The organism is Streptomyces sp. NPDC002181, assembly GCF_042890485.1.
GTDB lineage: Bacteria > Actinomycetota > Actinomycetes > Streptomycetales > Streptomycetaceae > Streptomyces.
In genome coordinates this window covers 111,385-167,985 of the sequence record NZ_JBIASC010000009.1, presented here as the reverse complement: position 1 = coordinate 167,985, position 56,601 = coordinate 111,385, and the positions used below count along the sequence as shown (strand labels likewise).

At 72.7% G+C, this 56,601-nt stretch carries 49 protein-coding genes and 1 pseudogene (2 of these 50 cut by a window edge); 26 read left to right on the top strand and 24 right to left on the bottom strand.

Translation table 11 applies throughout. The features are described 5' to 3' along the window. From ACFYXV_RS22545 to ACFYXV_RS22535, 3 genes are all read left to right on the top strand, one after another. Positions 1-201, top strand: the 3' portion of a protein-coding gene (locus tag ACFYXV_RS22545) for a phosphatidylglycerol lysyltransferase domain-containing protein (protein WP_385475657.1). It extends 1,698 nt beyond the left edge of the window; 201 of the gene's 1,899 nt are visible here — the last part of the coding sequence; its start codon lies beyond the left edge, outside the window; it ends in the stop codon at positions 199-201. Beyond that, positions 198-932 (top strand): hypothetical protein, encoded by a 735-nt coding sequence (locus tag ACFYXV_RS22540; RefSeq protein ID WP_383343907.1) that lies wholly within the window; start codon positions 198-200, stop codon positions 930-932. The genes ACFYXV_RS22545 and ACFYXV_RS22540 overlap by 4 nt, the downstream gene beginning before the upstream one ends. A gap of 85 nt (positions 933-1,017) precedes the next feature. Further along, on the top strand, positions 1,018-2,190 hold the full coding sequence (locus ACFYXV_RS22535) for a sensor histidine kinase (protein WP_389383892.1): 1,173 nt from the start codon (positions 1,018-1,020) through the stop codon (positions 2,188-2,190). A gap of 3 nt (positions 2,191-2,193) precedes the next feature. Here ACFYXV_RS22535 and ACFYXV_RS22530 read toward each other — a convergent pair whose 3' ends face one another. From ACFYXV_RS22530 to ACFYXV_RS22510, 5 genes are all read right to left on the bottom strand, one after another. Further along, positions 2,194-3,036: an endo alpha-1,4 polygalactosaminidase gene (locus ACFYXV_RS22530; RefSeq protein WP_389383851.1), complete on the bottom strand. Its 843-nt coding sequence runs from the start codon at positions 3,034-3,036 to the stop codon at positions 2,194-2,196. Beyond that, on the bottom strand, positions 3,033-3,680 hold the full coding sequence (locus ACFYXV_RS22525) for a spherulation-specific family 4 protein (protein WP_389383850.1): 648 nt from the start codon (positions 3,678-3,680) through the stop codon (positions 3,033-3,035). Before ACFYXV_RS22525 ends, ACFYXV_RS22530 begins: the two co-directional genes overlap by 4 nt. 50 nt (positions 3,681-3,730) lie before the next feature. Next, positions 3,731-5,269, bottom strand: a complete 1,539-nt coding sequence (locus ACFYXV_RS22520) for a hypothetical protein (RefSeq protein ID WP_385475648.1) — start codon at positions 5,267-5,269, stop codon at positions 3,731-3,733. Then, positions 5,266-6,780: a GT4 family glycosyltransferase PelF gene (pelF, locus tag ACFYXV_RS22515; protein ID WP_385475646.1), complete on the bottom strand. Its 1,515-nt coding sequence runs from the start codon at positions 6,778-6,780 to the stop codon at positions 5,266-5,268. The genes ACFYXV_RS22520 and pelF overlap by 4 nt, the downstream gene beginning before the upstream one ends. A gap of 106 nt (positions 6,781-6,886) precedes the next feature. After that, the gene (locus tag ACFYXV_RS22510) at positions 6,887-8,914 is read right to left on the bottom strand and encodes a hypothetical protein (RefSeq protein ID WP_389383849.1); all 2,028 of its coding nucleotides are present in this window, start codon (positions 8,912-8,914) and stop codon (positions 6,887-6,889) included. A gap of 346 nt (positions 8,915-9,260) precedes the next feature. Between ACFYXV_RS22510 and ACFYXV_RS22505 the strand changes: the two genes are divergently transcribed. From ACFYXV_RS22505 to ACFYXV_RS22475, 7 genes are all read left to right on the top strand, one after another. Beyond that, positions 9,261-10,802, top strand: a complete 1,542-nt coding sequence (locus ACFYXV_RS22505) for a leucyl aminopeptidase (protein ID WP_385475642.1) — start codon at positions 9,261-9,263, stop codon at positions 10,800-10,802. A gap of 311 nt (positions 10,803-11,113) precedes the next feature. Next, a complete protein-coding gene (gene lpdA, locus ACFYXV_RS22500; RefSeq protein WP_030863427.1) occupies positions 11,114-12,502 on the top strand; it encodes a dihydrolipoyl dehydrogenase in 1,389 nt (462 codons plus the stop codon). A gap of 57 nt (positions 12,503-12,559) precedes the next feature. Then, positions 12,560-14,341: a 2-oxoglutarate dehydrogenase, E2 component, dihydrolipoamide succinyltransferase gene (gene sucB, locus ACFYXV_RS22495; RefSeq protein WP_389383848.1), complete on the top strand. Its 1,782-nt coding sequence runs from the start codon at positions 12,560-12,562 to the stop codon at positions 14,339-14,341. Between the two features lie 115 nt (positions 14,342-14,456). Further along, positions 14,457-15,806: an esterase/lipase family protein gene (locus ACFYXV_RS22490; RefSeq protein WP_385477301.1), complete on the top strand. Its 1,350-nt coding sequence runs from the start codon at positions 14,457-14,459 to the stop codon at positions 15,804-15,806. A gap of 108 nt (positions 15,807-15,914) precedes the next feature. After that, entirely contained in the window at positions 15,915-16,538 is a 624-nt protein-coding gene (locus tag ACFYXV_RS22485) for a GntR family transcriptional regulator (RefSeq protein ID WP_030156168.1), read from the top strand. Positions 16,539-16,758: 220 nt separating this feature from the next. Further along, positions 16,759-19,440, top strand: a complete 2,682-nt coding sequence (aceE, locus tag ACFYXV_RS22480) for a pyruvate dehydrogenase (acetyl-transferring), homodimeric type (RefSeq protein ID WP_389383847.1) — start codon at positions 16,759-16,761, stop codon at positions 19,438-19,440. A 120-nt stretch (positions 19,441-19,560) separates the two neighbouring features. Beyond that, a complete protein-coding gene (locus tag ACFYXV_RS22475) occupies positions 19,561-20,079 on the top strand; it encodes a DUF4240 domain-containing protein (protein WP_383343877.1) in 519 nt (172 codons plus the stop codon). 3 nt (positions 20,080-20,082) lie between these two features. Here the strand turns inward: ACFYXV_RS22475 and ACFYXV_RS22470 are convergent, their stop codons facing one another. Further along, complete coding sequence (locus ACFYXV_RS22470) at positions 20,083-20,853, bottom strand: SDR family NAD(P)-dependent oxidoreductase (protein ID WP_389383846.1); 771 nt, start codon at positions 20,851-20,853, stop codon at positions 20,083-20,085. A gap of 85 nt (positions 20,854-20,938) precedes the next feature. Between ACFYXV_RS22470 and ACFYXV_RS22465 the strand changes: the two genes are divergently transcribed. Then, positions 20,939-21,622 carry a TetR family transcriptional regulator gene (locus ACFYXV_RS22465; protein ID WP_389383845.1) on the top strand — a complete coding sequence of 228 codons (684 nt, stop codon included), beginning with the start codon at positions 20,939-20,941 and terminating at the stop codon, positions 21,620-21,622. Between the two features lie 88 nt (positions 21,623-21,710). On the opposite strand, the gene glnA is transcribed toward ACFYXV_RS22465, so the two are convergent. Next, positions 21,711-23,120 carry a type I glutamate--ammonia ligase gene (gene glnA / locus ACFYXV_RS22460; RefSeq protein ID WP_030863412.1) on the bottom strand — a complete coding sequence of 470 codons (1,410 nt, stop codon included), beginning with the start codon at positions 23,118-23,120 and terminating at the stop codon, positions 21,711-21,713. A 184-nt stretch (positions 23,121-23,304) separates the two neighbouring features. Here glnA and ACFYXV_RS22455 point away from each other — a divergent pair. Then, positions 23,305-23,685: pseudogene (locus tag ACFYXV_RS22455) on the top strand (RDD family protein); the annotation flags it as partial. Positions 23,686-23,712: 27 nt separating this feature from the next. On the opposite strand, the gene ACFYXV_RS22450 reads toward ACFYXV_RS22455, so the two are convergent. The 5 genes from ACFYXV_RS22450 to ACFYXV_RS22430 all read right to left on the bottom strand — a co-directional run bounded on the left by ACFYXV_RS22450 (position 23,713) and on the right by ACFYXV_RS22430 (position 27,266). Beyond that, a complete protein-coding gene (locus tag ACFYXV_RS22450; RefSeq protein WP_030863407.1) occupies positions 23,713-24,411 on the bottom strand; it encodes a DUF4191 domain-containing protein in 699 nt (232 codons plus the stop codon). Positions 24,412-24,421: 10 nt separating this feature from the next. Continuing rightward, a complete protein-coding gene (locus ACFYXV_RS22445) occupies positions 24,422-24,619 on the bottom strand; it encodes a hypothetical protein (RefSeq protein ID WP_030863404.1) in 198 nt (65 codons plus the stop codon). 379 nt (positions 24,620-24,998) lie between these two features. Beyond that, a complete protein-coding gene (gene lipA / locus ACFYXV_RS22440; RefSeq protein ID WP_383501534.1) occupies positions 24,999-25,952 on the bottom strand; it encodes a lipoyl synthase in 954 nt (317 codons plus the stop codon). 110 nt (positions 25,953-26,062) lie between these two features. Then, on the bottom strand, positions 26,063-26,860 hold the full coding sequence (lipB, locus tag ACFYXV_RS22435) for a lipoyl(octanoyl) transferase LipB (RefSeq protein WP_383343856.1): 798 nt from the start codon (positions 26,858-26,860) through the stop codon (positions 26,063-26,065). 76 nt (positions 26,861-26,936) lie between these two features. After that, entirely contained in the window at positions 26,937-27,266 is a 330-nt protein-coding gene (locus ACFYXV_RS22430; RefSeq protein WP_389383844.1) for a hypothetical protein, read from the bottom strand. Positions 27,267-27,439: 173 nt separating this feature from the next. Between ACFYXV_RS22430 and ACFYXV_RS22425 the strand changes: the two genes are divergently transcribed. Beyond that, positions 27,440-28,918 (top strand): regulator, encoded by a 1,479-nt coding sequence (locus ACFYXV_RS22425; protein ID WP_389383843.1) that lies wholly within the window; start codon positions 27,440-27,442, stop codon positions 28,916-28,918. A gap of 75 nt (positions 28,919-28,993) precedes the next feature. Here the strand turns inward: ACFYXV_RS22425 and ACFYXV_RS22420 are convergent, their stop codons facing one another. From ACFYXV_RS22420 to ACFYXV_RS22410, 3 genes are all read right to left on the bottom strand, one after another. After that, positions 28,994-30,250, bottom strand: a complete 1,257-nt coding sequence (locus tag ACFYXV_RS22420) for an FAD-dependent oxidoreductase (RefSeq protein WP_385474784.1) — start codon at positions 30,248-30,250, stop codon at positions 28,994-28,996. Between the two features lie 156 nt (positions 30,251-30,406). Further along, positions 30,407-31,300, bottom strand: coding sequence for a TIGR01777 family oxidoreductase (locus ACFYXV_RS22415; protein WP_385474782.1), 894 nt, complete (start codon positions 31,298-31,300; stop codon positions 30,407-30,409). 24 nt (positions 31,301-31,324) lie between these two features. Continuing rightward, positions 31,325-32,044 (bottom strand): VIT family protein, encoded by a 720-nt coding sequence (locus tag ACFYXV_RS22410; protein ID WP_385474780.1) that lies wholly within the window; start codon positions 32,042-32,044, stop codon positions 31,325-31,327. Between the two features lie 89 nt (positions 32,045-32,133). On the opposite strand from ACFYXV_RS22410, the gene ACFYXV_RS22405 reads away from it, so the two are divergent. After that, positions 32,134-33,225, top strand: coding sequence for a PP2C family protein-serine/threonine phosphatase (locus ACFYXV_RS22405; RefSeq protein ID WP_385474778.1), 1,092 nt, complete (start codon positions 32,134-32,136; stop codon positions 33,223-33,225). Positions 33,226-33,397: 172 nt separating this feature from the next. Here ACFYXV_RS22405 and ACFYXV_RS22400 read toward each other — a convergent pair whose 3' ends face one another. Further along, positions 33,398-33,655 carry a hypothetical protein gene (locus ACFYXV_RS22400; protein WP_048477132.1) on the bottom strand — a complete coding sequence of 86 codons (258 nt, stop codon included), beginning with the start codon at positions 33,653-33,655 and terminating at the stop codon, positions 33,398-33,400. A gap of 107 nt (positions 33,656-33,762) precedes the next feature. Between ACFYXV_RS22400 and ACFYXV_RS22395 the strand changes: the two genes are divergently transcribed. Both ACFYXV_RS22395 and ACFYXV_RS22390 read left to right on the top strand, forming a co-directional pair. Beyond that, on the top strand, positions 33,763-34,134 hold the full coding sequence (locus ACFYXV_RS22395; protein WP_389383842.1) for an ArsC/Spx/MgsR family protein: 372 nt from the start codon (positions 33,763-33,765) through the stop codon (positions 34,132-34,134). Between the two features lie 111 nt (positions 34,135-34,245). Beyond that, positions 34,246-34,821, top strand: coding sequence for a hypothetical protein (locus tag ACFYXV_RS22390; RefSeq protein ID WP_389383841.1), 576 nt, complete (start codon positions 34,246-34,248; stop codon positions 34,819-34,821). Positions 34,822-34,851: 30 nt separating this feature from the next. Here ACFYXV_RS22390 and ACFYXV_RS22385 read toward each other — a convergent pair whose 3' ends face one another. Further along, entirely contained in the window at positions 34,852-35,781 is a 930-nt protein-coding gene (locus ACFYXV_RS22385) for a Gfo/Idh/MocA family protein (RefSeq protein WP_389383891.1), read from the bottom strand. Positions 35,782-36,040: 259 nt separating this feature from the next. Here ACFYXV_RS22385 and glnII point away from each other — a divergent pair, with 259 nt between their 5' ends. Continuing rightward, positions 36,041-37,060, top strand: a complete 1,020-nt coding sequence (gene glnII, locus ACFYXV_RS22380; protein ID WP_383343829.1) for a glutamine synthetase — start codon at positions 36,041-36,043, stop codon at positions 37,058-37,060. Positions 37,061-37,464: 404 nt separating this feature from the next. Next, the gene (locus ACFYXV_RS22375; protein ID WP_389383840.1) at positions 37,465-38,082 is read left to right on the top strand and encodes a winged helix-turn-helix domain-containing protein; all 618 of its coding nucleotides are present in this window, start codon (positions 37,465-37,467) and stop codon (positions 38,080-38,082) included. Between the two features lie 119 nt (positions 38,083-38,201). Here ACFYXV_RS22375 and ACFYXV_RS22370 read toward each other — a convergent pair whose 3' ends face one another. Both ACFYXV_RS22370 and ACFYXV_RS22365 read right to left on the bottom strand, forming a co-directional pair. Continuing rightward, positions 38,202-39,653: a PepSY-associated TM helix domain-containing protein gene (locus ACFYXV_RS22370; RefSeq protein WP_389383839.1), complete on the bottom strand. Its 1,452-nt coding sequence runs from the start codon at positions 39,651-39,653 to the stop codon at positions 38,202-38,204. 75 nt (positions 39,654-39,728) lie between these two features. After that, on the bottom strand, positions 39,729-40,511 hold the full coding sequence (locus ACFYXV_RS22365) for a hypothetical protein (RefSeq protein WP_389383838.1): 783 nt from the start codon (positions 40,509-40,511) through the stop codon (positions 39,729-39,731). Between the two features lie 65 nt (positions 40,512-40,576). Here ACFYXV_RS22365 and ACFYXV_RS22360 point away from each other — a divergent pair, with 65 nt between their 5' ends. The 6 genes from ACFYXV_RS22360 to ACFYXV_RS22335 all read left to right on the top strand — a co-directional run bounded on the left by ACFYXV_RS22360 (position 40,577) and on the right by ACFYXV_RS22335 (position 47,798). After that, on the top strand, positions 40,577-41,179 hold the full coding sequence (locus ACFYXV_RS22360; protein WP_389383837.1) for a rhomboid-like protein: 603 nt from the start codon (positions 40,577-40,579) through the stop codon (positions 41,177-41,179). A gap of 98 nt (positions 41,180-41,277) precedes the next feature. Further along, positions 41,278-42,075, top strand: a complete 798-nt coding sequence (locus ACFYXV_RS22355) for a tyrosine-protein phosphatase (protein WP_389383836.1) — start codon at positions 41,278-41,280, stop codon at positions 42,073-42,075. A 122-nt stretch (positions 42,076-42,197) separates the two neighbouring features. Beyond that, a complete protein-coding gene (locus ACFYXV_RS22350) occupies positions 42,198-44,144 on the top strand; it encodes a hypothetical protein (RefSeq protein ID WP_389383835.1) in 1,947 nt (648 codons plus the stop codon). 172 nt (positions 44,145-44,316) lie between these two features. Next, positions 44,317-45,741, top strand: coding sequence for a hypothetical protein (locus ACFYXV_RS22345; protein WP_389383834.1), 1,425 nt, complete (start codon positions 44,317-44,319; stop codon positions 45,739-45,741). Positions 45,742-45,858: 117 nt separating this feature from the next. Beyond that, positions 45,859-46,755, top strand: a complete 897-nt coding sequence (locus ACFYXV_RS22340) for a metal-dependent hydrolase (protein WP_383345326.1) — start codon at positions 45,859-45,861, stop codon at positions 46,753-46,755. Next, a complete protein-coding gene (locus tag ACFYXV_RS22335; RefSeq protein WP_389383833.1) occupies positions 46,752-47,798 on the top strand; it encodes a PDR/VanB family oxidoreductase in 1,047 nt (348 codons plus the stop codon). The genes ACFYXV_RS22340 and ACFYXV_RS22335 overlap by 4 nt, the downstream gene beginning before the upstream one ends. A 59-nt stretch (positions 47,799-47,857) precedes the next feature. Here the strand turns inward: ACFYXV_RS22335 and ACFYXV_RS22330 are convergent, their stop codons facing one another. Genes ACFYXV_RS22330 through ACFYXV_RS22320 form a run of 3 tightly spaced genes read right to left on the bottom strand, consistent with a single transcriptional unit; the run spans position 47,858 to position 49,355 of the window. Further along, positions 47,858-48,259, bottom strand: a complete 402-nt coding sequence (locus ACFYXV_RS22330) for a hypothetical protein (protein ID WP_389383832.1) — start codon at positions 48,257-48,259, stop codon at positions 47,858-47,860. After that, entirely contained in the window at positions 48,256-48,918 is a 663-nt protein-coding gene (locus ACFYXV_RS22325; RefSeq protein WP_389383831.1) for a hypothetical protein, read from the bottom strand. Before ACFYXV_RS22325 ends, ACFYXV_RS22330 begins: the two co-directional genes overlap by 4 nt. Next, positions 48,915-49,355 (bottom strand): hypothetical protein, encoded by a 441-nt coding sequence (locus tag ACFYXV_RS22320; protein ID WP_389383830.1) that lies wholly within the window; start codon positions 49,353-49,355, stop codon positions 48,915-48,917. Before ACFYXV_RS22320 ends, ACFYXV_RS22325 begins: the two co-directional genes overlap by 4 nt. Positions 49,356-49,634: 279 nt before the next feature. Between ACFYXV_RS22320 and ACFYXV_RS22315 the strand changes: the two genes are divergently transcribed. Next, a complete protein-coding gene (locus ACFYXV_RS22315) occupies positions 49,635-50,357 on the top strand; it encodes a TetR/AcrR family transcriptional regulator (protein WP_385474749.1) in 723 nt (240 codons plus the stop codon). Positions 50,358-50,379: 22 nt separating this feature from the next. After that, positions 50,380-50,928, top strand: a complete 549-nt coding sequence (locus ACFYXV_RS22310; protein ID WP_389383829.1) for a GNAT family N-acetyltransferase — start codon at positions 50,380-50,382, stop codon at positions 50,926-50,928. Here ACFYXV_RS22310 and pulA read toward each other — a convergent pair. Both pulA and ACFYXV_RS22300 read right to left on the bottom strand, forming a co-directional pair. Then, the gene (gene pulA / locus ACFYXV_RS22305; protein ID WP_389383828.1) at positions 50,903-56,293 is read right to left on the bottom strand and encodes a pullulanase-type alpha-1,6-glucosidase; all 5,391 of its coding nucleotides are present in this window, start codon (positions 56,291-56,293) and stop codon (positions 50,903-50,905) included. The two genes, ACFYXV_RS22310 and pulA, sit on opposite strands and share 26 nt — an antisense overlap. 124 nt (positions 56,294-56,417) lie before the next feature. Further along, a protein-coding gene (locus ACFYXV_RS22300) for a carbohydrate-binding module family 20 domain-containing protein (RefSeq protein WP_389383827.1) crosses the window boundary here: on the bottom strand, positions 56,418-56,601 show its final stretch. It continues 1,523 nt past the right edge of the window; the window shows 184 of its 1,707 coding nt (coding positions 1,524-1,707); its start codon lies off the right edge, out of view; the stop codon is at positions 56,418-56,420.

Sequence of the window (56,601 nt, the reverse complement as noted above, 5' to 3'; positions counted from 1 at the left end):
TTCTCCCGCTGGTGGCAGATCGAGTCCCTCTACCGGGCCAACGCCAAATACCGGCCGATCTGGGAGCCGCGGTTCATGCTCTTCGAGAAGAGCTCCGACCTGCTGCGGATCGGTATCGCGGCGGGCCGGGCCGAGGGCTTCCTGGAGGCTCCCGGGCTGCCGAAGTGGCTGAACCGCAAACATCTGGAGACCAATCGTTGACGGCTTGGACGACCACCCCCCTGCGGCGGTTCGCCCGCCGCGAGTGGGGGCCCCTGTTCTGGACCGTCCGGGACGCCCTGGTCCGTGACAAGTGGCGGGCCGCCCCGATGACCCTGGGGGCCGTCTGCCTGACCTCGGTCTTCCAGATCGTCCAGAACACGTCCTGGGGGTTCCAGCCCGTCCAGAACCTCGGGTCGGTCAAGGCCGTCGACCCGCTGTGGCTGGCCCTGCTGCGCACCCCGCTGTCCCTGTTCGTCCCCGCCCTCGACCTGCCCGTGTGGGGGGCGCTCGCCCAGATCCTGCTGGTCTTCGGGATCTCGGAGATCTGCATCGGCTGGTGGCGCACGCTGGTCATCGGCTACGTCGCCACCCTCGCCGGGACCACGTACGCGCGGATCGGCCTCTCCCTGGGCGCCGACCACCCCTTCGGCCTGCCGCTGTCCGACCGCGTCGTCAACGACACCGGGCCCTCGGCGGCGGTGGTCGGCCTCGCGATCTACGTGTGCTGGCGGTACCGGGCGTACCTGACCGGTGCGATCGTGATCGCGGTGATGATCGGCGAGGTGCTGGTCAAGGACAACCTGGCCGGCAAGGAGCACCTCGCGGCCATCGCCGCCGTCATGGCGGTGTGCGTGGTCCGCGCCAAATGGGGCCCGGAGCGCTCCCGCGTCCCCCTCGGCCGGCGCCCTCCCCCGGCGGCCCCGCTGCCCCCGCAGCGTCCCGGCACCTGACGGGCCCGCCCGTTCCGCGGCGGGCAGGCCGTACCGTATCGGGGTGACGACAGACCTCGGGCCTTTCGCCCCCACCCGGCACTGGATGCGGTCGCATCCGCTGGCCACCGATGCCGTCGTCGCGCTCGGGGTGCTCGTCGCCATGGTCATCGGCTCCTTCGCCGGTCCGCACGGCCCGCACGGGCCCACCTTCGTGACCCGCACCCCCGAGCCGCTCTCCCTGCTGCTGATGGTGCTGGGCGCGGCCGCGCTCGTGTTCCGGCGGCGGCACACGCGCGCCGTGCTCGCCGTGACCGGCGCGCTCTGCCTGCTGGAGCTGACCACCGGCGAACCCCGGGCGCCCGTCGCCATGTCCACGGTGATCGCCCTGTACACGCTGGCCTCCCGCACCGACCGGCCCACCACCTGGCGGGTCGGCCTGCTCACGATGACGGGGCTGACGGGCGTGGCCATGCTGGCCGGTCCCCCGCCCTGGTACGCCCAGGAGAACATCGGCATCTTCGCCTGGACCGGGATGGCCGCGGCCGCCGGCGACGCCGTGCGCAGCCGCCGGGCCTTCATCGGCGCGATACGGGAGCGGGCGGAGCGGGCCGAGCGGACCCGCGAGGAGGAGGCCCGCCGCCGGGTCGCCGAGGAGCGGCTGCGGATCGCCCGTGACCTGCACGACGTGGTGGCCCACCACATCGCCCTGGTCAACGTGCAGGCGGGGGTGGCCGCGCACGTCATGGACAAACGCCCCGACCAGGCCAAGGAGGCGCTGGCCCACGTACGGGACGCGAGCCGCTCGGCGCTGAACGAGCTGCGGGCCACGGTCGGGCTGCTGCGGCAGTCCGGTGATCCGGAGGCGCCGACCGAGCCGGCGCCGGGGCTGGGCGTCCTCGACGAGCTGGTGGACACCTTCCGGCACGCCGGGCTGCCGGTGAAGGTGATGGTCGAGCTGGGCGGGGAGCGGGACGTGCTGCCGGCCGCCGTGGACCTGGCGGCGTACCGGGTGATCCAGGAGGCGCTGACGAACGTGCGCAAGCACGCCGGGCCCGAGGTGCGGGCCGAGGTCAGCGTGGTCCGGGTCGGCGCCTCGGTGGAGGTGACCGTGCTGGACGACGGCGGGGCCCCGGCGGCCGCGGAGGACGAGGGGGCGGGCGGCGGCCACGGGCTGCTCGGCATGCGCGAGCGGGCCACGGCCCTGGGCGGCTCCTGCTTCGCCGGACCGCGGTTCGGCGGCGGCTACCGGGTGCACGCCATCCTGCCGGTCACCTGACCTTCAGTTCCCGGGCGGACAGAACTGCCGCCAGGCGCCCAGTTCGTACTTCTTCTGCAGCGAGCTGAGCCTCAGCTCCTGCGACTGCCCGCACCACTGGCCGATCCGGCCCTCGTACTCCACGTGGAAGACGGCCTTGCCCGCCGCGATGAACGGGGTGAGCCGCTCGCACTCCTCGTACTCGGCGCACTGCTCGTTGACCGCGAAGTCGAAGTCCCCCACCAGCTGCGGGATCTGGTCGAGGTCGTTCTTCAGCCCGACCGCCATGCCCCGGTCGTGGGCCAGCTTCGCGATCAGCCGGTTATACGCCAGCTGGTCCTCGGCGGTGAGCGGGAAGCCGGTCGTGTTGCGGTAGCCGTCCATGTTGTCCGGCTCCACCGCGTCGAAGCCCTTCTCCCGGCACATGTCGAAGCGCTTCGCCATCAGCGGCTCCAGCTCGGCGAGCCGGCGGACGTCCAGCCAGCGCTCGCCCTCCCAGCCGTTGCCCTCGCCGAGCAGCTCCTTCGGGAAGGCCGCGGCGTCCGGGCGGAACTCCTCCCAGGCGCCGGTGGACAGGTAGCAGATCGTCCGCCGGCCGGCCTTCTCCAGCGCGGCGACCTGCTCCTTGGTGGTGGTGAACCCGTCGACGTCGTACACCGCCGCCTTCACGGAGGTGTCCAGCTTCCCGGTGAGCTGCCACTGCCAGCTGACCTCCGGCGCGGGCTGCCAGCGCTCCCCCGGCGCCGGGGCGGGCGACACGTCGTCCGGCTCGTCCGGCGCCTGGGTGGTGCAGGCGGCCAGCAGGAGCAGTACGGCGAGCGGCAGGGCGCGGCCGCCGCGCACCGCGCCGCGCGGCGGGCGGGTCATCCGGCGGCCTCCAGCGCGTACGGGAGGGTCCCCCACGGGTGTGCGCCGGTTCCGGGGACGGCGCAGTGCACCCCGGCCCCCCGCTGCCGGGCGAGCTCGGCGGCGGGCGCGCCCGGCGGGACCGCGTACACGAGGTGGCAGAACCGCTGGGCGGGGTGGTCGGCCGTCCAGTCCGGCACCGACGCGTCCCGGTACGCGTCCCAGGGGCCCTCGAAAGTGACCAGCAGATCCGCGAGTTCGGCGTAGCCGGGGTGCGGGTGGACCCCGTGGTTGAGGACGAGGGTACGGGCGCCCGCGGCCCGGGCGGCGATCCCGAGCCGCCCGTAGTGCGCGAGCAGGTCCGGTTCGGCGGAGGCCTGGTCGAGGAAGGCCCCGTCGGCTCCGTACCAGTCGCGGTGGCGCAGCAGGTCCTGCACCACCGCGGAATGCGGGCGCCGCCCGTAGTCGGTGTCGGTGTACCCGAGGACGGGCACCCCCGCGTCGCGCAGCCGCTGCGCCACGGAGGCGAACCGCGGGTCGGGGGCCTCGCCGGGCCCGCTGGCGGGGTTGAGCACCACGGAGTGGAGCCGGCCGGCGCAGCTGATGAGCCGCTCCCAGTCCTCGGGCCGGTCGGCGGGGTGCTCGTAGAGGGGCACCAGCAGCATCGGGACCTTCTTCTCGTACGGGGTCGGGTGGTCTGGGTGGGGTGATCGGCTCAGCGGTGGGCCGTCGCGCGGCCCAGCAGCAGGCAGACGAGCGCACCCAGCGCGGCCGCGGCCGCGCCCGCCACCACCAGCTGGACCAGCCGCGGCTGCCCCACCCCCAGCAGCAGCGCCACGCTCTGCGCCAGCGCCGCCGAGGCGCAGACCACGGCCGCGGGCCGGACCGCCCCGAAGGACTGGAGCAGCAGCCCGGTCCACATCACGGCGCCGAGCAGCAGCAGGGTCGCGGCCCGGATCCCGGTCAGCCCGGGGGCTCCCGGCCACAGCAGGGTGCCGGCCAGCCCGAGGGCCAGCAGCACCGCCAGGTACGCGGCGAGGCAGCGGCCCAGCGTCCCGAGCATCCGCAGCCAGAACTGCCGGGTCGAGCGGGCCGCCCGCAGCCCGGACAGGCTGCCGCTGCGGAAGCGGTGGAGGAGCCATTCGGCGGGACCCATGCTGAGGGTGAGCGCCACCGCCGAGGGGGCGGCGACGGCCTCGGCGGGCCCCCCGGCGAGCACCTCCCCCAGGGCGGCGTACAGCACCAGCAGGCCGGTGCCGAGGCCGAACATCCCGTACGGCACGGAGTCCCCGATCCGGGGTCCGCGCGGCCCGTAGTCCTCCTCCGCGCCCCGCAGCATCCGCCAGCGCACCGGGCCCTCCCCGGGCCGGTGTCCGGTCCAGCCGCGGATCCGGCGCACCCCGGCCCGTACGCCCTCGGCCACCGGCAGCTCCCGCACGGCGAGGGCGCAGGCGGCCAGCAGCGATGCCACGAGCAGGCCCACCCGTACGGGCACCGGCACCTCGGTGAAGAGCGCGAGCACCGAGCCCGCGGCCATCGGGCCGAGCGCGGCGAGCAGCACCCGCTCCCGGCCGAGGACCAGCAGTACGGTGGCGGCGCCGACGTACAGGGCCTGGCCGGCGGCGAACGCGTAGCTGAACGGGGGCCCGCCGGGCACGGTCAGCGCGGCGGCGATGCCGAGCAGGGCTCCCACGGGGGCGCCGACGAGCAGGGTCCGCCCGGCGGCGGCCCGGTCGCCGAGGCCCAGCCAGGTGTAGGCGCGGTGGGACAGGGTCTGGTCCCACACCCAGCCGATGAGCGCCCCGGCGAGCAGGGTCAGCGTCCCGGCGGGGAGCCCGAGCCGGTCCTTGGGGCCCTCCAGCAGGGGGGCGCCCAGGACGTAGGCGAGGCCGGGCAGCGCGAAGACCACCCCGCGCAGCAGGCAGGCGGTGAGGGAGACCTTCCAGGGGTCGGGGACGTGTTCCGGTTCCGGAAAGGCGCGGGGCACCCGGGCGTAGAGCTCCTCGGCGAGGCCGAAGGAGTCGTGGCGCCCGTAGGTGAGCCGGATGTGCTCGTCGGTCATCCCGTCGGATTCGAGGACGGCGGCGATCTCGTCGGGGTGGACGGCCGCCGCGATCAACCCGTCGAGGCGTTCGGCGAGTTGCTCCATCGGGTCGCCGGCCGGGCCGGGGTCCCCCGGCTCGCCGCGGCGGGGCCGGGGGACGGCGGGGAGGGTGTCCCCGCCGGGGACGCGCAGCCAGAGGGATCCGCTCACCACAGGCTCCCGTCGGCCGCGAGTTCGCGGTACCAGGGGTCGGCGAGGCGCTGCGTCCAGTCGTCGCCCGGGCGGACCGGCAGGACGGGCTGGCCGGCGAGTTCGCGGTAGATGTGGCGGAAGCCGTCCACGGACTGGTGGAGGGTGAACTTCTCGACGACCCGTTTGCGGGAGCGGCGGCCCAGTTCGGCGCGTCGTTCGGGGTCGCGGAGCAGGGCGAGGGTGGCGCTGGCCATGGTCTGCGGTTCGCGCGGCGGGACCACGAGCCCGGTGTCGCCGACCGCTTCGCGCACCCCGCCGACGTCGGTGGAGACGGTGGTGCGCCCGCAGGACATGGCCTCGATGATGCTGAAGGGGAAGCCCTCGCTGATGCTGGAGAGCATGACGATGCTGCCCGCCGCGTAGGCCTGCGCGACGTCCGCGATGCGGCCCTCGTACGAGATCCCGTCGGCCACGCCGAGTTCGGCGCCGAGCTCCTCCAGGCGGATCCTGTACCCCTCGCAGCCGGCCGGGACCGGGCCGAACAGGCGCAGCCGCAGGGTGGGCAGCTCCTCGCGCATGAACGCGTAGGCCCGGATGAGGGTTTCGAGGTCCTTGATCGGGTCGATGCGCCCGCACCAGCTGAGGGTGGGCACCTCGGGTTCGGGTCCGGCGTCGGGGAAGGCGTACGGGTCGACGCCGTTGTAGACCGTGCGGATGCGGTCGGGGGCGGCGCCGCCGCGCTCCTCCCAGCGGCGGTTGTACTGGTTGCACGGGGTGATGAGGTCGGCCTGCCGGTAGCCCTCGGTGTTGAGCTCCCGGTAGAAGCCGAGCAGCAGGGCCTTGACGGGCCAGCGCTGCGCGGCGGTGCGGTAGCCGAGGTAGCGCTCGCGCAGGTAGATGCCGTGCTCGGTGAGGAGGAAGGGCACCTTGTCGAGGTACTTGGCGGCGAGGGCCGGGAGGGTGGCGAGCCCGCTGCTGACCGCGTGCGCGACGCTGTCGGGCGGGATCCGTACGGAGAGCGGCCGCAGCGCGTGCTCGATCAGGTCGGTGGCGGTGAGCGCGTCGTGGATGGTGGGCTCGGCGGCGGCGGTGGGGAGGCCGGGCCGGGTCCACACGTTCATCAGCAGGCGCAGGACCGTTTCGGAGCGCAGCGCCGCGGCGAGGCGGCCGGCCCGGGCGAGGACGGCGAGTTCGTGCAGGGCTTCGGAGAAACCGCCGTGGGCGGGGTCGAGCAGCGAGAGCAGGAAGGTTTCGTACGTCGCCGTGAACCGGCGGTGCGCCTTGCCCCGGAGGGCCGAGCGGCGGCCGCGGCCGGGCACCGGTCCCCAGAGCGGGACGGCGGTGTGCCGGTAGACGTTGCGGGGCAGCTCCCAGGTGACCGGCTCGCGCCCGGATCCGGTCAGGGCTATGACGTTGAAGTCGACCTCCGGCATCCCGCGTACCAGCTGGTCGCACCAGGTGCTGACTCCCCCGTGGACGTGCGGATAGGTGCCTTCGGTGAGCATGGTGACGTGACGCCCATGGCTCATGTGCTGTGTCCCCCCAGGACGGAAAAGGGGCCGGCGCCCGTGGAGTGGAGCGCCGGCGCTGGGTGGTGCCGGGTGTCGGGGCCGGCCGTCGTCGGCCGGACGGTGGTCAGCTGGGCAGCTTGAGCGTGACCGCGCTCTGCAGCAGTTCGGGCGAGGTCCACGCCGAGCGGCTTCCCGCGTAGGCGGTGCCGAAGTCGGCGGTGCCCAGCAGCATCTGCTTCTTGGTGCCGGTGGGCGCGGTCACCGGGGCGACGACGCCGGAGGGCGCCTTGACGGTGACGTCCTTGCCGATGCGGTAGGCGGTGACCTGGTTGTTGGCGACGGCCTGGTCCCAGGCGGCCCGGCGGCTGAGCTCGACGCCGGTGTCCTTCATGCTCTGGTTCACGATCGGGGCGCTGGGCGCGTAGAGCGTGCGGTAGGTGTCGAGGACCTGGTTGAGCACCGGGTAGAGGGTGCGGTCCTCGGCGAGGTTGGACTGGTGGACGTAGTGCGGGCGCGGGTCGTTGGCCAGGACGTGGCGCAGGGCGGTGCGCGCCTCGGCGGGGACGATGTAGTTCAGGTAGCCGGTGGCGGTGTCGAGCGGCGCCGGGAGGCAGGTGGAGGTCGCGGGGTTGTCCTCGCAGACCCCGCTGCCGCCGGCGGCGCGGCTGGTGTAGATCCAGTTGTACTCGTCGGCCATCTCCGCGTTGGTGCCCGTGTTGTAGTACACGTTCATCGGGTAGCGGGGGACGGTCAGGGCGGAGCCGACGGCGCGCTGCGCCGGCTCGCGCGAGCTGTCGCTGCCCGCCCACTTGACCCCGTTGTCGGCGAGGGCGCCCGCCAGGTTGGGGTTGTCCTGGGCCTGCTGCGGCAGGGTCTTGAGACCGGAGTGCTCGCCGGTGACGAGCTCGGTGCGGTCGGTGGTGATGCCCTTGGCGGCGGCCCAGTTGTTGTTGTCGCGGATCTGGGCGGAGATGTCGGCCCGGCTCATCCAGTTGATGGCGCCCGCCGCGTTCTTCGTGCAGGTCCACGGGACGACGGCGGTGTTCTGGACGCAGCCGAGGAAGGGGTGCGAGTACGTGTGGTTCATCCAGCGGTATTTGGCCCGGTCGGCGACGAGCTGCGCGGTGAGGGCGTCCGTTCCGCCGTTCTCGGCCTTCCATTCCTCGCCGGCTCCGGCGTTGAAGAGGAGGTCGAGTTTGAAGTTCTTGCTCGTCTGCCACTGCGCCGCGTACTGGGCGTCGGCGGCGGACATCCGGATGGTGCTCTCCTTGCCCTCGCCGCCCGGGCAGGCGTAGTCGCCGGGCGTGCAGTTGAGCTCCTTGCTCCAGCGGGCGTCCGGGGCGAAGACGTCGTCGACGTGGACCGCGAAGTAGTTGCGCTCCTGGCCGAGGTGGATCCCCTGGGTGAGCCAGTCGACGATGCCGCGGGCGAGCAGCCGGAACTGCTGCTGGTACTGGTTGTAGCCGAAGGTGACGACCAGTTCGCTGCGCCCGTCGTGGGCGTACTCCCCGACGAGCGAGGCCCGTCCGCCGGCGACCGGTGCGTCGAGGTAGCTGGTGTAGCCGGCCCGCGGCTTGCCCATGAACCCGTAGCTCTCGGGGACCAGGGCGGAGTTGTCCTCGAAGGCGACCTGGCCGCCGAGGTAGTTGAAGGGGCCCGCCTTGCCGGCGGCGGTGACGGCGGCCTGCGTGCCGTCGAGCTGTCCGCTGTAGCCGCCGTTGTCGGTGTATTCCAGTCCGACGCCCGGGTGGGCCCAGGTGTACGCGTCGACCTGGCGGATGCCGTACGTCGTCTCGTACGCGCTGAGCGCGGCCATCTCGGCCGAGCCCTCGCCGAACGGGTTCTCGTTCGGCAGCACGACGCCCTGGTACTTGGCGCGCGGCCGGCCGTCGACGGTGTCGGCGAGGAACCCGGCGTTGATCACCGGGCGGCCCGCGCTGCCCAGGAGGACGCGGGTGTACGGGACTCCGGTGTCCCGGAGCTCCGCGGTGATGGCGTCGACCGAGCTGCCGCCGTCGTCGACGACGAGCACCTTCAGGTCGATGCGCGGTGTCACGGCCGCGTGCGCGGTCGCGGCGGGCAGTGCCACGGAGATCAGCGCTGCCACCCCCATCGCGGTGGCAGCCCTGTTCATCCGGTTCTTGTTGACCATTTCGGCCTTTCCCCCCGCAGGCATCACTCGACTACGGCCCTGTGGCGGTCGGCCGGGCCGAGGAGGCTCTGTGGAAATCATGCAAAGGGACCCCGCGTCCCCTTGCGAGAGTGGGTCGAGTCTTACGGACCTCGTCAGGTCGAAGGGGCAAACCTGGGGCGGAAACCACGGATGGGTGAATCTCCCGGCGTCTTGATCGAACAACTTGCCAAACCTTCGAGTGGCGTGCGGACGAGCCCGTACGCGTAGGCTCATTTCTGGCGGGCGTCGGGCCGGAATACGATCGCTGCGGATGGCCGGCCACCCACTCGGCCCACAACACAAACGGAAGCGAGACTTCACCACCGTGACTGCTCTGACTCTCAGCACTGCCGGCGCGGCGACGCTGCGCGCCGACGCCCTCGTGGTCGGCGTGGCGAAGGGCCCCAAGGGCCCGGTCGTCGCCGCGGGCGCCGAGGCCGTGGACAAGGCGTACGACGGAAAGCTCGCCGCCGTGCTCGACGCACTCGGTGCCTCGGGCGCCGAAGGCGAGACCACCAAGCTGCCGGCGCCGGACGGCCTGAAGGTCCCGGTCGTGCTGGCGGTCGGGCTGGGCTCCGTCCCCGAGAAGGACGAGTCGTTCGACGAGGAGGCCCTGCGCCGCGCCGCCGGCGCCGCCGCCCGTGCGCTGCACGGCCGCAAGAAGGCCGCCTTCGCCCTCCCGCTGGAGGACGCCTCCGCCGTCACCGCCGTCGCCGAGGGCGCGCTGCTGGGCGCGTACGCCTTCACCGTCTACCAGGGCGGCGAGAAGAAGGCCGGCAAGGGGGCCGAGAAGAACGGCGGCCCGAAGCAGCCGCTCGCCGAGGTGGTCCTGCTGGGCGCCAAGCCCCGCGACAAGGAGCACAAGGCCGCCGCCGAGCGCGCCTCGGTCGTCGCGACCGAGGTCAACGTCGCCCGCGACCTGATCAACACCCCGCCGAACGACCTCACCCCCGAGGCCTTCGCCGCCGTCGCGTCCGCGACCGCCAAGGAGCACGGGATCAAGGTCCAGGTCCTGGACGAGAAGGCGCTCACCAAGGGCGGCTACGGCGGCATCATGGGCGTCGGCAAGGGCTCCGAGAACCCGCCGCGCCTGGTCAAGATCGCCTACACCCACCCCGACGCGGAGAAGCACCTCGCCTTCGTCGGCAAGGGCATCACCTACGACTCGGGCGGCATCTCCCTGAAGCCGGCCGGCCACAACGAGACGATGAAGTGCGACATGTCCGGCGCCGCCGCCGTGTTCGCCTCCGTCGTCGCCGTGGCCAAGCTGGGCCTGCCGGTCAACGTCACCGGCTGGCTCGCGCTCGCCGAGAACATGCCGTCGGGCTCGGCCACCAAGCCCGGCGACGTGCTGCGCATGTACAGCGGCAAGACCGTCGAGGTCCTGAACACCGACGCCGAGGGCCGCCTGGTCCTGGGCGACGCCCTGACCAAGGCCTCCGAGGAGAACCCGGACGCGATCGTCGACGTCGCCACCCTGACCGGCGCGATGGTGCTGGCGCTGGGCGACCGGACCTTCGGGATCATGGCGAACGACGACGCCTTCCGCACCTCGATCCACGAGATCGCCGAGGAGGTCGGCGAGGCCTCCTGGCCGATGCCGCTCCCCGAGGACCTGCGCAAGACCATGGACTCCCCCACCGCCGACATCGCCAACATGGGTGTCCGGATGGGCGGCGGCCTGGTGGCCGGCCTCTTCCTCCAGGAGTTCGTGGGCGAGGGCATCACCTGGGCGCACCTCGACATCGCGGGCCCCGCCTTCCACGAGGGCGCCCCCTACGGCTACACCCCCAAGGGCGGCACCGGCTCCGCCGTGCGCACCCTGGTGCGGCTGGCCGAGCGCACGGCCACCGGCGACCTGGGCTGACGCAGCCCTGACACGGCCGCGCAGCGCCGACTGTGATCTGCCTCAAGCCTTGGTCGGATACCCGACCAAGGCTTGAGGCATGTTCACTGACAACGAAATCCGTAGGTTTCTACGCACCGGTAACCCCTACTCCGGGCAGAACGACCTGCCACATCATGGGCCCGGCGTCCCGCGTTCCCCCGACAAATGCGAAGATGGGTTCTCGGCAGGACAGGGCCCCCACCACAGGGCCGAACAACTAGCGGCCGATTACCAGCCGCCGCCCGGTCACAGAGGACCGGTGCCCGGCGCACATGCATGGAGGACGTGACGTGGCGAACGACGCCAGCACCGTTTTCGACCTAGTGATCCTCGGCGGTGGCAGTGGCGGTTACGCCGCGGCTCTGCGCGCATCCCAGCTGGGTCTGGACGTTGCCCTGATCGAGAAGAACAAGCTCGGCGGCACCTGCCTGCACAACGGCTGCATCCCCACGAAGGCCCTGCTCCACGCGGGCGAGATCGCGGACCAGGCGCGCGAAGCCGCCCAGTTCGGCGTGAAGGCCACCTTCGAGGGCATCGACATCGCGGGTGTGCAGAAGTACAAGGACGAGGTCATCTCGGGCCTGTACAAGGGCCTGCAGGGCCTGGTCGCCTCCCGCAAGGTGACGTACATCGAGGGTGAGGGCCGCCTTTCCTCGCCGACCTCCGTCGACGTGAACGGCCAGCGCATCCAGGGCCGCCACGTCCTGCTGGCGACCGGCTCCGTGCCGAAGTCGCTGCCGGGCCTGCAGATCGACGGCAACCGCATCATCTCCTCGGACCACGCGCTGGTCCTGGACCGCGTCCCCGAGTCGGCGATCGTCCTGGGCGGCGGCGTCATCGGCGTCGAGTTCGCCTCGGCGTGGAAGTCCTTCGGCTCCGACATCACCGTGATCGAGGGCCTCAAGCACCTCGTCCCGGTCGAGGACGAGAACAGCTCGAAGCTGCTGGAGCGCGCGTTCCGCAAGCGCGGCATCAAGTTCAACCTCGGCACCTTCTTCGACAAGGCCGAGTACACCGAGAACGGCGTACGGGTCACCCTCGCGGACGGCAAGACCTTCGAGGCCGAGGTGCTGCTGGTCGCCGTCGGCCGCGGCCCGGTCTCCCAGGGCCTGGGCTACGAGGAGCAGGGCGTCGCGATGGACCGCGGCTACGTCCTGGTCGACGAGTACATGCAGACGAACGTGCCGACGATCTCGGCCGTCGGCGACCTCGTCCCGACCCTGCAGCTCGCGCACGTCGGCTTCGCCGAGGGCATCCTCGTCGCGGAGCGTCTGGCCGGTCTGAAGACCGTCCCGATCGACTACGACGGTGTTCCGCGCGTCACGTACTGCCACCCCGAGGTCGCCTCGGTCGGCATCACCGAGGCCAAGGCCAAGGAGATCTACGGCGCGGACAAGGTCGTGGCCCTGAAGTACAACCTGGCGGGCAACGGCAAGAGCAAGATCCTGAAGACCGCGGGCGAGATCAAGCTCGTCCAGGTCAAGGACGGTGCCGTGGTCGGCGTCCACATGGTCGGTGACCGGATGGGCGAGCAGGTCGGCGAGGCCCAGCTGATCTACAACTGGGAAGCCCTGCCGGCCGAGGTCGCGCAGCTCATCCACGCGCACCCGACCCAGAACGAAGCGCTCGGCGAGGCCCACCTGGCCCTGGCCGGCAAGCCGCTTCACTCCCACGACTAATCCACAGTCACGGGCGCGACGACCACTTCCGCACTTTCGTAAGGAGCAACTGAAACCATGTCGGTTTCCGTAACCCTTCCGGCGCTCGGCGAGAGCGTCACCGAGGGAACTGTCACCCGCTGGCTGAAGGCCGAGGGCGAGCGCGTCGAGGCCGACGAGCCGCTGCTCGAAGTCTCGACCGACAAGGTCGACACCGAGATCCCCTCCCCCGTGTCCGGCATCCTGGCGTCCATCAAGGTCGCCGAGGACGAGACCGTCGAGGTCGGCGCCGAGCTGGCCGTCATCGACGACGGCTCCGGCGCGCCGGCTGCCGCCGAGGCCGAGACGGTCGTCGCCGAGGTTCCGGCCGCCGCTCCGGCTCCGGCCGCCGAGGCCCCCGCGGCCCCGGCTCCGGTGGCCGAGGCTCCGGCCGCCCCCGCCGCCGCGCCTGCCGCCTCCGGCACGGACGTCGTCCTCCCCGCCCTGGGCGAGAGCGTCACCGAGGGCACCGTCACCCGCTGGCTGAAGCAGGTCGGCGAGTCCGTCGAGGCCGACGAGCCGCTGCTCGAGGTCTCCACGGACAAGGTCGACACCGAGATCCCCGCTCCGGTCTCCGGCACCCTGCTGGAGATCCGGATCAACGAGGACGAGACCGCCGAGGTCGGCGCCGTCCTGGCCGTCATCGGCGCCGCCGGTGCCGCTCCGGCCGCCGCCCCGGCCCCGGTCGCGGCTGCCCCGGCCGCCGCCGCTCCGGCTCCGGTCGCCGCTGCGCCGGCCGCTGCCGCCCCGGCTCCGGCCGCTCCGGCCCCGGTCGCCGCTCCGGCTCCGGTCGCCCCGGCCGCCCCCGTCGCCGCTCCGGCCCCCGTGGCCGCTCCGGCCGCGGTCGCCCCGGCTCCGGCCGCCACCCCCGCCGCCGCGGTCTCCGCCGGCGACGAGGGCGCGTACGTGACCCCGCTGGTGCGCAAGCTGGCCTCGGAGTCCGGCGTGGACCTGTCCTCGGTCTCGGGCACCGGTGTCGGTGGCCGTATCCGCAAGCAGGACGTCCTGGCCGCCGCCGAGGCCGCCAAGGCCGCCGCTGCCGCCCCGGCTCCGGCCGCCGCCGCTCCCGCCGCGAAGGCCCCGGCCGCCGCGGTGTCCGAGCTGCGCGGTCAGACCGTCAAGATGACCCGCATGCGCAAGGTCATCGGCGACAACATGATGAAGGCGCTGCACTCGCAGGCCCAGCTCAGCTCCGTGGTCGAGGTGGACATCACCAAGATCATGAAGCTCCGCGAGCAGGCCAAGGGCTCCTTCCTGGCCCGCGAGGGCGTCAAGCTCTCGCCGATGCCGTTCTTCGTCAAGGCCGCCGCCCAGGCGCTGAAGGCCCACGCGGTCGTCAACGCCCGGATCAACGACGACGAGGGCACCATCACCTACTTCGACTCGGAGAACATCGGCATCGCCGTGGACTCCGAGAAGGGCCTGATGACCCCGGTCATCAAGGGTGCCGGTGACCTCAACCTGGCGGGCATCTCCAAGGCCACGGCCGACCTGGCCGGCAAGGTCCGCGGCAACAAGATCACGCCGGACGAGCTGTCGGGCGCGACCTTCACCATCAGCAACACCGGTTCGCGCGGTGCGCTCTTCGACACCGTGATCGTTCCCCCGAACCAGGTCGCCATCCTGGGCATCGGTGCCACGGTCAAGCGTCCGATGGTCATCGAGACCCCCGAGGGCACCGTCATCGGCGTCCGCGACATGACGTACCTGACCCTGTCCTACGACCACCGCCTGGTGGACGGCGCGGACGCGGCCCGGTACCTCTCGGCCGTCAAGGCGATCCTTGAGGCCGGCGAGTTCGAGGTCGAGCTCGGTCTCTGAGTCGCGGCCCCATCGGCGGGCGACACGTACGGCGCCCCCGCCCGGAACCACTTCGGGCGGGGGCGCCTTCGTTTTACCCTGGTGGGTCCATGTGTGACATCTCGGGGGGCTGCGTATGGCACGGGCACAGGTGACGGATCTGGTCGTGGTACTGCCCGGGATCCTGGGCAGCCGGCTGGCCGACGCCGAGGGCAGAGCGCTCTGGGACCTGTCCGGCCCGGCCCTCTTACGCGGCCTGCGGGGTTTCGGCGGCTCCGCGGGCGCCCTGCGCCTGCCGAAGGACACCGGCGACGGCGACCCGGGCGACGGGGTCGTCCCCGTCGGCCTGATGCCCGATCTGCACGCCCTGCCGGGCATCTGGCACCCGGTGGACGGCTACACGGACCTGCTGCGCTGGCTGGAACGCCATTTCACCCTGTCGGTATCGGACAACCTCCTCACGTTCCCGTACGACTGGCGGCTGTCCTGCCGCCACGGCGCGGAGCGGCTGAAGGGCCGGATCGACCTGGAGCTGGAGCGCTGGCGGGCCTCGGCCCCCGAGCGCCGCGAGGCCCGGGTGGTCTTCCTCTGCCACGGGATGGGCGGGCTGGTGGCCCGGCACTACGCGGAGCGCCTCGGCGGGCACGAGGTCACCCGCCGCGTGATCACCCTGGGCACCCCGCACCAGGGGTCCCTGCGGGCCCTGGCCGACCTGGTGGACGGCGGGGGCCGCAGGGACCCGGAGCTGGGCGCCTTCGCCCGCAGCCTGCCGTCCCTGCACCAGCTGGCCCCCGATTACGCCTGCGTGGAGGGGCCGGAGGGGCTCGCGCACGTCCGTGATCTGCCGGCGCTGCCGGGCGTGGACGAGGCGCTGCTCGCGGACGCGGCCCGCTTCCACGCCGACCTGCGCGGCACACCGTCGCGGGCCGGCCTGTACGCGATCGCCGGCACGGGCCAGCCCACGGCGGTGACCGCGCGGTGGGCCGGCGACCGTCTGACCCTCGTTTCCGAGGGCGACGGCGACGGCACGGTCCCCCTGCCCGGCGGGGCCGGCCCGGCAGCGGGCCCGGTCGCCGGGGCGTGGGCCGCGTACGAGCAGCACGGCTCGCTCCAGAACAACAAGGCCGTACGGGCGGCCCTGCTCGGCCTCTTGGGCGAGGAACCGGTCCTCCCCGCAGGCGACGTGCTCGCGCTCCCCCCGGACGCCGGAAGGTTCGCGGACCCGGCCGCCCGCCTCGGCGTACGCGTACCCGCCGTACTGCCCGCGGGAGTCCCGTACGAGGTGGCGGTCACGGCCCCCGACGACGCGCGGCCGCCCGTGGCGGAGCTGCGCCCCGCCGATGGCGGCCGCCCGGTGGGCCGCCCCCTGCGGAGCCTGGGCGGCGGCCGCTACGGAGCCGCGTTCCCGCCGCCCGAACCGGGCGCGTACCGGCTGTCGGTGGGACCGGTCACGGCCCTGAGCCTGATCCGGCGCAGCGCCTTGTAACCAGCCTCACCCAACGGCCCTGACCAGGAACGCATCCCCGCGGCCCACTCCGCCGTATTGTCTACGCATCGAAGCGATGCGCGCCCCACAGGAGATGAAGCCCCGATGATCACCCCACCCGTCGTGCACTCGCTGCGCGAGCAGATCCGCGAGCACATCGTGGAGGGGATCGTCAGCGGACGCTGGAAGCCCGGCGAGCGGATCGTCGAGCGCCGGATCGCGGTCGAGCTGGAGGTCAGCCAGACGCCCGTGCGCGAGGCCCTGCGCGAGCTGGAGACGCTGCGGCTGATCGAGTCGGCGCCGAACAAGGGCGTGCGCGTACGGAACCTGTCGGCGGCCGACCTGGAGGAGATCTACCCGGTCCGGGCCGGTCTGGAGCAGATCGCGGCCGAGCTGGCCGCGCCCCGGCTGGCGGCGGACTGCTCGGCGCTGGAGCCGCACGTGGCGGCGCTGTGGGAGGCCGACCGGACCGAGGACGGGACGGCGCAGGTGCGGCACACCGTCGGGTTCCACCGGGAGCTGGTGCGGGCGGCCGGGAACAGCGTGCTGCTGCACACCTGGGAGAGCCTGGGCATCGAGGTCTTCACGGCGCTGTCGATCCGCTGGCTGGGGACCGTCCAGAAGTCGTACGCGGAGGAGCACGCGGCCCTCGTGGAGGCGTTCCGCAGTCAGGATCCGGACATCGGAGTGCTCGTGAAGCGGCATGTCCTGGGGTGCGCGCCCCGCGCCTGACGGGTTGATCTGTCCCGGTTTGCCCGGCACCGGGTGCCTGATTCGATGGCACCGGGTGCCGACTTTTGGCCGGATGGCCATTTCAGTGTCACATTCATTTGATCGATCATCGATCAGCGATTTACAGTCGTCGACGGACCCCAACCGGGCCCATCGACCCTGTCCTGCCCGTCAGGGATTTTTCACCACCTCTCCTTTGTCCGGAAGGCGGCGCACACCGATGTCCGACCCCGTAGGAAAGCTTCCGAGCGAGCTCGACCAGCTCCCGGACCGCGACACCGAGGAGACCGCCGAATGGGCGGCCTCCCTGGACGCCGTCGCCAAGGCCGCCGGTACGCGCCGCGCCGAATACCTGCTCCGCCGCACCCTCCAGCACGCCGAGGCCGCGGGCCTCGCCCTGCCGAAGCTGCTGGAGACGGACTACGTCAACACCATCCCCACCTCCGCCGAGCCCGAGTTCCCGGGTGACGAGGAGATGGAAGCCAAGATCACCGCATGGAACCGCTGGAACGCGGCCGCCATGGTGACCCGCGGCTCCAAGTACGGCGTCGGCGGCCACATCGCCACCTTCGCCTCGGCGGCCTGGCTCTACGAGACCGGCTTCCAGCACTTCTTCCGCGGGAAGGAGGCCGACGGATCGGGCGACCAGCTCTACATCCAGGGCCACGCCTCCCCCGGCATCTACGCCCGCGCCTTCCTCGACGGGCGCGTCTCCGAGCAGCAGCTCGACAACTTCCGCCAGGAGTCCGGCGGCAACGGCCTGCCGTCCTACCCGCACCCGCGGCGCCTGCCGTGGCTGTGGGAGTTCCCGACGGTCTCCATGGGCCTCGGCCCGCTCTCCGCGATCTACCAGGCGCGCTTCAACCGCTACCTGCAGAACCGGAGCATCAAGGACACCGCCAACTCGCACGTCTGGGCCTTCCTGGGCGACGGCGAGATGGACGAGCCCGAGTCGACCGCCGCCCTGGCCCTCGCCTCCCGCGAGCAGCTCGACAACCTGACCTTCGTCATCAACTGCAACCTGCAGCGCCTCGACGGTCCGGTCCGCGCCAACTTCCGCGTGGTCCAGGAGCTGGAGGCCCAGTTCCGCGGCGCCGGCTGGAACGTCATCAAGTCGCTGTGGGGCTCCGCCTGGGACGAGCTGTTCCGGCTCGACACCACGGGCGCCCTGGTACGCCGCCTGCGGGAGGTGCCCGACGCGCAGTTCCAGACGTACGCGACCCGCGACGTGGCCTACATCCGCCAGCACTTCTTCGGCGCCAACGCCGAGCTCGTGCAGCTGGCCGGGGTGCTGTCGGACGCGAAGATCGCCGAGTGCTTCCACAGCTCCCGCGGCGGCCACGAGCCCCGCAAGGTGTACGCCGCGTACAAGGCCGCCCTGGAGCACAAGGGCGCGCCGACGGTCATCCTCGCGCAGACCGTCAAGGGCTACACGCTGGGCGCCGGGTTCGAGTCGAAGAACGCGAACCACCAGATGAAGAAGCTGACGATCGACGAGTTCAAGGGCATGCGCGACCTGCTCGGACTCCCGATCCCGGACAGCGCCTTCGCCGACGGCGTCGTCCCGTACGGCCACCCGGGCGCGAACAGCCCCGAGGTGCGGTACCTGAACGAGCGCCGCGCGGCCCTCGGCGGCCCGGCCCCGGCCCGCAAGGTCAAGCACGTCGCCCTGCCGGCCCCGGCCGAGCGCTCCTTCGCCCCGCTGATCAAGGGCTCCGGCAAGCAGGAGATGGCCACCACCATGGCCTTCGTCCGGCTCGTCAAGGACCTGATGCGGGACAAGGAGACCGGCAAGCGCTGGGTGCCGATCGTCCCCGACGAGGCGCGCACCTTCGGCATGGAGTCGCTCTTCCCGTCGGCCGGCATCTACTCGCCGCTGGGCCAGACGTACGAGCCGGTCGACCGCGACCAGCTCATGTACTACAAGGAAGCCAAGGACGGCCAGATCCTCAACGAGGGGATCACCGAGGCCGGCGCCATGGCCGACTTCATCGCCGCCTGCACGTCGTACGCGACGCACGGCGAGCCGATGATCCCGTTCTACATCTTCTACTCGATGTTCGGCTGGCAGCGCACCGCCGACCAGATGTGGCAGCTCGCCGACCAGCTCGGCAAGGGCTTCATCGTCGGCGCCACCGCCGGCCGTACGACCCTGACCGGTGAGGGCCTCCAGCACGCGGACGGCCACTCGCACCTGATCGCGTCCACGAACCCGGCGTCGCTGAACTACGACCCGGCCTTCGCGTACGAGATCGCGGTGATCGTCAAGGACGGCCTGCGCCGCATGTACGGCGAGAAGCCGGAAGACGTCTTCTACTACCTGACGGTCTACAACGAGCCGAAGGTGCAGCCGGCCATGCCGGAGGGCGTGGAAGAGGGCATCCTCAAGGGCCTCTACCGCTTCAACGAGGCCTCCTCGCTGGAGTCCGCCCCGGCCGCCGACGCCCCGAAGATCCAGCTGATGGCCTCGGGTACGGCGATCCACTGGGCGCTGGAGGCGCAGCAGCTGCTCGCCGCCGACTGGAACGTGGCCGCCGACGTCTGGTCCGCCACCTCCTGGGGCGAGCTGCGCCGCGAGGCGCTGGAGTGCGACGAGGCGCTGCTGCGCGGCGAGGTCCGCACCCCGTACGTCACGCGTGCGCTGGAGGGCGTCACCAGCCCGGTGCTGGCCGTCTCCGACTGGATGCGCCAGGTCCCGGACCAGATCAGCCAGTGGGTGGAGCAGGACTGGACCTCGCTCGGCACGGACGGCTTCGGCCTGTCCGACACCCGCGAGGGCGCCCGCCGCCACTTCGGCGTCGACGCGCAGTCCATCGTGGTGGCCGCGCTGGCCCAGCTCGCCCGCCGCGGCGAGGTTCCGGCGTCCGCCATCAAGGAGGCACGCGAGCGCTACGGCCTCTGAGGCCGGGACTCCGCAAGTCCAAAGGCCGGTGTCCGACCCCCGTTTCAGGGGGTCGGACACCGGCCTTTGGCCGTATGAGCAGTGGCGGCGAGGGGGCGCACCCGTGATGCTGGAGCGGTGATGGACGAGACGGAGTTCTGGGAGATCGTCGACCGTACCCGCGAGGCCGCCGAGGGCGACCCCGAGGAACACGCCGAGCTGCTCGTGGAGCGGCTGGCGCAGCTCGATCCGGACTCCGTCCTGGACTTCGCCCGGCACTTCGAGTCCCGGTACAACCGGGCGTACACGTGGGACCTCTGGGGCGCGGCGTGGGTGCTGCTCGACGGGGCGAGCGACGACGCGTTCGACTACTTCCGCTGCTGGCTGATCGGCCAGGGGCGGGAGGTGTTCGAGGGCGGGGTGCACGATCCGGACGCGCTCGCGGAGCTCCTGGACGAGTTCGACGAGGAGATCGACGGGGACGGCGAGGAGCTGGGGTACGCGGCCGACGAGGCGTACGAGCAGCTGACGGGGGCGGTGGCGCCGGATCTGGGCGTTCCGCTGCAAGCCGCCGAGCCGGAGGGCACTCCGCTGGACTTCGAGAACGAAGCCGTGCTCGCGGAGCGCTTCCCCCGGCTCTGGGACCGTTTTCGCGCCTAGTGACTAGTAGTGCGTGCCGCCGTCGATGCGGATCTCCGTACCGGTGATGAAGGCGCCGTCCTCGGAGCCCAGCATGGCGACGACGCCGGCGACCGTCTGCGGGCCGGCGAAGCCCTGGCCGAGGGCCGGGGCCAGCTTGGCGAACAGGCTCCAGTCGGTGTCCTCGGGCAGGCCCGGGCCGTTGCCCGTGGTCATGCCGCTCTCGATGGAGCCGGGAGCGACGGCGACGAAGCGCAGGCCCTGCTTGCTGTACTCGGCGGCCAGGGCGTGGGTCATGGACTGGATGCCGCCCTTGCTGGCCGCGTACGCGGACATGTAGGGGTGGGCGAAGGACGCCGAGGTGGAGCTGAAGTTCACGACGACCGGCTGGTCGCCCTCCAGCAGCGCCGGGAGGGACTCGCGGATCACGAGGAACGTGCCGGTCAGGTTGACCGCGATGACCCTGTTCCAGAAGTCGAGCGTGGTCTGGTGGGTGTGCGCGGAACGCAGGATGCCGGCGGCGTTGACGAGCACGTCGAGCCCGCCGAGGCTCCGGACGGCGGCGGCGACACCGCTCTGGACGGCCGCCTCGTCGGATATGTCGAGGACGGCGGTGGTGAGGCGGTCCGCGTGCCCGTCGGCGGCGGCCTGCTCCGCGGTGCCCTTGAGCCCCTCTTCGTTGACGTCCACGGTGTGCACGCGGCCGCCCTCGGCGAGGATGCGGTGGACGGAGGCCCGGCCGATGCCGGAGCCGCCGCCGGTGATGAGGACGCGACGTCCTTCGTAACGGTTCATGGGCCGAGCGTACCCGCGTCATGACACGTTTTGCCAGTAAGTCACGAATTGCATTCCGTAGGAAACCGGGAGGTAGTCTTCACCCGTGAGATCCCCTCGTCCGTACTCTCCCGTGGCCGGCCCCGGAGCCCAGTCGCTGACCGAGCGCCGCAAGGCCGCCACCCAGCTCGACATCGCCCGTGCGGCCTGCGAACTCTTCGCCGAACACGGCCCCGACGGCACCACCGCCGAGGACGTCGCGCACCGCGCGGGCGTGGCGCTGCGCACGTTCTACCGGTACTTCCGCAACAAGCAGGAGGCCGTGGGCCCGCTGCTGGCCGGCGGCGGCGACGCCTGGCGCGCCCTGCTCGCCGAGGAGGACCCCGGCACCCCGCTCGACGAGGCCCTGGAACGCGCGGTGACCCGCTCGCTGAGCGACTCCCAGGTGGTCGAGGAGGGCCTGGAGGTCACCCGCGGCCTGCTCCGCGCCGCCGCGACCGACGAGGCGCTGCGCGCGGTCTGGTACCGGGTGAACCAGGACTCCGAGGAGCGCCTGGTCCCGGTGATCGCCCGCCTGGCCGGCGAGAGCGCCGACCCCCTGGGCGTACGCCTCCTCGCGGCGGCCGCCACGGACGCGATCCGCATCGCCCTGGAACTCTGGTCGACGACGGAGGCCCCGGTGGCGGGCCCCGGCTCCCCGCCCGAACTGGCCGTCCGCTGCCTGCGCGAACTGACGGCGGGCATGTCACTGCTCCGCCGCTCCGGGCCCCCCGCCCCGCCGTCCGCCTGAGCGGGGGCCCGTACGGCGGCGCACCGGACAACACGACGGCCCCGCCGCTCTCCTGGGAGAGCGGCGGGGCCGTCGTGCGTGCCGGTTCTTAGATGTCGAAGTACATCTCGAACTCGTGCGGGTGCGGGCGCAGGGCGATCGGGGCGATCTCGTGCGTGCGCTTGTAGTCGATCCAGGTCTCGATCAGGTCCGGGGTGAAGACGCCGCCGGCCAGGAGGTACTCGTGGTCGGCCTCCAGGGCCTTGAGGACGTCCTCCAGGCTGGTCGGGACCTGCGGGACGCTCGCGTGCTCGTCCGGGGAGAGCTCGTAGAGGTCCTTGTCGATCGGCTCCATCGGCTCGATCTTGTTCTTCACACCGTCGAGACCGGCGAGCAGGAGCGCCGCGAACGCCAGGTACGGGTTCGAGGACGGGTCCGGGGCGCGGAACTCGACGCGCTTGGCCTTCGGGTTCGAGCCGGTGATCGGGATGCGCATCGCGGCGGAGCGGTTGCGCTGCGAGTACACCATGTTGACCGGCGCCTCGAAGCCCGGGACCAGGCGGTGGTACGAGTTCACCGTCGGGTTGGTGAAGGCGAGCAGCGACGGGGCGTGCTTGAGGATGCCGCCGATGTAGTAGCGGGCGGTGTCCGACAGGCCCGCGTAGCCGGCCTCGTCGTAGAACAGCGGGTCGCCGTTGGCCCACAGCGACTGGTGGACGTGCATGCCCGAGCCGTTGTCACCGAAGATCGGCTTCGGCATGAAGGTCGCGGTCTTGCCGTTGCGCCAGGCGACGTTCTTCACGATGTACTTGAAGAGCATCAGGTCGTCGGCCGCGGCCAGCAGCGTGTTGAACTTGTAGTTGATCTCGGCCTGGCCGCCGGTGCCGACCTCGTGGTGCTGGCGCTCGACCTGGAGGCCCTGGGCGTCCAGCTCAAGGGAGATCTCGGCGCGCAGGTCGGCGAAGTGGTCGACCGGGGCCACCGGGAAGTAGCCGCCCTTGTAGCGGACCTTGTAGCCGCGGTTGTTCTCCTCGGAACCGGTGTTCCAGGCGCCGGCCTCGGAGTCGATGTGGTAGAAGCCCTCGTTCGCGGAGGTCGCGAAGCGCACGCTGTCGAACACGTAGAACTCGGCCTCGGGGCCGAAGTACGCGGTGTCGGCGATGCCGGTGGAGGCGAGGTACGCCTCGGCCTTCTTCGCGATGTTGCGCGGGTCGCGGCTGTAGGCCTCACCCGTGATCGGGTCGTGGATGAAGAAGTTGATGTTGAGCGTCTTGTCCTTGCGGAACGGGTCCAGGCGCGCGGTGGTGATGTCGGCACGCAGCGCCATGTCGGACTCGTGGATCGCCTGGAAGCCGCGGATGGAGGAGCCGTCGAAGGCGAGCTCCTCCGCCGGGTCGAACGCCCGAGCCGGGATGGTGAAGTGCTGCATCACACCAGGCAGGTCGCAGAAACGGACGTCGACGAACTTGACGTCGTTCTCCTCGATGTACTGCTTCACTTCGTCGGCGTTCTGGAACATCCAACTCCTCCTACTCCCGGCCCCGGGGCAGGGCGGGCTTTATAGCTCGTGGTGCGTCAGTGCGGTGCCGCACGCTGACCCGACCATAAGCAGGCGGGATTTCTCAAGCATGACCCATTTGTTTCGCTCAAGTTAACCAGGGTCCCGTCGGAACACCGTCGGACACCACCGGTACCGTGGTCGGGTGGACAACAGACAGGCAATCGGATCCTGGCTCTCCGGCCCCCGCGCGGCCGCCGAGGACATGGGCGTCGACTTCGGCTACCGGGGCCAGCGGCTCGGCCTGCCCCAGGAGGGGCCGGGCTCGGTGGCGCGCTTCGGCCGCCGCCTCGGCGGTCTGGCCATCGACTGGGTCGGCTGCCAGGTGATCGCGTTCGGGCTGATCACGCACGGCAACCCGACCGCCACCGGCAACTGGACCCTGGCCCTCTTCGTGGTGCTGAGCATCCTCACCGTCGGCACCGTGGGCTTCACCCCCGGCAAGCGGCTGGTGGGCCTGCGCGTCGTCGCGGAGGACGGCGGCCGCCTCGGCATCGGCCGGGTCGTGCTCCGTACGGTGCTGCTCGCCCCCGTCTCGTATACGAAAAGCGGGTCAGCGCATCTTTCCGCCGCGCGGCATCCGCATGCCCTTGGGCATCGGGCCCTTCGGCAGCGGCATGTTGCTCATGAGGTCGCCCATGGCCCGCAGCTTGTCGTTGACCTGGGTGATCTGCGGACCCGCCAGTACGCGCGGCAGCTTGAGCAGCGTCGTGCGGAGCTTCTTCAGCGGGACCTCGCCCTCGCCGGTGCCCACGATGAAGTCGTGGACCGGGATGTCCGGCATGATCCGGGCCAGCTTCTTCTTCTCGGCGGCGAGCATCGGCTTCAGGCGGTTCGCGTTGCCCTCGGCGATCAGCACGACGCCGGCCTTGCCCACGGCCCGGTGGACGATGTCCTGGCTCCGGTTCATCGCGACGGCCGGGGTGGTCGTCCAGCCCCGCCCCACGTTGTCCAGTACGGCCGCGGCCGCGCCCGGCTGTCCCTCCATCTGCCCGAAGGCAGCCCGCTCGGCCCGTCGCCCGAAGACGATCGCCATCGCGAGGAACGCCACCAGGAAGCCCAGGATGCCCAGGTAGACCGGGTGGTCGATCAGGAAGCCGATCGCAAGAAAGACACCGAAGGTGACGATTCCCACGCCCGCGACGATCAGACCGACCTTCGGGTCGGCCTTGCGCGTCATCTTGTACGTCAGGGCGATCTGCTTCAGTCGCCCGGGGTTCGCAGCAGTCTCTGCGTTTGACTTCCTCGCCATAGAGCGAAGTTTACGTGGCCTGCGGGGTCCGGGTGGCCGCGGCCTCGAGTACGTGCTCGGTTTCGACCCGGTCCTTGGCCCTGCGGCGGTCCTCCAGGACGGCGCTCCATGCGTTGCGGCGGGCGCCGCTCATGAGCAGCGACTCGAAGCCCCGGAAGGCGTCGGTGAACGACGGAATGGCAATGGCGCGTACGGGCGCGGCCTGCATGATGTCGATCCCTTTCACGGTGCTGGGCGGTTCGGGGACGGTCTGGAGCGCAACGAGGCGCGTGGCGGTGGTGTGCGCCGGTGTGCGCCGGTGTGCGCGGTGCGTGGAGCCATCGTCACTGACTGGTGTTACCAGGGCATGACCGGTCGGTCAAACGGTGATGAAACATTTACGCGGCCCGCCGGACTCTCCGTATGAAGAGCCTAGGGGCCGCGTCGATGCGGTGTTACCCGTTGGTAAGACTTTGTGCGTGAGTTCACACAGTCCGTATGGTAGCGCGCGTCACACCGCGGCGCGCTTCTCTGCGCCCTCGGTCGAGCCCTGCCTCGCCACCGCTCCGGCCGCGTGTCCGCCCTCGTGCCTCGGGCGGACCCGCAACCTACGCTCCGGCTCGGCTGCGCTTCTCCATCGCCTGCGTGTACAGGCGCCCGGCCCGGTAAGAGGAGCGGACCAGCGGGCCCGACATCACACCGGAGAAGCCGATTTCCTCGGCCTCCTTCGCCAGCTCCACGAACTCGGCCGGCTTCACCCAGCGCTCGACGGGGTGGTGCCGCGGCGAGGGCCGCAGGTACTGGGTGATGGTGATGAGCTCGCAGCCGGCCTCGTGCAGCTCCTTCAGCGCCTGCGAGACCTCCTCGCGCTCCTCGCCCATGCCCAGGATCAGGTTGGACTTGGTGACCAGGCCGTAGGCGCGGGCCTGGCGGATCACGTCGAGCGAGCGCTCGTAGCGGAAGCCGGGGCGGATCCGCTTGAAGATCCGCGGCACCGTCTCCACGTTGTGGGCGAAGACCTCGGGGCGGGAGGCGAAGACCTCCTCCAGCAGCTCCGGGACCGCGTTGAAGTCGGGGGCCAGCAGCTCGACCTTGGTGTGGCCGCCCTCGCGGGCCGCCGTCTGCTCGTGGATCTGGCGCACCGTCTCCGCGTACAGCCAGGCACCGCCGTCGGCCAGGTCGTCGCGCGCGACGCCCGTGATCGTGGCGTAGTTCAGGTCCATCGTGACGACCGACTCGCCGACGCGGCGCGGCTCGTCCCGGTCCAGGGCCTCGGGCTTGCCCGTGTCGATCTGACAGAAGTCACAGCGCCGGGTGCACTGGTCGCCACCGATGAGGAAGGTGGCCTCGCGGTCCTCCCAGCATTCGTAGATGTTGGGGCAACCGGCCTCCTGGCACACGGTGTGCAGTCCTTCGCCCTTCACCAGGGCCTGCATCTTCGTGTACTCGGGACCCATCTTCGCCCGGGTCTTGATCCACTCGGGCTTGCGCTCGATGGGCGTCTGGGCGTTACGGACCTCGAGGCGCAGCATCTTGCGTCCGTCGGGTGCGACTGCGGACACGACCGGCTCCCTGTGACTTCGATTCTTCGGCGCCCACCAGGGTACGCCCGTAATTTCATACGCTCTTACGTCGGCCAACCTGGCGGTGACCGGCCGCATTCCCCCGGCCGTCAGCCCGCGGCGGGCTCGATCTCCCGCGGCCGCAGTTCCGCCTGCTCCAGTACGTCCTTCAGGTGGCGTTCGATCACCGGCAGGACGTCGGCGATGGAGACCTCGCGGCCCAGTTCGTACGAGAGCGAGGTCACACCGGCGTCCCGGATCCCGCACGGGATGATCCGGTCGAACCAGGTGCTGTCCGGGTTCACGTTGATCGCGAAGCCGTGCATGGTGACGCCCTTGGCGACGCGGATGCCGATGGCGGCCAGCTTGCGGTCCTCGCGGCGCTGGCCCGCGTTGGAGGGGGCGTACTCGGGGCCGTTCAGACGCGGGTCGAACTCCTCGTCCGTCAGCCGCGGGTCGAGGTCGAGGGAGAGCCCGCCCAGCTTCGGCCGCTCCTCGACGGGGTCGCCCAGGACCCAGACCCCGGACCGGCCCTCGACCCGGGTGGTCTCCAGGCCGAACTCGGCGGCGGTGCGTATCAGCGCCTCCTCCAGCCGGCGCACGTGCGCGACGACGTCGACCGGGCGGGGCAGCTTCATGATCGGGTAGCCGACCAGCTGGCCGGGTCCGTGCCAGGTGATCTTGCCGCCGCGGTCCACGTCCACGACGGGGGTGCCGTCCAGCGGGCGCTCGCTCTCGGCGGTGCGCCGGCCGGCCGTGTACACGGGCTGGTGCTCCAGCAGGAGGCAGGTGTCGCCGATCTCGTCCTCGAAGCGCGCGGCGTGGACCCGCCGCTGCTCCTCCCAGGCCTGGGTGTACTCGACGTAATCGGGTCCGAAGCCCAGATGGACAAACCCAAGCTCAGCCACCGCAGCGCCTCCTCGTTGAACCTGCCGTGTGCACGTATCGCACCAGCCAAGGGTACGGCGGCCGGAATCCGCCCCCTCAGTGGCCCGGCGGCGAGGGGTCGGCGGGGGCCGGCGCCGGGCCCGGCGGGCCCTCCTGCGGGCCGGGCGGCAGCGGCCTGCGCCTGCGCGGCCGGCTCCGGGCCGCCGGCCGGTCCGGGTCCTCGTCGGCCGTCGGCAGCCGCCGGTGGCCCTCCGAGTGGTCGTTGACCCAGCCGCACACGCCGCACGCGTACCGCCCGTCCAGCCCCGCGATGTACGTGCCGCAGCGCCGGCACTCGGCCTCGGTCAGCTCGGGCGCGGGCAGCGGTGCGGGCAGTCGTGCGGTGTCGTCGGCGGAGGGCTCCGCCCTGGTGGGCCTGCGGGTCATGTCGCGCAGCGTACGCGGACGGAGGGGGTCGGTCCGTAAAGCGCCCTACCGATTCTGCACACGATCGGATGAATGTGGGACAGAGGGGGCGGCATGAGCGGAGTTCGCCGCTACATTCACGCCGTTCACAGGGCCGGGACCCCGGTCCGTCACGTCAGGAAACCGTGGAGCCGATGACGGAACGACCTGCCCAGCGCGTCCCCAACCGGCAGCTCGCGGCGCTGATCGCGGAAGCCGGGTTCTCCAACGCCGGTCTGGCCCGCCGCGTCGACCAGCTCGGCCTGGAGCACGGTCTCGATCTGCGGTACGACAAGACCTCCGTGACCCGGTGGCTCCGCGGGCAGCAGCCGCGCGGGACCACCCCGGCGCTGATCGCCGAGGTCTTCACCCGCCGCCTGGGCCGCCGGCTCTCCGCGCAGGACCTGGGCCTGGACGCCTGTGCGCCCGTCTACGCCGGTCTGGAGTTCGCGGCCACCCCGGAGGAGGCCGTGGACATCGCCAGCGGCCTGTGGCGCAAGGACTCCGGCTCCCACGCCGAGCTGCGGAAGATCGCGTTCACCCCGGCCGGGCTGGTCGTGCCCAGCCGGGACTGGCTCATCGGACGCGCCGACGAGCGCGTGGGCCGCGGAGCGGACCCGGCGACCGCTGCCGCCGCTGCGGCGGCCGCCGCAGCCGCGGTTGCGGCCCGCGTCCCGGTCCAGGGGCGCGGCTCGGTGCCCCGGCAGCGGCAGATCGACCGGGGGCCCGGCCAGCGGGTGACGAGCGGGGACATCGCGGCGCTGCGCTCGGTGAGCGAGCTGTTCCGGACCCTGGACCACACCTACGGCGGCGGGCACGCCCGGCAGGCCCTGGTGCGCTACCTGGAGCACGAGGCCGAGCCGATGCTGCGCGGCACGTACGGGGAGACCACCGGGCGCCGGCTCTTCTCGGCCGCGGCCGACCTGACCCGGCTCGCGGGCTGGACCTCGTACGACATCGCCGCGCACGGGCTCGCCCAGCGCTACTTCGTGCAGGCGCTGCGCCTCGCGCAGGCCGCCGGGGACCGGCCCTACGGCTCGTACGTGCTGGTGACCATGAGCCGGCAGGCGGTCTACCTCGGCCACGGCCGGGAGGCGGTGCAGCTGGCCCGCGTCGCGCAGCAGGGCGTGGGCTCGGGGCCGCCGCCGGTGGTGCAGGCGCTCCTGCACTCGGCGGAGGCGCGCGGGCACGCGGTGCTGGGCGAGGTCCGGGCGGCGACGGCCTCGCTGGTGCGGGCCGAGCGGGCGCTGGGCGCGGCCCGGCCGGGGGACGACGTGCCGCACTGGGCGCGCCTCTTCGACGAGGGGCAGCTGGCGGACGAGTTCGGGCACTGCCACCGGGACCTCCAGCAGTACCGGGCCTCGGCGCAGCACGCGGAGCGTTCGCTCCAGCTGCGGGCGCCCGGGTTCGCGCGCTCGCGGCTGTTCTGCCGGGTGGTGCTGGCGACGGCGCGGCTGGGACTGGGCGAGCTGGACCAGGCGTGCGCGCTGGGCGCGGAGGCGGCGCAGCAGGCGATGGAGATGCGGTCGGTGCGCGCGGTGGAGTACGTACGGGACTTCGAGCGGCGGCTGGAGCCGTACCGGGACGCCTCGGCGGTGCGGACGTACCGGGACCGGGTGGCGGCGCTGTCCTGAGGCCGTGCGCCGTGCGGCCGAGGGCCCGGTTCCGCGGGGGAACCGGGCCCTCGGCCCGCGGTCGGATGGTGGTTCTCAGGCCACCGCCCGGACCGCGGGCTCCGCGCTCGCCGGGAGCCGGATGCCGAAGTCGCGCAGGACGGCGGTGGCGGCCCGGCGGGCCGAGTGCAGGGCGCCCTGGACGGTGTTGGAGTCGCGGTGGTCGCCGCACACGTACAGCCCGGCCAGGACCCGGACCGGCCGGCGCAGGTCGTACGGCGGCGGCATCGCCGGGACGGCCTCCGGGGCGTGGTGGACGGCCAGCAGCTCCCAGTCGCGGGTGCCGGTCTCGTACAGCCGGGCCAGGCGCGAGGCGACCGTACGGGCGGGTGGCGGCGGGCCGAGGACGGTGGTGGTGACCAGGCTCCGGCCGGCCGGGGCCCGCGTCGGGTCGACCGCGCTCATCACGGCGGTGTGGGCGATCGGCCAGCGCGGATCCCCGTCGAGCAGGAGCGAGCCGTCCCACGGGAGCGGGGCGGCGGTGGCGTGGTGGATGACGGTGACCTCGTGGAAGGCGGGCACCCGCAGCCCGGGCAGCAGGTCGGCGGCGGCCCGGGCGCCGGTGGCCAGGACGGCGGAGCGGCAGCTGAAGTCGCCGTGCTCCTCGGTGGTGACCAGCCTGGTCGCCACCGAGCGGACCCGGACCCCGGTGCGCACCGTGCCGGGCGGCAGGGTGGCGGCGAGGAGTCCGGGCAGGGTGGCGGCCCCGCCCTCGGGCACGGCGAGCCGGCCGCGGGCGAAGGTGCGCAGGGCCAGGTCGGCGACCCGGCTGGAGGTGGAGAGCTCCGGATCGCGCAGCAGTGCGGTGAGCAGGGGGCGCAGGGTGGTGCCGAGGGCCCGGGAGCGCAGGGCGGCGAGCGCGGTGCGCTCCGGGCGGGCCAGTACGCGTTCCACCGGCAGGGCGGCGAGCCGGCCGAGGTACGCGCTGAGCCGGGCCTGGTCGAAGGATCCGCTGGCCAGCGCGCGGGCCGGGGTCAGGGCCCCGGCGCGCAGCTGCCGGCCGTCGGTGTGGACGAGCACCCCGGGCGCGAAGGGGCGCAGGACCAGGCCGGCCAGGCCGGGGGTCCGGTCGAGTTCCGTGTACGAGGTGTTGAGCAACTGCCCGATCCGATCCAGCCGGAATCCGTCGACGTGCCCGGTGGCCATCCGGCCTCCGGGATCGTCGGCGGCCTCCAGGACGGTGACCGTGACCCCTGCGGCGATCAGGTGGTGCGCCGCCGCGAGTCCTGAGACCCCGGCTCCTACGATGACGACGTCCGCGTGCTGTGCGGTGCGGTGCGAGCTGGTGAGCACGTGCCCCTCCCCGAGGTCGGCGCGGCTGTGTGGGAATCCTCCTTCCCCCAACGGGCTCCAGGGGAACCCGAGTTCGGTGGGGTATTACGGCGGGCTCCGGTCGCACACCGGTCGCACCCGGGTCACAGACGGTCGCACGGGGGCGGGCCCGCCGGGCTATTCGGCCAGTGCGGCGCGGATCGACTGGTCGATGCCCGGGTCCCGGAAGGTGAAGCCGGACTCCAACAGCCGGGCCGGGCGCACCCGCTGACTGCCGAGCACGTCCCCGGCGAACTCCCCGAGCACGACGCGCAGGGCGGGGGCCGGCACGGAGAAGGGCGTCGGCCGGTGCAGGACCCGGCCCATCGCGGCGGTGACCTCGCGGTTGGTCACGGGTTCGGGGGCGGTGAGGTTCACGGGGCCGGACAGGCCGGGGGTGTCGATGGCGTGCCGCAGGGCGGCGATCTCGTCGCGCAGGGAGATGAACGACCAGTACTGGCGGCCGTTGCCGAGCCGGCCGCCGAGCCCGGCCTTGAAGATCGGGAACAGCTTGCCCCAGGCCCCGCCCTCGGCCGCGACGACCAGTCCGGTCCGGGCGAAGACCGTTCGTACGCCGGCCGCCCGGGCGGGGGCGGCGGCCGCCTCCCACTCGACGCAGACCTCGGGCAGGAAGCCCTGCCCGGCGGGGGCGTGCTCGTCGACGGCGCGCTCGCCGGTGTCCCCGTAGTAGCCGATGGCGGTGCAGCAGACGAAGACGGCGGGCGGCGCGTCGAGCGCGGCGATCGCCCGGGCCATGGCGGCGGTTCCCGCGACCCGGCTGTCCCGGATCTCCTTCTTGTACGCGTCGGTCCAGCGGTGATCGCCGACCCCGGCCCCGGCGAGGTGGACGACGGCCCCGCAGCCGGCGAGCCCGGCGGGGTCCACGTATCCGCGCCGCGGATCCCACTCGGCCTCGTCGGGCACGGAGGGCGTACGCCGTACGAAGCGCACCACCTCGTGCCCGTCGGCCCGGAGGGAGCGTACGAGTGCCTGCCCGATGAGCCCGCTGGAACCGGTGATCGCGATGCGCATGCCCCCATCATGGCGCCCCGGCGGTCAGGAACCGCCCAGCAGGGTGCCCGCCGCATAGGTGACGGCCATCGCCAGGGCGCCGCCCGTGACGTTGCGCAGGATCGCGCGGGGGGCGGGGGCTCCGCCCAGGCGGGCGCTGATCACCCCGCACAGCGTCAGCGCCGCCAGTACGGCCGCCACCGTCACCGGCACCCGCTCCGAAGGCTCCGGCAGCGTGATCGCCAGCAGCGGCAGCAGCGCCCCCACCGTGAAGGCGATCAGGCTCGCGAACGCCGCGTGCCAGGGGTTCACCAGTTCGTCGGGGTCGATCCCGAGCTCCACCCGCGCGTGCGCCCTCAGCGCGTCCCGCTCCGTCAGCTGCACGGCCGCCTCCCGGGCCAGCTCCCGCTTCAGCCCCCTGGCCTCCAGCAGCTCGGTGAGTTCCGTCAGCTCCGCCTCCGGATCCTCCGCCAGCTCCCGCCGCTCCGTCTCCAGGGCGGCCCGTTCGGAGTCCCGCTGGGAGCTCACCGAGACGTACTCCCCCGCCGCCATCGACAGGGCTCCGGCCAGCAGTCCGGCCACCCCCGCCGCGAGGATCGACGCCCGCGAGGTGGTGGCCCCGGCCACGCCCACCACCAGGCCCGCGGTGGAGATGATCCCGTCGTTGGCGCCGAGCACCCCGGCCCGCAGCCAGTTCAGGCGCGAGCCGATCTCCGCGCTCTGCTCCGCCGCGGCCTGTCCGCCGCCGGTTCCCGCATCGGTCACGGGACCACTGTCGGCGCCCGGACCCCGCGGGGCCACCCGGCGGGTCGGTCCGGCGTGCGCGCCCCCCTCGCCCGTACCAGGGTGGAGGGGTGAGACGCCGACGTGAGGAGCCCGGCTGGCTGCACGGCAAGCCACCACCGCTCTGGGCCCGTATCGCCCCCGTGGCGGCACTCGTGGTGCTCGTGCTCGTACAGCGCCTCACCCAGGGCGAGGCGGAGGTCGGCTTCTTCCTGGCCGGACTGCCGCCGGTGGCCGCCTTCGCCTACGGTGCGGCCGGCACCGCCGTCTTCGCGGGGATCGTGCTGTCGCTGCTCGGCATGCCGTGGGCCGGAACCGCGCACCCGCGCGGCGCGGACCTGGCCACGGTGGCGGCGATCGGGCTGCTGAGCGTGGTCATCGCCTGGGTGCGGCGGCGCCGTGACGCCCAGCTGGTCAGCGTACGGACGGTGGCGGAGGCGGCGCAGCTGGCGGTGCTGCCGCCGGTACCGGAGCAGGTCGGTCCGGTGCGCTGCGCCGGGCTGTACCGGGCCGCGCAGCGCGGCACGCTGGTAGGCGGCGACCTGTACGACGTACGGGCCGGGCCGTACGGGGTGCGGGCGCTGGTCGGGGACGTGCAGGGGCACGGCCTGGCGGCGGTCGGGACGGTGGCCGCGATGCTCGGCGCCTTCCGCGAGGGGGTGCTGGACGATGCGGAGCTCGCCGCGGTGGCCGCCCGGCTGGACCGCAGGCTGCTGGCGGACACTGCGGGCTCGGCGGAGGGGGCCTCCGAGCAGCCGGAGCTGTTCGCGACGGTGCTGCTGCTGGAGTTCCCGCCGGGGCTGGACCTCGTACGGATCCTGTCGTGCGGGCATCCGCCGGCGCTGCTGCTGCGGGCGTCCGCGGTGTCCGAGCTGGCCGTGGTACCGGGGCCTCCGCTGGGGCTCGGGCTCGCCGGACCGGATCTGGCGGTGGTGGCCGACGTACGGCTGCTGCCGGGCGACCGGGTGCTGGCGCACACGGACGGGGTGACGGAGGCCAGGGACGCGGCGGGCGAGTTCTATCCTCTGGCGGACCGGCTCCCGGCGCTGGAGCGGGATCCGGCGGGGCTGGTCGAGGCGATCTGGCAGGACCTGCTGCAGTTCACCGCCGGCGGCCCGCGCGACGACGTGGCCCTGCTGGTGCTGTCCCTCCCGGAGCCCTGATCCCGGGTGCCGGGTGCCGGGTGACGGGGAACGGGCCCCCGGGCCGGCGTCCGTCGCCCGGCGTGGCCGCCCCGCCCGGCGTCCGTCGCCCGGCGTGGCCGCCCCGCCGGGAGCGGCCTTCCGCGGGGCGTCCGGCGGGCCGCGGGGCCGGCCGGACGCCGTGGGGCAGGGCTCAGGCTCCGTTGCTGACGATGAAGGCGCGGACCAGCTTGCACGTGACGTTCGACGGGCGGTGGACGCCCGTGCGGACGGCCATGGTGCGGATCTTCCGGTTGGTGGCGCGGCGGGCGTCGTACGTTCCCGAGTCGAGCAGGGATATCGCCAGCCGCATCGCCTTCAGACGGCGGTTGTGGCTCTCGTACCACTCGCGGGGCAGACCCGCCGGCAGCGGCTTCTTCTTGACGGGCTCGAAGGTCATGGCAGTGGCCATCTACAGCCTCCCAAACGGTAGTTGGCTTCCTGTCGTTCTCCCTCGATTTTACCGGGGACCACTGACAAAAGCCCCTGGCCAGACAGGCCCTGACTAGGCTGGGGGCCATGGAGATCTGGATCAATCCCGCCTGCTCGAAGTGCCGCAGCGCGCTGACCCTGCTGGACGCGGAGGGCGCCGAGTACACGGTGCGCCGCTACCTGGAGGACGTACCGTCCGAGGCCGAGATCCGCGAGGTCCTGGGCCGGCTCGGCCTGGAGCCGTGGGACATCACGCGCACCTCGGACCCGCTCGCGAAGGAGACCGGCGTACGGGACCTGCCGCGCGAGGAGACGGACGAGGCCCGGGGCCGCTGGATCGCCCACCTGGCGGCCCACCCCCGGCTCATCCAGCGCCCGATCATCACGGCGCAGGACGGCACGGCGGTGGTCGGCCGCTCGGAGGAGGCGGTCCGCGAGGCCCTGTCCCGCCGCCCCTGATCCGAGAGCCGGCGCCCGTTCCTCATCTCGCCCTCACCCGCCCACCCCATAAGGTGTTGAACACGGCAAAGGGGGATGAACCGCACCGGAACAGCGCATCGAAGGACGGCGATGACCGACGACCAGGCCCGGCCCGACCACCAGGCCCGGCCCGACGAACAGGGACCCCAGGACCGGGAACGGCTTCCCCCGCCCCACCTGCACCCACCGCACCGGGGCGCCGACTGGATGTTCGGCGGGGTCTACGGGACCGTGCTCGCGTCCGGCCTGCTGGCCGCGCTCGATCAGGCGGGCGGGGAGTCCACCCCGTTCTACGACGCGAGCTGGGTCCTGGTCACCGCCGGCGCGGCCGCGCTCGCGCACGGCTACTCGCACCACATGGCCGGCCACCAGCCCGGCTCCGCCGCCCACCGGTGGCGGGTGCTCTCACGGGCCCTGTGGAACGAGTGGCCGATGATCGTGGCCACTCTTCCCACCGTCCTGCTCCTGCTCGCCTCCGGGCTCGCCCACTGGGACTCCCAGGCGGTGACCGCCGTCGGGCTCGGCCTGAACACGGCGCTGCTGTTCGCGTGGGGCTCCTTCGTGGCGCTGCGCGTCGGCTACCGGATCGGTTCGGCCCTGCTCATGGGCCTGGCGGACGCCACCATCGGCCTCGCCATCATCGTGGCCAACGCCGTCATCAAGTAGCCCCGCCGCGGTGAGGGACCCGCGGCCCGCTCACTGCGGCAGCCGGGACTCGGCCTCCGCCAGGATCTCCGTCAGGCGGGCCGCGAACTCCGCGTCCCGGGGGTCCGCCACGCCGGTGCGGGCGGCGGTCAGCAGCGCGTCGAGTGCACGTCCGTACGCGCCCGGTACGTCGGTCCAGTTCGGCAGCGAGAACACGCCCTCGGCCCCGCGCAGCTCCAGGCCCACCCCGGCCGCCGCCGTCGGGGCGCCCAGACTGAGCACGGCCGTGCTCGCCGCGCCCGAGGTGTGCCGCAGCGCGAGCTGCACCACGTCGGAGGGGCCGCGGGTGGCGGAGACGGAGGTGACGTCGCCGAGGACCGGGATCAGGACGGACAGCGCGTGCGGGCCGACGTCCCACAGCCCGCCCTTGGCCTTGCGCCAGGGCGAGTCGGCGTACGCGCTGGGCGCCCCGTCGGGCGGGAAGACGGCGCCGAGCCAGTGGGCGCTCGCCGTGAACCACCCGCTGCGGGCGGCCTGCTCGGCGACCCAGCCGGCGGCCGGCTCGGCGAAGCGGAGGGTGAGGAAGACGACGGAGGCCACGCCGTGCCGGGCTGCGGCGCGGGCGACGGCGCGCGCGTCCTCGGCGGTCGTGGCGACGGGCTTGTCGAGCAGCAGTTGGCAGCCCGCGGCGGCCGCGCGTACGGCCATCCCGGCCTGGACGTCAGGCGGCAGGGCGAAGGCGACGACGTCACAGTCGGCGAACAGCTCGTCGGCGTCTTCGTACACCTTCACCCCGTACGCGGCCGCCAGCTCGGCCGCGGCCTCGGGGCGGCGGCCCCACACTCCGGCGAACTCGGAGCCAGCGTGCGCGGCGAGGGCGGGGGCATGGGTGCGGTGGGCCCAGGGGCCGGTGCCCAGCAGGCCGACCCGGGGGCGGGCCGGCAGGCGGGGGGAGTCCGCGGGGTCATCGGCCGAGTTCAAATCGTACGAAATGCTCACCCGCTCAGTCTGCCCCACTCGGACGGGCGCGCTGCCATCAACCCGCACAACCCGCTCGACCTGCGGCGTAAACCTCGGTAACACGGGGTTCACACACGGGCAACGGAAGAGAAATCGCGAGCGGGCACGCTGCGGTCACACCGCAACGCACCGCAGTACGACGAACGCACGACCAACGCAGCACCCGCAACGCAGCACCCGCAGAGTCTGCGCCGGAGCGACGCACCGAAGGATGGGGCCCGTGAGCTACAAGGCTGAGTACATCTGGATCGACGGCACCGAGCCGACGGCGAAGCTGCGCTCCAAGACGAAGATCCTGGCCGACGGCGAGGCGCTGCCGATCTGGGGCTTCGACGGATCGAGCACCAACCAGGCCGAGGGCCACGCCTCCGACCGCGTGCTCCAGCCGGTGTTCTCCTGCCCGGACCCGATCCGGGGCGGCGACAACGTCCTCGTGCTGTGCGAGGTCATGAACATCGACATGACCCCGCACGAGTCGAACACCCGCGCCCTGCTGCGTCCGGTCGCGGAGCGGTTCGGGGAGCAGGAGCCGATCTTCGGCATCGAGCAGGAGTACACCTTCTTCGACGGCATCCGGCCGCTCGGCTTCCCGGTGGGCGGCTTCCCGGCCGCGCAGGGCGGCTACTACTGCGGTGTGGGCGCCGACGAGATCTTCGGCCGCGACATCGTCGAGAAGCACCTGGACCACTGCCTGGCGGCGGGCCTGGCCATCTCCGGCATCAACGCCGAGGTCATGCCCGGCCAGTGGGAGTTCCAGGTCGGCCCGGTCGGCCCGCTGGAGGTCTCCGACCAGCTGTGGATCGCCCGCTGGCTGCTGTACCGCACCGCCGAGGACTTCAACGTATCGGCGACGCTGAACCCGAAGCCGGTGAAGGGCGACTGGAACGGCGCGGGCGCGCACACCAACTTCTCCACGAAGGCGATGCGCGAGGACTACCGCGCCATCATCACGGCGTGCGAGGCGCTGGGCGAGGGCAGCAAGCCGCTGGACCACGTCAAGAACTACGGCGCCGGCATCGACGAGCGCCTGACGGGCCTGCACGAGACCGCCCCGTGGAACGAGTTCAGCTACGGCGTCTCGGACCGCGGCGCCTCCGTCCGCATCCCGTGGCAGGTGGAGAAGGACGGCAAGGGCTACATCGAGGACCGCCGCCCGAACGCGAACGTGGACCCGTACGTGGTCACCCGCCTCATCGTCGACACCTGCTGCACGAGCCTGAAGAAGGAGGGCCTGGTCTGAGACCGGGTCCGTCCGCCCGCGGCGCCCGCCGAGCCCCAGTGGCCCGGCGGGCGTCGCGCGTTGGCGTTACCGGAGGTTCGCTGGAGGTCGAGTCGCGGAATTTGAGATTCCGATCCACGAAGTGAGACGCAGCCTGCCTCGGGACCTTCACATCTGCTTCAATGGCGCTCATGGCCAGCCACTCACACACCTCGAACGGTCGCAGCGACCTCGAGCCGTTCTGGCCCTCCCGTCAGGATCACGATTTCGACCGGGTGTGTTGCCGCACGGAGAACGCGCCGGCCCTCTAAAGCCTTTCGGGATCCGCCAGCAGGGCTTCCCCGAGGCCTTCGGTCCGCGCGGTACGCGATGACGTACGTACGTCCTCTCCTGCCTGCCACTTCGCGTGAAAGAGCTGACCACTCGTGTCTCACACCCGTTCCCTGACCTCCGCGGCCTCCGCCGCGTCCGCTGCGACCGTGTCCGCCGCCCGCCCGCCCGGTCCGCGCCACCGGCTGCGCGCCGTGGACCGCGACGAGGCCGCCCGCGTGATCGACCTCCTGCCGCCGGGAGCCACCTGGCTGCCCGCGCCGCAGCACGCCGTACCAGCGCTGCCGGGGCAGCCGCCGATGGTCGGCTACCTGGTCCTCGTGCCGGCCGGGTCGGACGATCTGCCGCCGATCGCCTTCGCCCCCCAGGCCGTTCCGCAGCCCCTGCCGCAGCCCCTGCCGCAGCCCGCGGCGGCGGCCGCCACCGCCGGGGACGAGCTGGTGCGCATCGACTCCGCCCAGCGCACCGCCGAGGTCGACGGCCGGGTGCTCGACCTGACGTACCTCGAATTCGAGCTGCTGGCCCACCTGGTGGCGCACCCGCACCGGGTGCACAGCCGGGACCGGCTGGTGACCACCGTCTGGGGCTACGGCCACGTCGGCGACGGGCGGACCGTGGACGTCCACGTCGCCCGCCTGCGCCGCAAGCTGGGCGCGGCGCACCGCGGCGCGATCCAGACCGTACGCCGCGTGGGCTACAAGTACGCGCCCTGACGCGCGCACCGAGCGGACGCGAGGGCGGGCCCGTACCCCTGCGCGGAGTACGGGCCCGCCTGCCGCCGGACCAGGGGTTGTCCGGCCGCTCCGGGCCCGGCCCTGATCCGCCGGCCCCCCTACGCGGCGCGGCGCGCCGCGACCGCCCCCAGCAGCATGTCGACCGCGAGGAACGCGAGCAGGCTGATGCCGAGCAGCGGTACGAACCACCCGACCAGCGCGGTCACGGCGGCCAGCGGGAGCAGCACCGCCGCCGGCACCTTGCGCCAGGCCCCGCGCGGCTGCGCGCGGCCGACCGACAGGGCACGGTCCTTGGTGGGCCGGCGCAGCCACCACATCCGGTAGCCCCAGAACACCAGGAACATCACGGCGACGGCGAGCGCCCCGAGCGCGATCTGGTTGGCGAGGCCGAAGGTCTTGCCCATGTGCAGGTCGATGCCGAAGCGCGTCAGCTTCGCGAGCACGGGGTAGTCGGCGAAGCGCAGTTCGTCGATGATCCGGCCGTCGGCGGGGTCGACGGAGACCGAGTCGAGGTGGACCGGCAGCTGCTTGTCCTGCTCCTTGATCACGTAGCCGTTGCCCTTGGCGGGCAGGGTGACGCGGAGTTCGTGGCTGACCCCGGCGGCGCGGGCGGCGGCCACCGCCCTGTCGACGCCTATGTCCGCGGCGGCCGGGGCCGCGGGCATCTCCGTGCCGTCGGGCATGGTGTGCCCGGTGTGCCCGGCGTGCTCGTCGGAGCCGGCGCCCGAACCGGGGGCGAGGGCCGCGGACACCGAGGGGGTGGCGCCGCCGAGCCCGTCCTGGACCCGGCCGATGTGCTCGCCTGCGTACTTCGACCAGGTCAGGCCGGTGGCGGAGAGGGCGACGAGTCCGGCGACGGCCCAGAGGCCGACGGCCCCGTGCCAGGACAGGGTCTTGCGGCGGCCGGTGGCGGCACGGTCGGGAACGACGAGCAGGGCCTTGCGGGAGCGGCGGCGGCCGATCCACAGCGCGAGTCCGCCGAGGGCGACGACCCACAGCCAGCTCGCGGCGAGCTCGCTGTAGTTCCGGCCGAACTCGCCGAGCTGGAGGCTGGAGTGGAACTCGCTGAGCCAGGCGCGCAGGGGCAGCGCGTCGCCTTCGGTGGTCAGCGTTCCGTTGACGCGCGCCGTGTAGGGATCCACGAACACGGTCCGGGTCTGGCCCTCCTCCAGCCCCGGGACCTCCATGATCACGCGGGTGGTCGCCTCGGCGTCGGGCGCGGGCCACACCCCCACGACCTTGCCCTCCGGGACGGTGGCCCGGGCGGCCGTGAGCTGGGCGCTGAGCGGCACGGTGGTCCCGCCGACCCGGTCGACGGTCAGCTCGTCGGAGTAGATGATCTTCTCGGCCTGCCAGGAGCCCGCGTACAGCAGGCCGGTGGCGGCGGCGAGGAACAGCAGGGGGGCGATCAGGATCCCGGCGTAGAAGTGGACGCGCAGGAGCAGCGGCCGCAGGGCGGCCCAGGCTCCGGGCCTGGGGGATGCGGCAGGGGTTTCGGGGGTCGCGGCGGCGTCCGGGGTGCGGACGTCCTGAACCTCGTCAAGGGACATGTGGGTCCTAGGTGTTGGCGCAATGGCGAAGACATGGGTGACCAGCCCCGGGTCTCGCCCCCCTCGGCCGATCGGTCAGACGGCGAGGGCGGTACGGCCGGGGGCCGTGGCGCGGGTGTGCCGCCCCCGGGGCGGGCCGCGGCGCACCAGGGTGTGGGCGGGCACCGCTCCGCGCAGCCTGCGCGGGGGTTTGCGGGAGGGCCGGGGTGCGGGCGGCGCCGGTACGGGGGCCGGCCGGGCCCGGAGCAGCGCGAACGCTCGGCCGAGCGGCCGGGCCGCCAGCAGCGCCACGGCGCCGAGGACCGGGGCCAGCCGGAACACGGCCGCCTCGCCCCGGGCCAGCCAGGCGGCGCAGAACAGACCGGCGAGCACGTGCGCGGCGATCATGCCGAAGCCGCCGTGCCCGGCCATGGCGGCCATCGCGGCCACGGCGTCCGTGCCGGCCGTCGCGCCCGCGTCGGCGAGGCCGTGCGCGTCCGCCATGTCGGCCATGCCTGCCATGCCGTTCGTGCCGCCCGTGCCGTTCACGCCGGCCATGTGGTGATGGGCGGGCATCGGCTCGGGCACGGGGGTCGCGGTCGCGGCTCGGTGGCCGGCGTGGCCGGCCTGGCTGCCCGAGAAGAGCAGGTGCAGAACCCCTTGTACGGCGAGCAGCGCCGCACTGATCCCGACCGGCCCCCGGCGGCGCCCGGCGGCCGGCCATGCGAGCCCGGCCGTCACCCCGAAAGCACCCAGAAGGCCTATCAGGGGGATGTCCGTGCCGGACATGTACGAATGCCCCACAGCACCCAATGCGGTGCACACCGCCGCGAACATCGCGGCTCGTGTGGCGCGCAGCGGCGCGGGGGTTCCTGGCATGGCTGAAACATGCTCCCACGGGCCCCGGTTCCGCCAGCCCGAGGGTCGTATCCGATCATGATCCGATGAATTCACTTCCGTGGCCGCCACCCGCCATCGCAGTGGTGTATGCGGGCGGGCTCCAGCTCGGCGCGTACGCCCTGGAGCGACGGGGACGCGCGGAGCGCGAGCGGGTCCTGCGGGGCTGCTCGACGAATGTCGACAATCTCGCGGCCGGCCGCTGGGAGACCCTGCTGAGCAGCGCCTGCGTCGTCGAGGAGCCCATGCCGCTGCCGTACGCCCTGCTGCTCGTGGCGGTCCTCGGCTACGCGGAGTACGCGTACGGGGCCTGGTGGACGGCCGGGGTGTTCCTCTTCGGGCACGCCACGGCGACGCTCCTCGTGTTCGGCGCCCTGCGCCGGAGGGCCGACGCCCCCACCCGGCGGGCCCTGGACGTGGGCGCCAGCTACGGCTTCAACGCGGTGCTCGGCGCGCTGACCTCCGCGCTGCCGCGCGGTCCGGTCCGTACGGCCGCCCGGGCCGGGCTGCTGGCGCTCGCCGCCGGGCCGGTGCTGGGGCGGAAGCGGACCTTCACGGACGCCGGGCACTTGGCGGCGCTGGGGATCGGGGTGGGACTGTCCGTCGCCTTCGATTACCTATCCGGGACGAAACACCCGAAAATCGGATGAACGAATGGTCGCCACGCCAGTGGCACCACCCGCAGTACCCGCACCACCCCCGGTACCCGCACCACCCGCACCGCACCCACACCGCTGGAGCCGCCACGATGACCACGACCACCCCCTCCACCACCGTCGCCAACCTCCGCGACCTCGGCGGCACCCCCCTGTCCGGCGGGCGCACCGTCCGTCCCGGCCTGGTCCTGCGCTCCGGCCAGCTCGACCGGCTCGACGTGGACGCCGACCCGGTCGTGGCCGCGCTGGGCCTGCGCACGGTCATCGACTTCCGCACCGACGCCGAGCGCGCCGCCCACCCGGACCGCATACCCGAGGGCGTGCGCCTCCTGGTCGAAGACGTACTCGCCGACAAGCTGAGCGCCGGGAAGATCCCGGCCGCCACGCAGCTCAAGGACCTGCTGTCCGACCCGGCGATGGCGGAGGAGCACCTGGGCGGCGGCAAGGTGCAGGCGCTGTTCGCGGACACCTACCGGTCCTTCGTGTCCACGGCTTCCGCGCAGGCGGCGTACCGGACGCTGCTCACCGAGCTCGCCGACCCGCAGGCGGGCCCGCTGCTGTTCCACTGCACGGCCGGCAAGGACCGTACGGGCTGGGGCGCGACCGTCGTCCTGTCGCTGCTCGGCGCGGACGACGAGACCCTGATGGACGAGTACCTCTCCGTCAATCCGGCGGTCAAGCAGGCGTTCGCCCCGATGATCGAGGGCTTCACGGTCGCGGGCGGCAACCCTGACATCGCCCTGGGCCTGATCGGGGTCTTCCCCGAGTACCTGCAGGCCGCCCTCGACGAGGTGAGCGCGCGCTACGGCTCGATGGAGAAGTACGTGCGCGAGGGTCTCGGCGTCCCCGACGAGACGGTCGAGGCGCTCCGCACCCGCCTGACGGCCTGATCCCCCGAGGCTCCCCCGCCGGCCCCCGGCCGGACAGACCCCCGTCCGGCCCGGCGGCTTGTGATCCGAACGCGCGACCCGGGGACGGGTGACCATCCGACGATTCGCTCGTTCTGCTGAACGTGACTGCGCCGGACACCGCCACCCGCCCCCCGTCTCCCGTGCCGCCTCCGGACGTCGAGCTGGCCGAGGCCGCCATCGTCGAGCACTACCCGCGGCTGGTGCGGCTCGCCTATCTGGTGCTGCCGCCCTCCCTGGGCCGCAACCGGCGGGTGCTGACCGCCCATTCGCTGGCCCAGCGGGCGCTCCCGCGCGGGCGGCGCGGCGCGGGTGCGGAGGCGGCCGCCGCGGCCGCCGTACAGGGCGGGGTCCCGGGCCAGCGCGGGACCGCGGGCGCCGACTCGGGGTACGCGTACGTACGGCTGAGGGTGCTGCGCGCCGCCCTGGAGGCCGGGATCCCGCTCACGTTCAAGGCGCTGCCCCGGCGGGCCCAACTGCCTCCGCTGCTGCCCCAGGTGTGGGGGCTGCGGCTGTTCCCGCGCTCCGGCGGGGCCGAGGAGCTGGCCCTGGACCAGTGGCTGGCCACCCTCGACGGCCCCGGCCGGGCGGCCTGCGTCCTGCGCGCGCTGGAGCGGCTGCCGGAGCCGGAGGTGCTGCGGGTGCTCACGGAGGCCGGGGTCGCGAACCCGGCCTCCGCGGTCGCGGAGTCGGGCGATCCGGCCAACGACGCCCTGTTCGCCTCCCCGGAGTTCGATCCGTGCGTGCTCCAGGCGCGCCCCACCGACCTGCTGCGCCGGCGCCGTTTCGCGCGGGCCGCCCTGGCCGCCGCGGCCGCCCTCGCCGTGTGCGGGGCGCTGCTCGCGCTGCCCGGCGGCGGCTGGGGCGCGGACGGGGCCGCCGCCCCGCCGTACGCGCTCAACGCGGCGGCGGAGCAGGCCCTGGACCCGGGCAAGGTGGTCCGGGTCGCGCCCACCGCCTGGCGCACGTCCTCCCGTACGGGCTTCTCCACCTGGCCGGCCCGCGGCGACCGCACCGACGACGCCGAACTGCTGCGCCGGGCGCTGGCCGTGTGGGCCCGGCCGGGCTCGACCGTCGTCGCCTCGGCCACGCCCGGCACCCCTCCCGGGCCGCCGATGGGCCCGCCGCAGCTGCTGTTCGCGGGCACCGTCGACCAGGCGGTCGTGGTCCTGCTGTACGACGGCCTGCGCGTGGTCCGGTACGCCGAGCCCCGCACCGGGACCTCGGTCGCCGCCCTCGACTTCGCCCGGACCGACGCCGCCTCGGCGGAGTCCGCGACCGCGCTGGTGCTGAGCCGGGTCGACGGCAACGTCCGCTACCTGACGGCTCCGTGGGTCACCGGGGTGGGGCTGCGGGACCTGCTCAAGCCCGGTGACGCCCCGGCGGCGCTGAAGCTGGGCCGGGACGGGGTCACCCCGCCGGTGGCGAGTCCGGCCCCGGCGGGCAACTGCACCGGCTGGAACGCCCTGGCCCTGACCGGCGGCGGCGCCACCCGGCTGGTCACCGACCTGGGCGAGGTGACGGCGGCCCGGCTGACCTCGGGCGCCCCGGACGCGGAGCGCGACGTGACGGAGGGGGCGGAGCTCGGCGACTGGTCGCGGATCGCGTGCCTGCTGCCGTCGGTCCGCTCGCACGGCGTCCGCAGCGTCAACGCGTGGACGTACGCGAAGCAGCCGCTGCCCGAGGGCGGCGGCACGGCGACCTGGCTGTGCACCCGGGCGGAGACCTGGACGGGTACGGAGGACCGGGTGCAGGCGCAGTTCCTGGCCCCGGGCGCCCCACTGGCGGCGCAGGCGGCGAAGGCGGAGGGCTCGCCGGCGTGCGGGGCACGGGAGCCGCGGGTGCTGGCCGGCGTGCTGTGGAAGTCGAAGGCGGGCCAGTGGTACGTGCTGGCGGCGGGCAGTGCGCAGTTCGCGTCGCTGTCGGTGTCGGGCGGCGGGGTGAGCGGTTCGGCGAACGGCAACCGGCTGGCGGTGAAGGCACCGGCGGGCGCCCAGGTGGAGCTGGCGGGCAAGCTGACGGACGGCACGAAGGCGGGGGTGCTCCGCTAGACCGTCGACGACGTGGGTGAACATTCAACCGTCACGGCCTCAACCATCAAGACGTGTCCGGGAGTTGGCGGGATCCGGACATGACGGCCACGCGGCACACATGACATGATCGGGTTCCGGTTACCACTCGGTAACCGCCCAACACCCCCTCATGTACCGAAGGTTCCCCCACGTGCGCATGCTCGCCCGACGGCTCCTGCTCCCCGGCCTGACCACCCTCGCGCTCACCGCCACCGGCTGCTCCTCCACCCCGCACACCGGCGCCGCGGACGCGGCCGCCCCCGCCTCCCTCGCACCCGCCGGCGACGGCACGTCGCAACAGCTCGACGTGGCCGCGGCGCCGCAGGGCACTCCGACGCCGGCGGCCGTGGCCCGCGCCGGCGGGAAGGGGAGGACGGAGCAGTCCTCGCTCAAGGTCGCCTCGTACGACCAGGCGAGCGGACGGGCCGTCATAGCCAAGGCCCCGCAGGGGCCCGCGCCCAAGCCCACGAAGTCCGCCTCCACCGCCCCTTCCTCTTCGCCCTCCCCGACGGCCGACAAGCCGGTCGCCGTGGGCGACGTCATCGCCAGCGCACCGGCGCCCGGCGCCCCCAACGGCCTGCTGGCCAAGGTCACCGAGGTCATCGGGAAGACCGACCGCGGCACCGAGGTCAAGACCGCCTCCACGACGCTGGCCTCCGTACTCAACGAGGACAAGGCGGACGGCAAGGTCCCCGTCGACCCGTCGTCGGTCACCGTCGAGCCCCTGATGAAGGGCGTCACGTTCTCCTGGGCCAAGAGCGGGGGCGTGAAGTTCGGCCCCGAGGGCGCGAAGCTGCCGCTCGGCAACCTGCGGCTCGACGTGAACGCCGCCGTCGACACCGCCCCGGACGCCCCCGCCTCGGCCGGCGCCTCGGTCTCCGGGTTCGTCCAGCTCGCCCCGCAGGTGGAGTTCTCGTACGACGGCGCCCCGGGCGCCGGCTCCGGCCCGCGCGGCGCCTTCCTCGGCATGAGCGGCGACTGGTCCTCGCAGTGGAAGCTCCAGGGCCGCGCCGCCGCGAGCACCGGCGCGCCCAAGCGGATCCCGTTCGCCAAGCTGCACAGCGCCCCGGTCATCCAGGTCGGCCCGGTGCCGGTCGTCGTCAACCTCGACATGACCTGCTACGTCCAGGTGGAGGCCGACGGCCGCGTCACCCTCGACGTCCAGCAGGACGTCAAGGGCGACTTCAAGGTCGGCGGCACCTACGCCCTGGGCAAGGGCTGGACGCCGGTCAGCCAGTCCAACGTCAAGAGCACCCCGGTCACGGCGACCGTCACCGCCACCGGCAAGGTCAAGGGCGCGCTCGGCGCCGAGGCCTCCGTCGGCCTGTACGGGGCCGTCGGCGTCAGCGCGGACTTCGCCCCCTACCTGCGCGGCGAGGCCGACGCCAAGGCGAGCGCGTCCAGCGACGGCAAGACCTCCCTCAGCGGCTCCTGGGCCCTGTACGGCGGCTTCGACCTGAGCGGGAACCTGCACCTCCAGCTCTCCCTGTTCGGCACGCCGCTCTTCGAGCGCAAGATCCCGCTGGGCGCCCTCAACCGCGAGTGGGCGCTCGCGAGCGGGCACGCGGAGCGGTAGCCGGAGCGGGCAGGTGAGCAGGAAGGCCCCCGGGCGCGCACCACGCGCCCGGGGGCCTTCGAACTTGATGGGCCCAGAGGGGTTTTCCTCGCCCCTACCCCTCAGTACATTGACGCCATGTCTAATACGCCGCCCGCCCCCGCCCCCGTGGCGTCGGAGCACATCGAGCTCAAGGCGCGGAACGTGTCCTTCGGCTGGGAGGACACCCCGCTCCACTGGCTGCCCGGCGACCCGTTCGCCACGCACACCATCAACGTGCTGCACCTGCTGCTGCCCGCGGGCGAGCGCTGGTTCGTGCACGTCTACAAGCAGGTGCTCCCGTACATCAAGGACGAGCGGCTGCGCGCGGACGTCGTCGGGTTCATCGGCCAGGAGGCCATGCACGCCGCCGCCCACGACGACGTGCTCCCGCACCTGAAGCGGCTGGGCCTGGACCCGACGCCCTACACGGCGCAGGTGGACTGGCTCTTCGAGAAGCTGCTCGGCGACCGGACCCTGCCTCCGGGCCGGGCCCGCCACTGGTGGCTCATGGAGCGGGTCGCGCTCATCGCGGCGATCGAGCACTACACGGCGTTCCTCGGGGACTGGGTGCTCAACGCGGACGAGCTCGACCGCAGGGGCGCGGACCCCGTGATGCTGGACCTGCTGCGCTGGCACGGCGCGGAGGAGGTGGAGCACCGCTCGGTGGCCTTCGACCTCTTCATGCACGTGGACGGCGGCTACCACCGGCGGGCCCGGACCTGGGCCACCGCGTTCACGGCGCTCGTCTTCCTGTGGCAGCGGGGCGCCCGCTTCTTCATGGAGAACGACCCGGAGCTGCCCGCCGCCAAGGCCTCGCTCGGCCAGTTCTTCCGGGCGGGCCGGCAGGGGACGCTGCCCTCGGCGGGCGCGATGCTCAAGTCGATCCCGACGTACCTCTCCCGTACGTACCACCCCTCCCAAGAGGGCTCCACGGCCCAGGCCGTGGCCTACCTCGCCTCCTCCCCCGGCGCGAACGGCGGTGCCACCGCATGAGCCGCGCCCTGAGGCTGGCGGCGGTGGCGGGCGCGGCGCTGCTGGCCCGGCGCGCCCTGAAGGGACGCATCGCCCGCTCCCCGCTGTGGCCCCTGCCGGCGCTGGAGAACCCGGTCTCGGGCCGCTCCCCGCGCCGCTGGCTGCCCGCGCTCGTCGTCTCCCGTACCGAGCCTGCGGAGGGGGTGCTGCTGCTGACCCTCGCCTCCCCGGAGCTCCCGCCGTGGACCCCGGGCGCGCACGTGGACGTACAGCTCCCGTCGGGCCTGGTCCGCCAGTACAGCCTGTGCGGGGACCCGGCGGACGCGGGCCGCTACACGATCGCGATCCGGCTGATCGAGGACGGCCGCGGCGGCTCCCGCGAGGCGCACGCCCGGCTGGTGGAGGGCGCGGAACTCCCCGTACGCCCGCCCCGCAACCGCTTCGAGCTGGTGCCGTCTCCCTCGTACGCCTTCGTCGCGGGCGGGATCGGCATCACGCCGGTCCTCCCGATGCTGCGCGAGGCCACGGCGGCGGGCGCGGACTGGACCCTCCTGTACGGCGGCCGCTCGCGCTCCTCCATGCCGTTCCTCGCCGAACTGGAGGCGTACGGGCCCCGGGTGACCGTCACCGCGCAGGACGAGGCGGGCCTCCCCGACCTCACCCCGCTCGCGGCGGCGGCCCCCGGGACCCTGATCTACTGCTGCGGCCCGGACCCCCTGATGAAGGCGGTCGAGGCGGCGGCCGCCTCCCACGCCCCGGTCCACCTGGAACGCTTCACCGCGACCCCCGACACCGGAGCCTCCCGCCCCTTTACGGTCGAACTCCACCGCTCGGGCCGCACGATCGAGGTCGGGAGGGACGAGTCCACCCTGGCCGCGGTCCGCCGGGAGCTGCCCGACACCCCGTACTCCTGCGAGCAGGGCTTCTGCGGCACCTGCCAACACCGCGTCCTCGCGGGCGAGGTCGACCACCGCGACACCCTCCTCACGGACCAGGAACGCGAGGACTCGATGCTGCTCTGCGTATCCCGCGCCCAGGAGAACCACCTGGTCCTCGACCTCTGACAGGCGGCCCCGCCAGGACGCGCCCGGCGGGGCTTCCGGAGATCTTCAGCCGGCAGGAGTCACACTGTGGCGAACCACAGATCGTTGGCTGAGAAGGCCTCCGGATCCAGCTCCCCGAATTTCCCCTCCCCGCCGAACACCCGCGCAAGCACGGCGACATCACACCGCATGACCGGAGCGTCGAAGGATGGAACGGCGATCACCGATACGCCCGGAGTCCGGACCTTCAGATGTCCGACAACGCGTTCGCCGGCAACGACCAGCCGCAACGCTGTGGACACCATTGCCACGCGAGAGTCCTGAACCAGGACACTCATCCATTCCTCGTCAGCTTCGCCGTCCCAGTCGACGACCCCTCCGAGCGATCGGGCCAGATCGTCGGCAATCTCGACTGCGACCTCTTCGCGCCAAGTGACCGGCGGATCACCCAACCGCGCCAGCGCACCCGAAACATCAGTCACGGCGCACCTCCGGGACTCCCATGAACAGCACCTCCGGCATTCCGGATCAGGAGCTCGCCGTCGGCGTCATGGACGTAGTCCGTCGCGGACGTGCCTTCGGTCAGCTTGTTGAGACGTCCCTCCGGACCCCAGGCAAGGGTCTGTGTCGTGGGGCTGCCCGGCTTCTCCACCCGGGTCGTGGTGTTGCCCGTCGCGTCGTACGTGTACTGGGCTGCCAGTCCGGAGCAGGATCCGCCCGTCGTCGTCGCCGCGAGACGGTGCGGGCGGGACCCGTCGTAGCAGTACGTCCGCGTGGTCGGAGCCCCCGTGCGGTTCTTCTCCGTGGCCCGCTGACCGGACGCCGTGTACGTGTAGCTGTCCCAGTACGGCGCCGCCCCGTCCAGGTTGGCGACCGTACGGCCGGACGTCGAGCAGTCGGCGGTCTTCGGGGTCCAGGCCTCGGTGATCCGGCCGGGGCCGTCGTACGCGAAGCACTGTTTGTCGGCCTTGGCGAGACCGCTCTGCGGGGCCGCATCGAAAATCGACAGGACGTTGCCGGCCTGGTCGTAGTCGTACGTCAGTTCTTGCAGCATGCCCGCGTGCGTCTGGTCGTTGACCGTGGACTTCCGCAGGCGGCGCGTGCCCTCCTCATAGGTGTTGCCGATGAAGGTCTTCTTCACTCCGGCGCCCCCCGGAGCGGGCGAGCGTCAGCTGCTGGACGCATCGAGTGCCGGCCGTGGGCGATGGTCGCGAGGGCGGTCTGCTCGCCGCCGCCGGAAAAGCGCACTTCGGCGACCGCCGCCTTCGGTCCGATGGTGCCGTCGGGACGGCTCTCCAGGGTCGCATCGGGGGTGACCCAGCTGCCTCCCCGGGCTTTGACGCGCACAGGCACGGCAGACTGGTCGAGGCGTAAGGACGTGCCGTCCGGATTTGCGTATGTGGTGGTGAATTCAGTGCGCTCACCGAGCACCTCGACCGGTTTTCCGGATGTGGCCGCAGCCTTGAGCGCCTTCTGTGTCTCTGTGGCCGCCGGCGCAGCGGTTGTGGCCGCAGCGGCTGCTGGTACGTATGCGGGCGCGACACCGGCCATGAGCAGCGCGCCGAGCGCGACAGTCATGGCACGGCGGAATCGCCCGCCTCTGAGTGCAGACATGGTCCCCATCCCCGATGACACGGGGCCTCCCCAGACCCCGGGCGATGACACGATCACGCGGACATCGCGGCTGCGAATGTACGGGAGCGAACAACTGCCCTACAAGACCGGTGAGTTGGCGCATCCGTTGATGACCTGAAACCACCCTGCACAAAACACCCGACAGTCCGGCATCACCGGCTGTCCGCGGCTGTCACGGCCGCCGGGACGCCTGGTGGGAGGGGGCGCAGTAGGGTGTGGCGCATGACTACCGGGACGCGGCGCAGGATGGGTGTCGAGGAGCGGCGGCAGCAGCTGATCGGGGTGGCCCTGGAGCTGTTCAGCCTCAGGTCTCCCGACGACGTGTCGATCGACGAGATCGCGGCGGCCGCGGGGATATCGCGGCCGCTCGTCTACCACTACTTCCCCGGCAAGCTGAGCCTGTACGAGGCCGCTCTGCGGCGGGCCGCCGACGAGCTCGCGCAGCGCTTCGTGGAGCCCCGGGAGGGGCCGCTCGGGGCGCGGCTGCTGCGCGTCATGGGCCGGTTCTTCGCGTTCGTCGACGACCACGGGCCCGGTTTCTCGGCGCTGATGCGCGGCGGCCCGGCCGTCGGGAGCAACCGGACCAACGCGATGATCGACGAGGTCCGGCAGGCCGCGTACGAGCAGATCGTGACGCACATCGGCATCGAGAACCCGCCCGCGCGCCTGGAACTCGTGGTGCGGTCCTGGGTGTCGCTGGCGGAGTCCACCGCGCTGATCTGGCTGGAGGGGCGGAAGATCCCGCGGGCCGAGCTGGAGCTGCAGCTCGTGCACGACTTCGCCGCGCTGGCCGCCGTATCGGCCGCGTACGACGCGGAGATGGCCGCCGTCCTCGGCCGGATCCTTCGCGACGAGCCGGCCGACGGGCCGTTCGGGGAGCTCGTCGGGCGGCTCGTGGGGCTGGTGCCCCCGACGGTGGAGGCCGCCGTTCCCGCTCCCCGGTGATCATCCGCGTGATAATGCGCCCGTGATCATTAATGACGGGATCCTGTTCCGGCGTGCCGTGGAGAAGGACGCCGCCACGCTGGTGGCCCTGTACGACCAGGCCGCCCGGTGGATGCGCAAGCACGGGATCGATCAGTGGAAGCCCGGGGACAAGGACGCCGCGCACTTCCTGGCGAAGATGCGCGACGGCGAGGTGTGGCTCGCCGGGGACGCCGACGGGCTGATCATCGGGGCGTACGAGCTGTGGTGGTCAGACGAGGACGCCTGGGGCGTGCAGCCGCCGGTCGCCGGCTACGTGCACCGGCTGATGGTGGACCGCGAAACCGCGCCCGCGGGGGCCGGACGGCGGATACTCGAACACGCCGAGCGCCGGATCGCCGGTACCGGATTGCCGCGGGCGCGGCTGGACTGCGTCTCCACCAACCCCCGGCTGCTCGCGTACTACCGGGCCGCGAGCTACCGGGTGGTCGGGGAGTTCCCCCACAAGGAGGGCAAGGACGGGAAGGTGTACGGGGTGATCCTGCTCGAGAAGCGGCTCGATCAGCTCACCGTCGTGTCAGGTTCCGGGTGAAGACCGCGACCGTGCGCGGCGGCGTCGTGAACTCTCCCGTCTTCACGTCGTACGCGGCCTGCTTGACCGCGGGGTCGGAGCCGGCCGCCTGGGCCGGGTGCAGGGCGTAGGCGGTGCCCGCGAGGGCCGGGACGCGCTGGGGCTGGGCGGCGGGGGTGGCGTTGAAGACGACCACCAGGTCGCCGAGTGTCATGGTGATCACCCCGGGGGTCTCGTCCTTCCCGGAGAGCGGGAAGGCCAGCGCGGCCTGGACCGCCTCGGGCGTGGTGAGGCCGAAGGCGGATTCGGTCGTACGGATGCGCAGCAGGTCGCGGTAGGCGGCCGAGGCCCCCGTGATCTCGGCGCAGCCCGGTGCCTTGGCGCCGGCCAGCAGCGGCTTCGCGTAGAGCCACTTGGAGCCGTTGTCGGCGGCCGGCGGCAGGCCGCGCCCGAAGCCGTTGCCCTCGCGGCAGTCCCAGTGGATGGCGTTGAACCAGTCGCCGCTGTCGTACGAGTTGCGGTCCAGGGACTTCGAGCGCAGCAGGTCCGTACCCGCCTGGGAGAGTGACGGGCCCTGCGAGAGGGTGCCGACGGCCATCGCCAGGACCTGCATGCGGGCCCGGTCCGCGGCCGGGGTGCCCGGCGCCAGCTTGTACGCCAGGGCGTCGGCCAGGGTCTCGTTGTCGTGGGCGTCGGCGTAGGCGAGGGCGTCGCCGGGGGCCGCCGCGTACCCGGCCGGGGAGCCGTTGTAGTCCACCTCGGCGCCCTTGGTGCGCTTGCCCGCGCTGTCGGTGAAGGCGTACGAGGCGAGGTTGCCGGACAGCCCGACCTTGATCAGGTCCTGGGCGTGCAGCAGGCGGGCCCGCTGCTGGTCCGCGGTGCCGTTCGCGGGCGAGGCGTTCGGGGCGGTGAACAGGCCGGAGGCGAAGCCCTGGACGCGCGGGTCCTCGTCGAAGGGGCCGCCGCCGCGGACCGCGTCGCGCGAGCGGTCCGAGAAGGTGGCGATGCCGGTGCCGGCCATGTTCTTCTGCGTGGCCTGGACGAAGTGGGCGTCGTCCGCGACCTCGCCGAAGTTCCAGCCCTCCCCGTACAGGATGATCTTCTTGCCGTCGACCCCGTCCTTGGCGACGGTCAGGGCGTCGAGCGCCCTGCGGACGGCGAGGATGTTCTCCTTCGGGTGGTGGCCCATCAGGTCGAAGCGGAAGCCGTCGACCTTGTACTCCTTCGCCCAGGTGACGATCGAGTCCACGACGAGCCGGCCCATCATGGCGTTCTCGGGAGCGGTGTTGGCGCAGCAGGTGGAGTTGGCGACGGAGCCGTCCGCGAGGAGCCGCTGGTAGTAGCCCGGCACGATCCGGTCGAGGACCGACTTGTCCGACTGACCCGAAGCCACCGTGTGGTTGTAGACCACGTCCATGACGGTCCGCAGACCGGCCCCGTTCAGCGACTGGACCATCCTGCGGAACTCGACGGTACGGGCCGTGCCGTTCGGGTCGCTCGCGTACGAGCCCTCCGGCACCGTGTAGTGCAGCGGGTCGTAGCCCCAGTTGTACGCGTCCTTCGCGGCCGCGGCGGCGACGCAGGCCTGCTGCTCGGGCGAGTCCGGCGCGTACGCCTTGAGGTCGCAGGCGGGTTCGGTGCGGTCGGAGGCCTTCTCCGGGATGGTGCCGATGTCGAAGGCGGGCAGGAGGTGGACGTAGGAGGTGCCGGAGGCGGCCAGCTCGCGCAGGTGCCGCATGCCCGCCGAGGCGGTGTCCGTGAAGGCCAGGTACTGGCCGGGGTGGGCGCTCGTGGGGTCCGCGACCGAGAAGTCGCGGATGTGGAGCTCCTGGATCTGGGCGGAGGTGAAGGGGACGGCCGCGGGCTTGCGCAGGGCGCGCCAGCCGGGCGGGGCCAGCTTCGGGTCGGCCAGGTCGACGGCCAGGCTGTACGTGGAGTCGGTGGTCAGGGCGGTGGAGTACGGGTCGGTGACGAGGTTGCGGACCATCCGGCCGGTGCTCGGGGCCCAGACGGTGACGTCGTAGCGGTAGGGCTTGCCGCTCCAACCGCGCTCGCCGCGCACCGACCAGACGCCGGTGGTGTCGTCACGGCGCATGGGGACGGTGCGGCCGTCGAGTTCGAGGGCGACCTGGCGGGCGGTGGGGGCCCAGACGGAGAGGGTGGGGCGGCCGTCCTTGAAGACCGGGCCGAGGGCGGCGGTGTTCGCGTACAGGTCGTCGAGCACCCCGGCGAGCTGCACGCCGGTGGCGGCCAGGACGGCGCCGTTCGCGGCGCGGGCGCTCGCCACGAGCTGGCCGCGCAGGGCCTCCCGTACGCGGTCCCGGTCGCGCGGGTCGACGGAGTAGGCGGCGTACGTGGCGAGGTGCGGGAACTTCTGCTTCTGGGCGGCGGTGAGCTCGGTCCTGGCCAGGCGCAGCCACTGCGCGCCGTCCGCGTGCAGCACGCCGTTCGCGGCGGTGATCGCGCCCTCGCGGGAGGCGAGGAGCTCCGCGGAGGCGGCCGCCGCGGGGGCGTTCCAGGCGAGGGTGGAGCGGTCGATCCAGACGGCCTCGGACTTGGTGAGGTCGAGGGCGGCGGAGGAGCCGGCGGGCTGCGGGAGGAGGTAGGGGGCCCGGCCGCCCAGCATCCAGACCTCGTGGCCGGTGGCCTTCAGGTCGAGGGACTGGTCGGTGGGCAGGTCCTTCTCGTCGCCCTTGTGGAGGATGTAGCTCAGGCTGGTCGCCCCGGCCGCGAGCGGGACCTCGTACACGGCGCCGTAGGAGTCGGTGCGGGTGGGCATCAGCGGCTTCGACCAGTCGGTCGGGGTCGCGGCGCCGGTCCAGACGTGCAGGCCCCAGCCGTCGTGGGCGCCGTCGGGGCGCTGGTAGTGGAGGACGGCCTTGGACTCGTCCTGGGGCGGCTGGGCGGGGCGGTCGGTGGTGGCCGCCTCCTTGCCCTGCTCCAGCCAGACCTCGCCGCTCTTGGTGACGTCGAGGGTCCGGTCGGTGGCCACGTCCTTGTTGCCGTCCTTGTCGATGACGAGGTAGCCGACGGAGGAGGCGCCGGGCTTGAGCTTGACGTAGGCGAAGGCGCCGTACGCGTCGCGGCCGGTGAAGTCGTGCCCGGCCGGCCAGGGGGTGGCTTCGCCGTCCGCCAGGTCGCCCCAGGCGTACAGACGCCAGTTCGCGTAGTCGCCGTCGGGGCGGCGGTAGTGGACGACCGCGTAGTCGCGCTGGGTGGCGGTGGGGACCGGGGTGGGCGGGACCTGGCCGGAGACGGACTCGGCGAGGGCGCTCGCGGTGCGGCCGCTGGAATCGACGACGACGGCCTTGTAGCGCAGGGCGGTGCCGGCGGGCGCGGTGACGTGCTGGGTGACCTTGTACGGGGCGTGGTCGGCGGAGCCGAGCACCTGCCACTTCCCGGTGCCGGTCTGGGCGGCGAAGACGACCCGGTTCAGGCCGCCTCCGGTGACGTCGGCGGAGAGCTCGACGGTGCCGGTGGCGCCGGGGGCCGGGGCCTTGAGGGTCAGGGCGGGCTTGGCGGCGGGGGCGGCGAGGGGCGCGGTGCCCTGGAGGACCACCGAGCCGAGGGCGGGGACGGTGACGGTGAGCTTGCCGGCAGCGGAGGCGCGGAGCAGGGCGCTGCCGCCGTACAGGGTGCGGTACCGGGCGCCGGCCGGGGCGTCGAGCTCGACGGTGCGGGCTGCGGCGGAGTTGTTGGCGGCGACGAGGTACTCGGTGCGGGAGCGGGTGTCGGTGCGGGCATCGGTGCGGGCATCGGTGCGGGTGTCGGTGCGGGCGAAGGCGTAGACCGACCCGTCGGCGAAACGTTCACTCTGGACGCCGTCCCGCAGCGCCGGGTGGTCCTTCGTCAGCTTCGAGAGAGCACTGATCTGCTTGTAGAGCGGGTGTCCCGGATCGTAGGCATCGCTCGCATGGGTGCGCGCCGTTCCGAGCTGGTCGTCGTCCAGGTAGTCCGCGACCCGCGTCCCGAACAGCGGCTGGCGGGCGTCCTTGTCGCCGCCCGCGCCCGTGAAGCCCTGCTCGTCGCCGGAGTAGACCACCGGGTTGCCCCGCGCGAAGAACATCAGCTCGTTCGCGAGCCGGTAGCGGTCCAGCAGCTCCTGCTCCCCCGCCCCCGGCCGGTCCTGCTTCAGGAAGCCCCCGAAGCGGCCCATGTCGTGGTTGCCGAGGAAGGTGACCTGCTCGTACGCGTTCGCCTTGTCCGTCGTGTACCGGTAGTCGTCACCCAGTACGGAGCCCAGCCGCGAGGCGGCCGCGCCCTGGGAGGCGTACGCGCGGATCGCGTCCTGGAGCGGGAAGTCGAGGGTGGCGTCGAGGCGCCCCTGCGTCACGTACGGGGAGGTGACCGCGGTGTCGGCGGAGTACACCTCGCCGAACATGAAGAAGTTCTTCCGGCCGTGCTGGGCGGCGTACTTGTCGAGGGCGGTGGCCCACTGCGTCCAGAACCCGGTGTTGACGTGCTTGACCGTGTCGATGCGGAAGCCGTCGATCGAGAAGTCCTTGACCCACTTCTCGTAGATCTTCTCCATCCCGCTGACGACCTCGGGGCGCTCGGTCCACAGGTCGTCGAGGCCGAAGAAGTCGCCCTGGTCGGAGGATTCCCCGGCGAAGGTGGAGTCGCCCCGGTTGTGGTACATCGTCGGGTCGTTGAGCCAGGCGGGAGCCTTCAGGTTCTTCTTCGCCTCGGGCACGAAGGGGGCCCGCGGGAAGGACTCGGCATCGACGCGCGGGAACTTCCCCTTCCCGTCCGCGTAGTCGGAGTCCTCGAACGGCACGCCGTCCTTCGTCAGGTAGGGGAAGGCCCCCTTGGAAAGGTAGGAGTAGGACTGCTCCCGGTAGTCGACGACGTCCGCGGTGTGGTTGGTGATGACGTCGAAGAAGACCTTCATCCCCTTCGCGTGCGCCTTGTCGATCAGCCGCTCCAGGTCGGCGTTGGTGCCGAAGTGCGGGTCGACCTGCGTGAAGTCGGTGATCCAGTAGCCGTGGTAGCCGGCGGAGACGTCGGCTCCCTTCCCCTGCACCGGCTGGTTCTTGAAGATCGGCGCCATCCAGATGGCGGTGGTGCCGAGCCCCTTGATGTAGTCGAGCCGGTCGGTCAGCCCCTTGAGGTCGCCACCCTGGTAGAAGCCCTTGTCCGTCGGGTCGAGGCCGGTCTCCAGCCGGCTTCCGGTCAGGCCGCCGGTGTCGTTGCGCGGATCGCCGTTCGCGAACCGGTCCGGGAGGACGAAGTAGAACTGCTCCCGCGTCAGGTCGTGCCGCGCGGGCTCGGCGGCCAGTTTCGCGTCCGAGGGCGGGGCGGGCGGCGCGGCGGCCGCGGCGGGGAGGGCGGGCAGGAGCGTCACGGCCAGGGCGGCGGCGATCGCTCCTGCGGCGGGGCGTATCAAGGCGGGTCTCCTTGTGTACGGGGCACGGGATGAGGGCCGCCCGGCGGATGGCGGGGTGGAAACCGGGCGGCCCTGGTCTGCGGGGTGTGGCGTGGTGCGGTGCGGTGCGGTGCGGTGCGGTGGTTCAGTTGCGCCAGGTGTCGTTCAGCACGGCCTTGCCGCTCGCCGGAACGGTCGCGGTGCGGTTGGCTCCGCTCTCCCAGGTGACGTTCCCGGCGGCGTCCTTGCGCACGTACTTGTACGAGAACGCGGTCCCGGCCGGGAGGGAGACGTCCAGCTTCCAGACGGGGTACGCCGCCGGGTCCAGC

What these genes read in the sequence shown, in the direction of transcription:
- ACFYXV_RS22535 (WP_389383892.1), top strand. Translation starts at nt 1,018, where the DNA reads ATGCGGTCGCATCCGCTGGCCACCGATGCCGTCGTCGCGCTCGGGGTG.
- ACFYXV_RS22530 (WP_389383851.1), bottom strand. Translation starts at nt 3,036, where the DNA reads ATGACCCGCCCGCCGCGCGGCGCGGTGCGCGGCGGCCGCGCCCTGCCG.
- ACFYXV_RS22525 (WP_389383850.1), bottom strand. Translation starts at nt 3,680, where the DNA reads ATGCTGCTGGTGCCCCTCTACGAGCACCCCGCCGACCGGCCCGAGGAC.
- pelF (WP_385475646.1), bottom strand. Translation starts at nt 6,780, where the DNA reads ATGAGCCATGGGCGTCACGTCACCATGCTCACCGAAGGCACCTATCCG.
- ACFYXV_RS22510 (WP_389383849.1), bottom strand. Translation starts at nt 8,914, where the DNA reads ATGGTCAACAAGAACCGGATGAACAGGGCTGCCACCGCGATGGGGGTG.
- sucB (WP_389383848.1), top strand. Translation starts at nt 12,560, where the DNA reads ATGTCGGTTTCCGTAACCCTTCCGGCGCTCGGCGAGAGCGTCACCGAG.
- ACFYXV_RS22490 (WP_385477301.1), top strand. Translation starts at nt 14,457, where the DNA reads ATGGCACGGGCACAGGTGACGGATCTGGTCGTGGTACTGCCCGGGATC.
- aceE (WP_389383847.1), top strand. Translation starts at nt 16,759, where the DNA reads ATGTCCGACCCCGTAGGAAAGCTTCCGAGCGAGCTCGACCAGCTCCCG.
- ACFYXV_RS22475 (WP_383343877.1), top strand. Translation starts at nt 19,561, where the DNA reads ATGGACGAGACGGAGTTCTGGGAGATCGTCGACCGTACCCGCGAGGCC.
- ACFYXV_RS22470 (WP_389383846.1), bottom strand. Translation starts at nt 20,853, where the DNA reads ATGAACCGTTACGAAGGACGTCGCGTCCTCATCACCGGCGGCGGCTCC.
- glnA (WP_030863412.1), bottom strand. Translation starts at nt 23,120, where the DNA reads ATGTTCCAGAACGCCGACGAAGTGAAGCAGTACATCGAGGAGAACGAC.
- ACFYXV_RS22450 (WP_030863407.1), bottom strand. Translation starts at nt 24,411, where the DNA reads ATGGCGAGGAAGTCAAACGCAGAGACTGCTGCGAACCCCGGGCGACTG.
- ACFYXV_RS22445 (WP_030863404.1), bottom strand. Translation starts at nt 24,619, where the DNA reads ATGCAGGCCGCGCCCGTACGCGCCATTGCCATTCCGTCGTTCACCGAC.
- ACFYXV_RS22430 (WP_389383844.1), bottom strand. Translation starts at nt 27,266, where the DNA reads ATGACCCGCAGGCCCACCAGGGCGGAGCCCTCCGCCGACGACACCGCA.
- ACFYXV_RS22425 (WP_389383843.1), top strand. Translation starts at nt 27,440, where the DNA reads ATGACGGAACGACCTGCCCAGCGCGTCCCCAACCGGCAGCTCGCGGCG.
- ACFYXV_RS22415 (WP_385474782.1), bottom strand. Translation starts at nt 31,300, where the DNA reads ATGCGCATCGCGATCACCGGTTCCAGCGGGCTCATCGGGCAGGCACTC.
- ACFYXV_RS22400 (WP_048477132.1), bottom strand. Translation starts at nt 33,655, where the DNA reads ATGGCCACTGCCATGACCTTCGAGCCCGTCAAGAAGAAGCCGCTGCCG.
- ACFYXV_RS22395 (WP_389383842.1), top strand. Translation starts at nt 33,763, where the DNA reads ATGGAGATCTGGATCAATCCCGCCTGCTCGAAGTGCCGCAGCGCGCTG.
- ACFYXV_RS22390 (WP_389383841.1), top strand. Translation starts at nt 34,246, where the DNA reads ATGACCGACGACCAGGCCCGGCCCGACCACCAGGCCCGGCCCGACGAA.
- ACFYXV_RS22370 (WP_389383839.1), bottom strand. Translation starts at nt 39,653, where the DNA reads ATGTCCCTTGACGAGGTTCAGGACGTCCGCACCCCGGACGCCGCCGCG.
- ACFYXV_RS22365 (WP_389383838.1), bottom strand. Translation starts at nt 40,511, where the DNA reads ATGCCAGGAACCCCCGCGCCGCTGCGCGCCACACGAGCCGCGATGTTC.
- ACFYXV_RS22360 (WP_389383837.1), top strand. Translation starts at nt 40,577, where the DNA reads ATGAATTCACTTCCGTGGCCGCCACCCGCCATCGCAGTGGTGTATGCG.
- ACFYXV_RS22355 (WP_389383836.1), top strand. Translation starts at nt 41,278, where the DNA reads ATGACCACGACCACCCCCTCCACCACCGTCGCCAACCTCCGCGACCTC.
- ACFYXV_RS22340 (WP_383345326.1), top strand. Translation starts at nt 45,859, where the DNA reads ATGTCTAATACGCCGCCCGCCCCCGCCCCCGTGGCGTCGGAGCACATC.
- ACFYXV_RS22335 (WP_389383833.1), top strand. Translation starts at nt 46,752, where the DNA reads ATGAGCCGCGCCCTGAGGCTGGCGGCGGTGGCGGGCGCGGCGCTGCTG.
- ACFYXV_RS22320 (WP_389383830.1), bottom strand. Translation starts at nt 49,355, where the DNA reads ATGACTGTCGCGCTCGGCGCGCTGCTCATGGCCGGTGTCGCGCCCGCA.
- ACFYXV_RS22315 (WP_385474749.1), top strand. Translation starts at nt 49,635, where the DNA reads ATGACTACCGGGACGCGGCGCAGGATGGGTGTCGAGGAGCGGCGGCAG.